Source organism: Thermosynechococcus sp. (genome assembly GCF_046299635.1).
Classification (GTDB): domain Bacteria; phylum Cyanobacteriota; class Cyanobacteriia; order Thermosynechococcales; family Thermosynechococcaceae; genus Thermosynechococcus.
Genome location: NZ_JBKBHV010000021.1, coordinates 1 through 44,198 on the forward strand (window position 1 = coordinate 1; position 44,198 = coordinate 44,198).

At 53.8% G+C, this 44,198-nt stretch carries 44 protein-coding genes and 1 pseudogene; 26 read left to right on the forward strand and 19 right to left on the reverse strand.

Features of this window, described 5'->3' with window-relative positions:
- Positions 1-269 precede the first annotated feature (269 nt).
- Positions 270-2,702: a primosomal protein N' gene (gene priA, locus ACK4IR_RS09130; RefSeq protein ID WP_409874057.1), complete on the reverse strand. Its 2,433-nt coding sequence runs from the start codon at positions 2,700-2,702 to the stop codon at positions 270-272.
- A gap of 37 nt (positions 2,703-2,739) precedes the next feature.
- Here priA and ACK4IR_RS09135 point away from each other — a divergent pair, with 37 nt between their 5' ends.
- The 4 genes and pseudogenes from ACK4IR_RS09135 (at position 2,740) to ACK4IR_RS09150 (ending at position 5,217) form a co-directional block, all read left to right on the forward strand.
- Positions 2,740-3,138 (forward strand): hypothetical protein, encoded by a 399-nt coding sequence (locus tag ACK4IR_RS09135; protein WP_409874058.1) that lies wholly within the window; start codon positions 2,740-2,742, stop codon positions 3,136-3,138.
- A gap of 79 nt (positions 3,139-3,217) precedes the next feature.
- Positions 3,218-3,469 carry a hypothetical protein gene (locus tag ACK4IR_RS09140; protein WP_409874059.1) on the forward strand — a complete coding sequence of 84 codons (252 nt, stop codon included), beginning with the start codon at positions 3,218-3,220 and terminating at the stop codon, positions 3,467-3,469.
- A gap of 395 nt (positions 3,470-3,864) precedes the next feature.
- Positions 3,865-4,069: pseudogene (locus ACK4IR_RS09145) on the forward strand (hypothetical protein); the annotation flags it as partial.
- Positions 4,069-5,217, forward strand: a complete 1,149-nt coding sequence (locus tag ACK4IR_RS09150; RefSeq protein WP_409874060.1) for a class I SAM-dependent methyltransferase — start codon at positions 4,069-4,071, stop codon at positions 5,215-5,217. The pseudogene ACK4IR_RS09145 and the gene ACK4IR_RS09150, both read left to right, overlap by 1 nt.
- Here ACK4IR_RS09150 and ACK4IR_RS09155 read toward each other — a convergent pair.
- Positions 5,214-6,353 (reverse strand): glycosyltransferase family 4 protein, encoded by a 1,140-nt coding sequence (locus tag ACK4IR_RS09155; protein ID WP_409874061.1) that lies wholly within the window; start codon positions 6,351-6,353, stop codon positions 5,214-5,216. The genes ACK4IR_RS09150 and ACK4IR_RS09155 overlap by 4 nt on opposite strands.
- 105 nt (positions 6,354-6,458) lie before the next feature.
- Here ACK4IR_RS09155 and ACK4IR_RS09160 point away from each other — a divergent pair, with 105 nt between their 5' ends.
- The 3 genes from ACK4IR_RS09160 (at position 6,459) to ACK4IR_RS09170 (ending at position 8,744) form a co-directional block, all read left to right on the forward strand.
- Entirely contained in the window at positions 6,459-7,040 is a 582-nt protein-coding gene (locus tag ACK4IR_RS09160) for a PAP/fibrillin family protein (RefSeq protein ID WP_409874062.1), read from the forward strand.
- 59 nt (positions 7,041-7,099) lie between these two features.
- Positions 7,100-8,134: a hypothetical protein gene (locus ACK4IR_RS09165; RefSeq protein WP_409874063.1), complete on the forward strand. Its 1,035-nt coding sequence runs from the start codon at positions 7,100-7,102 to the stop codon at positions 8,132-8,134.
- A gap of 61 nt (positions 8,135-8,195) precedes the next feature.
- Entirely contained in the window at positions 8,196-8,744 is a 549-nt protein-coding gene (locus tag ACK4IR_RS09170) for an NADPH-dependent FMN reductase (protein WP_409874064.1), read from the forward strand.
- Here the strand turns inward: ACK4IR_RS09170 and hemB are convergent.
- The 4 genes from hemB to ACK4IR_RS09190 form a co-directional block, all read right to left on the reverse strand.
- Positions 8,741-9,727: a porphobilinogen synthase gene (gene hemB / locus ACK4IR_RS09175; RefSeq protein WP_409874065.1), complete on the reverse strand. Its 987-nt coding sequence runs from the start codon at positions 9,725-9,727 to the stop codon at positions 8,741-8,743. The genes ACK4IR_RS09170 and hemB overlap by 4 nt on opposite strands.
- 155 nt (positions 9,728-9,882) lie before the next feature.
- The gene (locus tag ACK4IR_RS09180) at positions 9,883-10,443 is read right to left on the reverse strand and encodes an NUDIX hydrolase (RefSeq protein ID WP_409874066.1); all 561 of its coding nucleotides are present in this window, start codon (positions 10,441-10,443) and stop codon (positions 9,883-9,885) included.
- A gap of 5 nt (positions 10,444-10,448) precedes the next feature.
- Positions 10,449-11,273 (reverse strand): type I methionyl aminopeptidase, encoded by an 825-nt coding sequence (gene map, locus ACK4IR_RS09185; protein WP_409874067.1) that lies wholly within the window; start codon positions 11,271-11,273, stop codon positions 10,449-10,451.
- 72 nt (positions 11,274-11,345) lie between these two features.
- Positions 11,346-12,788, reverse strand: a complete 1,443-nt coding sequence (locus ACK4IR_RS09190) for a deoxyribodipyrimidine photo-lyase, 8-HDF type (RefSeq protein WP_409874068.1) — start codon at positions 12,786-12,788, stop codon at positions 11,346-11,348.
- 251 nt (positions 12,789-13,039) lie between these two features.
- On the opposite strand from ACK4IR_RS09190, the gene ACK4IR_RS09195 reads away from it, so the two are divergent.
- The 12 genes from ACK4IR_RS09195 to ACK4IR_RS09250 all read left to right on the forward strand — a co-directional run bounded on the left by ACK4IR_RS09195 (position 13,040) and on the right by ACK4IR_RS09250 (position 25,333).
- Positions 13,040-13,450: an STAS domain-containing protein gene (locus ACK4IR_RS09195; RefSeq protein ID WP_409874069.1), complete on the forward strand. Its 411-nt coding sequence runs from the start codon at positions 13,040-13,042 to the stop codon at positions 13,448-13,450.
- A gap of 54 nt (positions 13,451-13,504) precedes the next feature.
- The gene (locus ACK4IR_RS09200; RefSeq protein WP_409874070.1) at positions 13,505-13,960 is read left to right on the forward strand and encodes a Mini-ribonuclease 3; all 456 of its coding nucleotides are present in this window, start codon (positions 13,505-13,507) and stop codon (positions 13,958-13,960) included.
- Positions 13,961-14,023: 63 nt separating this feature from the next.
- The gene (locus ACK4IR_RS09205) at positions 14,024-14,446 is read left to right on the forward strand and encodes an ATP synthase subunit I (protein WP_409874071.1); all 423 of its coding nucleotides are present in this window, start codon (positions 14,024-14,026) and stop codon (positions 14,444-14,446) included.
- A gap of 41 nt (positions 14,447-14,487) precedes the next feature.
- Positions 14,488-15,246 (forward strand): F0F1 ATP synthase subunit A, encoded by a 759-nt coding sequence (gene atpB, locus ACK4IR_RS09210; protein ID WP_409874072.1) that lies wholly within the window; start codon positions 14,488-14,490, stop codon positions 15,244-15,246.
- A gap of 73 nt (positions 15,247-15,319) precedes the next feature.
- Complete coding sequence (gene atpE, locus ACK4IR_RS09215; protein WP_297050668.1) at positions 15,320-15,568, forward strand: ATP synthase F0 subunit C; 249 nt, start codon at positions 15,320-15,322, stop codon at positions 15,566-15,568.
- 61 nt (positions 15,569-15,629) lie between these two features.
- Positions 15,630-16,046 carry a F0F1 ATP synthase subunit B' gene (locus ACK4IR_RS09220; protein ID WP_409874073.1) on the forward strand — a complete coding sequence of 139 codons (417 nt, stop codon included), beginning with the start codon at positions 15,630-15,632 and terminating at the stop codon, positions 16,044-16,046.
- 11 nt (positions 16,047-16,057) lie between these two features.
- On the forward strand, positions 16,058-16,588 hold the full coding sequence (locus ACK4IR_RS09225) for a F0F1 ATP synthase subunit B (RefSeq protein ID WP_409874074.1): 531 nt from the start codon (positions 16,058-16,060) through the stop codon (positions 16,586-16,588).
- Positions 16,585-17,142 carry an ATP synthase F1 subunit delta gene (gene atpH, locus ACK4IR_RS09230; RefSeq protein WP_409874075.1) on the forward strand — a complete coding sequence of 186 codons (558 nt, stop codon included), beginning with the start codon at positions 16,585-16,587 and terminating at the stop codon, positions 17,140-17,142. The genes ACK4IR_RS09225 and atpH overlap by 4 nt, the downstream gene beginning before the upstream one ends.
- A gap of 42 nt (positions 17,143-17,184) precedes the next feature.
- Positions 17,185-18,696 carry a F0F1 ATP synthase subunit alpha gene (gene atpA / locus ACK4IR_RS09235; protein ID WP_409874076.1) on the forward strand — a complete coding sequence of 504 codons (1,512 nt, stop codon included), beginning with the start codon at positions 17,185-17,187 and terminating at the stop codon, positions 18,694-18,696.
- A gap of 175 nt (positions 18,697-18,871) precedes the next feature.
- Positions 18,872-21,403, forward strand: coding sequence for a sugar phosphate nucleotidyltransferase (locus ACK4IR_RS09240; protein ID WP_409874077.1), 2,532 nt, complete (start codon positions 18,872-18,874; stop codon positions 21,401-21,403).
- A 46-nt stretch (positions 21,404-21,449) separates the two neighbouring features.
- The gene (gene nblS / locus ACK4IR_RS09245; RefSeq protein ID WP_409874078.1) at positions 21,450-23,408 is read left to right on the forward strand and encodes a two-component system sensor histidine kinase NblS; all 1,959 of its coding nucleotides are present in this window, start codon (positions 21,450-21,452) and stop codon (positions 23,406-23,408) included.
- Positions 23,409-23,608: 200 nt separating this feature from the next.
- Entirely contained in the window at positions 23,609-25,333 is a 1,725-nt protein-coding gene (locus tag ACK4IR_RS09250) for a ShlB/FhaC/HecB family hemolysin secretion/activation protein (protein ID WP_409874079.1), read from the forward strand.
- Here ACK4IR_RS09250 and trpA read toward each other — a convergent pair.
- Positions 25,330-26,124, reverse strand: coding sequence for a tryptophan synthase subunit alpha (gene trpA, locus ACK4IR_RS09255; protein ID WP_409874097.1), 795 nt, complete (start codon positions 26,122-26,124; stop codon positions 25,330-25,332). The two genes, ACK4IR_RS09250 and trpA, sit on opposite strands and share 4 nt — an antisense overlap.
- Before the next feature lie 187 nt (positions 26,125-26,311).
- Here trpA and ACK4IR_RS09260 point away from each other — a divergent pair, with 187 nt between their 5' ends.
- Entirely contained in the window at positions 26,312-27,553 is a 1,242-nt protein-coding gene (locus ACK4IR_RS09260; RefSeq protein ID WP_409874080.1) for an FtsW/RodA/SpoVE family cell cycle protein, read from the forward strand.
- Here the strand turns inward: ACK4IR_RS09260 and ACK4IR_RS09265 are convergent.
- From ACK4IR_RS09265 to ACK4IR_RS09275, 3 genes are all read right to left on the reverse strand, one after another.
- Positions 27,550-29,433 carry a PhoX family protein gene (locus tag ACK4IR_RS09265; protein ID WP_409874081.1) on the reverse strand — a complete coding sequence of 628 codons (1,884 nt, stop codon included), beginning with the start codon at positions 29,431-29,433 and terminating at the stop codon, positions 27,550-27,552. The two genes, ACK4IR_RS09260 and ACK4IR_RS09265, sit on opposite strands and share 4 nt — an antisense overlap.
- 142 nt (positions 29,434-29,575) lie before the next feature.
- Positions 29,576-31,168, reverse strand: a complete 1,593-nt coding sequence (locus ACK4IR_RS09270; RefSeq protein WP_409874082.1) for a dipeptide ABC transporter ATP-binding protein — start codon at positions 31,166-31,168, stop codon at positions 29,576-29,578.
- A 14-nt stretch (positions 31,169-31,182) separates the two neighbouring features.
- A complete protein-coding gene (locus ACK4IR_RS09275) occupies positions 31,183-32,001 on the reverse strand; it encodes a photosystem II manganese-stabilizing polypeptide (protein ID WP_409874083.1) in 819 nt (272 codons plus the stop codon).
- 246 nt (positions 32,002-32,247) lie between these two features.
- Between ACK4IR_RS09275 and ACK4IR_RS09280 the strand changes: the two genes are divergently transcribed.
- The 4 genes from ACK4IR_RS09280 to ACK4IR_RS09295 all read left to right on the forward strand — a co-directional run bounded on the left by ACK4IR_RS09280 (position 32,248) and on the right by ACK4IR_RS09295 (position 34,794).
- A complete protein-coding gene (locus ACK4IR_RS09280; RefSeq protein ID WP_409874084.1) occupies positions 32,248-32,565 on the forward strand; it encodes a hypothetical protein in 318 nt (105 codons plus the stop codon).
- A 16-nt stretch (positions 32,566-32,581) separates the two neighbouring features.
- Entirely contained in the window at positions 32,582-32,785 is a 204-nt protein-coding gene (locus tag ACK4IR_RS09285; protein ID WP_409874085.1) for a hypothetical protein, read from the forward strand.
- 172 nt (positions 32,786-32,957) lie between these two features.
- Positions 32,958-34,508, forward strand: coding sequence for a serine/threonine protein kinase (locus ACK4IR_RS09290; protein WP_409874086.1), 1,551 nt, complete (start codon positions 32,958-32,960; stop codon positions 34,506-34,508).
- Between the two features lie 115 nt (positions 34,509-34,623).
- The gene (locus tag ACK4IR_RS09295) at positions 34,624-34,794 is read left to right on the forward strand and encodes a chlorophyll a/b-binding protein (RefSeq protein WP_011056299.1); all 171 of its coding nucleotides are present in this window, start codon (positions 34,624-34,626) and stop codon (positions 34,792-34,794) included.
- Between the two features lie 234 nt (positions 34,795-35,028).
- On the opposite strand, the gene ndhM is transcribed toward ACK4IR_RS09295, so the two are convergent.
- A complete protein-coding gene (gene ndhM / locus ACK4IR_RS09300) occupies positions 35,029-35,364 on the reverse strand; it encodes a photosynthetic/respiratory NAD(P)H-quinone oxidoreductase subunit M (RefSeq protein ID WP_409874087.1) in 336 nt (111 codons plus the stop codon).
- Positions 35,365-35,633: 269 nt separating this feature from the next.
- Between ndhM and ACK4IR_RS09305 the strand changes: the two genes are divergently transcribed.
- Both ACK4IR_RS09305 and trmFO read left to right on the forward strand, forming a co-directional pair.
- Positions 35,634-37,037, forward strand: a complete 1,404-nt coding sequence (locus tag ACK4IR_RS09305; protein ID WP_409874088.1) for a cation:proton antiporter — start codon at positions 35,634-35,636, stop codon at positions 37,035-37,037.
- Between the two features lie 2 nt (positions 37,038-37,039).
- Complete coding sequence (gene trmFO, locus ACK4IR_RS09310; RefSeq protein WP_409874089.1) at positions 37,040-38,413, forward strand: FADH(2)-oxidizing methylenetetrahydrofolate--tRNA-(uracil(54)-C(5))-methyltransferase TrmFO; 1,374 nt, start codon at positions 37,040-37,042, stop codon at positions 38,411-38,413.
- On the opposite strand, the gene tsaE is transcribed toward trmFO, so the two are convergent.
- The 8 genes from tsaE to ACK4IR_RS09350 all read right to left on the reverse strand — a co-directional run bounded on the left by tsaE (position 38,316) and on the right by ACK4IR_RS09350 (position 43,824).
- Complete coding sequence (gene tsaE / locus ACK4IR_RS09315; protein ID WP_409874090.1) at positions 38,316-38,774, reverse strand: tRNA (adenosine(37)-N6)-threonylcarbamoyltransferase complex ATPase subunit type 1 TsaE; 459 nt, start codon at positions 38,772-38,774, stop codon at positions 38,316-38,318. The two genes, trmFO and tsaE, sit on opposite strands and share 98 nt — an antisense overlap.
- Entirely contained in the window at positions 38,775-39,464 is a 690-nt protein-coding gene (gene bchM / locus ACK4IR_RS09320) for a magnesium protoporphyrin IX methyltransferase (protein WP_409874098.1), read from the reverse strand.
- A 117-nt stretch (positions 39,465-39,581) separates the two neighbouring features.
- Positions 39,582-40,493, reverse strand: coding sequence for a DNA adenine methylase (locus tag ACK4IR_RS09325; RefSeq protein WP_409874091.1), 912 nt, complete (start codon positions 40,491-40,493; stop codon positions 39,582-39,584).
- A gap of 18 nt (positions 40,494-40,511) precedes the next feature.
- Positions 40,512-40,655, reverse strand: a complete 144-nt coding sequence (locus ACK4IR_RS09330) for a hypothetical protein (protein WP_409874092.1) — start codon at positions 40,653-40,655, stop codon at positions 40,512-40,514.
- A 37-nt stretch (positions 40,656-40,692) separates the two neighbouring features.
- The gene (locus ACK4IR_RS09335; RefSeq protein ID WP_409874093.1) at positions 40,693-41,400 is read right to left on the reverse strand and encodes a NotI family restriction endonuclease; all 708 of its coding nucleotides are present in this window, start codon (positions 41,398-41,400) and stop codon (positions 40,693-40,695) included.
- Positions 41,401-41,445: 45 nt separating this feature from the next.
- Entirely contained in the window at positions 41,446-42,360 is a 915-nt protein-coding gene (locus ACK4IR_RS09340) for a cell division protein FtsX (protein ID WP_409874094.1), read from the reverse strand.
- A complete protein-coding gene (ftsE, locus tag ACK4IR_RS09345) occupies positions 42,329-43,033 on the reverse strand; it encodes a cell division ATP-binding protein FtsE (protein WP_409874095.1) in 705 nt (234 codons plus the stop codon). Before ftsE ends, ACK4IR_RS09340 begins: the two co-directional genes overlap by 32 nt.
- A gap of 14 nt (positions 43,034-43,047) precedes the next feature.
- Positions 43,048-43,824, reverse strand: a complete 777-nt coding sequence (locus ACK4IR_RS09350; protein WP_409874096.1) for a WecB/TagA/CpsF family glycosyltransferase — start codon at positions 43,822-43,824, stop codon at positions 43,048-43,050.
- Positions 43,825-44,198 lie beyond the last annotated feature (374 nt).

Consider the following 44,198-nt stretch of genomic DNA (forward strand, 5'->3'; position numbering starts at 1 on the left):
GAGCGGCATTGGCATGGTAGTCCTTTGAGACACTTGACGCGCTGCGGCAGAAGCTACAAGATGTATTGTCACAGATGGCGGCGCAGGTCATTCAGTCTCTGACGGCTTGGTCGTTCATTACTCAGCCTCATATTAGGACTATCTTCAAATTGAATTGGTATTAGTTGTGCTTCTGAGAAGTCCCTAAATGGCTAGCGATCGCTCCTAGTCCTTGTGCTTCCTAGGTTTTGCCTTGCCTCGCTAAAATGCCCCGCAATCTATGGGAGGGATTACAGAAAATTGAGAGGATCAACATCAATGCTTAGATAAGTGGAGCGGGGACATTGCTCTTTGAGTTGAACCAAGGCTTTGCTGAGTTCTGCAACGTCGTTTTCCACATTGCCCTTGAGTATAATTTGCCAACGGTAACGGTCGGCGATTTTATGAATGACCGCTTCTATAGGACCTAACACTTCCCATCGCCCTTCCCCAACGGGAGCAAGGGTTCGTAAACGGTCGGCAATGGCCATCGCCGTAGCTGCAAGACTGTCGGCATCGGGATCACTCAAGCGCAAAAGGATCAACCGACCATAGGGGGGATACCCCAGTAACTGCCGCTGCTGCTGTTCCGTTGCGGCAAACCCCTCCCAGTCATAGCGTTTAACCGCTTGAATCACCGAATGTTCGGGCACATAGGTTTGCAGGATTACCCGCCCAGGCGCTTCTCCTCGGCCACAACGTCCTGCCACTTGGGTGAGTAATTGAAAGGCGCGCTCCCCCGCGTGATACTGGGGCAGGTGCAGCAAACTATCTGCGGCTAAAATCCCGACTAAAGCCACTTCGGGAATATCAATCCCTTTGGTGAGCATTTGCGTTCCCACCATCACATCCGCCTCACCGGCCACGAATTGCTTCAGGAGTTGCCGATGTCCCTCTTTACCACGGGTGGTATCACTGTCAAAGCGCAACACCCGCAACTGCGGAAAACGGCGGTTCAGTTCGGCCACCACTCGCTGGGTACCCCCCCCAAAGGGTTTCAAGTAGGGAGAATCACACTTAGGGCATCGCTCTGGAAAAGCCTGCTGATATCCGCAGTAGTGACAGCGCAGGACATTTGTGGTCTGCTGTTCGTCAAATAGGTGGACGGTCAAAGAAACACTGCAATGGGGACAATAGAGCGCCGTCCCGCAACTGCGGCAGGCCACAAAGGTGTTATGACCGCGCCGTGGCACAAATAAAATGGCTTGCTGCCCCTTCAAATCCGCCAATGCCTCCTGTAAGAACCGACTCAACATGGAACGGTTCCCGCGACGAAATTCTTCGCGCATGTCCACAACGGTAATGGGTGGCAAGGGGGCACCATGAATCCGTTGCGGCAACGGCAGATAGCGAATGTTGCCGGCTTTGCCGAAGGTACGTTGCCAAATGTCCAAGGAAGGCGTCGCCGTTCCCAAGACTAAGGGACAGAACTGCTGGTGCGATCGCCATTCCGCAAGGGTACGCGCATCGTAGCAAGGCTGCGGCGAATCCTGTTTGTAGCTACTGTCGTGCGCTTCGTCTAGAATAATTAACCCCAACCCCACTAAGGGCAGCAGAATTGCGGAACGGGTTCCAATCACCACCCGTGGCTCCGGCTGGAGGGTGAGCCGCCATGTATCGTAGCGTTCGCCGTCACTGAGGCCGCTGTGATAGACCAGCAGGCGATCGCCAAAGCGCGCCCGTACCCGATCCGTCAATTGGGGGGTCAGGGCAATCTCCGGCACCAGCAATAACGCCGATCGCCCCCGCTCTAAACACCGCGCAATCGCCTGAAGATAGACTTCCGTTTTACCGGAGCCGGTCACCCCATGCAGCAAAAAAGTCTGTGCCCTCTCAAACTGCTCTGAAATCGCGCCGAGCGCCGCCGTCTGAGCTGGGGTTAAGGTCTTGGGAGCATCTGCAGCCACCTCTACCCCTTGCGCTAAGCGGTAGGACGGCTGTGCCACAATGGCAAGGTATCCTTTCTCGGCTAAACGACGCAGCGTTGAGGCACCGCTGCCCGTGGCTTTAAGCACCTCCTGTAGCCAACAATCGCGATCCTGTTGCCGTAAATAATGCAGGATTTGCCGCTGCCGCTGCGTTAAGCCTTCCCCTTCACTCCGCAGGAGAACGACCGCCTGCTGCTGTTTGACCTGTTGACGGGTAGGCGCCGCCAGATAGGTTTCCACCACACCTAGGCGTTCCAGCTCCCGAAGAGCACGCCCGAGGTTGGCAAATCGTTGCTGAAGATAGCGCACACTGTAGTCCCCCCTGCCCTTGCTCTGGAGAAAGCGCAGCAGATGTTGCCCTTGTTCTGAAAGGGGGGGAAGTCCTTGGTGTGGCCGTAGGCGCACCCGCCGTTGCGATCGCCCCAAGACACCGGGTGGCAGGGCGGTGCGAACCACTTGGATCAACGGCGTGCAGTAGTAGGTGGCCATCTGCTCAAGAAGTGCCCAATACGCCTTAGGGAACAACTGTTGGTCAACAATTTCGAGGAGCGATCGCACCTGCTCCGGCGCAACGGTCGGTGGCCGCTCTTCTTGAACCGCCAGCACAATTCCCCGCACCACCTGGGCACCAAAGGGCACCTCCACCACGTCCCCCCCCTGCACCGCCCAATTGTCGGGAATGCGGTAGGTGTAGGCGTCAGCGGCTCCCACGCAGTCCACCAACACGCTGGCATAGGTCGGCGATTGTGCCACCACAGATGTAGAACCCCCATGGCTCATAGGAGAAGAACGAATGAATCGAAGGGTCTGGACAACCTTACTACTTCTGCCGCTCCTTGCCCAACACCCCACTTTACCCCAACCCAACCGCAACGGAGACTACCCCTTACGCACCGGGCATCGCACTTGGGTGGTGGTGGATCCAGATGTCAAAGGCCTCAACTGTCGTTGGTTCCCCCAAGCCCCAAAGGCGTGGTATAGTCCTATGGCTCACTGGCCGCCGACAGACATTCGGCACTGGCCGGTGGTGCGTCGTTTTCCGCGCGGCACGGTGTTGAGGGCAAATCTTGCCCCGGCAGGCTTTGCCATGATCCCGGATAATCGTGGTTTGCCTTGGCTAAAGGTGGCTCTTGGAAAGGACGAGCAGATTTGCTTGGTGCGAGCCAACCGCCGCTTTATTCGTCCCCGCTAGCAGTTGCGTGCCTAGGCCGTTATCTTGCCGGAGCAACATGGGAAATAGAGGAAATGCCTCCCCACTCCCTTTTTTCTCAATGAGTGATCTCTACGAAGCAGAGACACTTGCGATCGCCCGTCAACTGTGGACTGCTAGCCATGAATCCCGCAACTTTTTCAGTCAACTGCGGGAGCACATACGCATCGAAGATGAACGCCTGCGGGTACAGCTCTTTCGCCTCATTGACTGCCTGCTCAGTCTGCGCCGTAAAACCGAGGTAGCCCGCCACCTTCAAGAATACCTCCGTGACCCCGCTGTAGAACTGCCGGAAGGGTTGACTAACAGCTAAAAAAGCTCCTGAATTTTGCCCCACCAGATTCCCTGCCGGCGCCAGCGGCGGCGACCCCGTTCATGACCGCCGTTCAAGCCCTTGCCCACAAATAGATTGCCGGTGAAACCGCCGAGCAGCTGCCGAAAACCGTTGGCCGTTTGCGCAAGCAGGGCATGCTGGTAACAATGGATATCCTCTTCTCAAGCGGCAAAATGAAAGGGTGTGTCCCCAACCCTGCGGCGGTGGGAGGCTCCATCTGTTAAAATTTGCTCAGTACCCCAAGCTCTGGGGGTCTTGAAGCCTATAGAGAAATAATCCCCCTTGAGAGCGTCGCTCTTGAGACTTCGATGAAGCAGGAAATAAGCAGCAAATCTAAACAATGGAATGGAGTCTATTTGACTTGACCGTATAGATTTGCCGTGGACAACCTCTACATTAACCGTGGCATTACGGGAGCGATCGTGGATCGGCGGCTCTTTGGGAGCTTTAAGCTGTCGGGGATTGGCTCTAAAGCCGGTGGACGCTTACCTGCTGCAATTCCTCGAACCCCGGGTGGTGACCGAGAATGGGCAACGTCAAGGCTTTGCCCCCATTGCCGGCGTGGATGAGGAATGCTGATGGACAATCCGCTATTTGCTGCCATTCAGGAACGGATCCAAGCCGCCGGTGCCATTTCCTTCTGTGAGTTTATGGCCTTGGCGCTGTACGCCCCACAGTGGGGCTACTACAACCGTCCCCAGATCCAGATTGGGCGGCGGGGTGACTTCCTTACTTCCAGTAGTCTGACAAGGGATTTTGCCGAGCTGCTCACCGATGCCTTTGTGCAGATGTGGCATGCTTTGGATTGCCCCCAACGGTTCACGCTACTGGAGATGGGCGCCGGCGAAGGGGAGTTTGCCGATGGGGTCTTGGGCTATAGCCAAGTCACCTATCCCGACTTCTTTGCTGCCTTGGAGTACCGAATTCAGGAGCAGTCCCCCAGTTTGCGGGAACGCCAACAGCAACGCTTGGCACGGTGGGGCGATCGCCTGCGCTGGCAAGGCTCTGAGACTGCTGCTGAACCGATCAGCGGCTGCATCTTCAGCAACGAAGTGGTGGATGCCTTTCCCGTCCATCGGCTGCAATGGCAGGGGGGCAATTGGCAGGAAATCTATGTGACCCTTGATAGCCAAGGGGCATTTCAAGAGGTTTTGTCTCCCCTCAAGGACAATCGCATCCATGAGTACTTTGCCACGGTGGGCATTGATCCGTCGCAACAGGGCTATGGGGAAGGCTACCGCACGGAGGTGAATTTGCACCTGATCCCGTGGTTAAGAGATCTGAGTCAGCGTCTCGAGCGGGGCTTTGTCCTCACTATTGACTATGGGTATCCCGCTCGGCAGTACTATCATCCCGCCCGCTGTGAGGGCACCTTGCAGTGCTACTACCGCCACCGCTGCCACGCCAATCCCTATCGCTTTGTGGGGGAGCAGGATATTACCGCCCATGTGGATATAACGGCGCTGATCCGCTACGGTGAGCAATTCGGTCTGGAAACCCTCTATGTCACCCGTCAGAGTTTGTTTCTCATGGCCTTGGGTTTGGGCGATCGCCTCCTTGCCCAACAACAGCGGAACGGCAATCTCCGCCAAGCCTTAAACCGCCATCAATCGCTCCACCAACTCATTGACCCCCTTGGGCTGGGGGGCTTTTACGTGGTTCTCCAAGGGAAGCAGGCCACCCTAGAGCTGCCGCAGTTAAGAGAAGCGGATCAGGGGTTGGGTTAACGACTGAGAGCCACATCCCGTTGGGAAACCGGCAAAAGTGACCGATAGTACTCCTCTAGTTGCTGGGTGGCCGCTGCCCAGCTCCAGCGTTCCGCTTCTTGACGGGCATGGTGGCGAATAGTCTCGCGATCGCCCGGTGAATCAAAAAGACGCTGACAAGCCCTAATTGCCCCTTGGGGATCCGCCGGATCAAACAAAAACCCATTTACCCCATCGGTCACAATATCGGGAATGCCGCCACTATTGGCAGCCACTACGGGGCAGCCCGCCGCCATCGCCTCCAAAAGAACCAAACCAAGGGTTTCCGTGCGCGAGGGAAAGACAAAGACATCCGCTGAAGCGAAGGCAGCCGCTAGGCGTTCCCCCCGCAGATAGCCGACAAAATGGGTAGGGGTGCCGGCAAAGTGTTTTTCCAGCGCTTCGCGGTGGGGGCCATTGCCCACCAGTGCCAGTCGTGCCTGTGGTATCTGCTCTAGAATAGGCTTGATTTGCTCAATTTCCTTTTCAGCGGAGAGGCGACCGACATAAAGTAGCAGGGGCGCTTCCGGATGCCCTTGACTGAGAAAGTAGCGCATTTCTCGACTTTGGTACTGCGGATGAAACAACTCCACGTCCACCCCCCGCTGCCAGAGCTCGAGATGGCAAATGCCATGCGCCTTGAGTTCTGCCACCATTGCCGTCGAAGTACACAAATTCAAGTGGGCGCGGTTATGCCCCCAGCGCAGCAGCGACCAGAGCACCCCCTCTAGGAACCCTAGGCCATAGTACTTCAGATATTGCGGCAGGTGGGTGTGGTAAGAGGCCACCAAGGGCAAGCGGAATTTCTCTGCATAGTACAGACCTGCTAACCCCAAGACTGCCGGGTTCGCCACATGGATCAGATCGGGTTCAAAAGCAGCCAAAGCTTGACCAATGGCGGGTCGCGGCAGCGCTAATTTGAGTTCAGGATACAATGGGAGGGGAAAACCGGAAACGCCATAGATCTGCGCGCCTTCGTAATGATCTAGCCCACCCTCGGGAGCCACTACCAACACCTGATGGCCATTCCGTTGCAGATGTCGGACGGTTTGACACAGACGGGTAACGATGCCATCAATTTTGGGCAAAAATGTCTCAGTAAATAGCGCGATCCGCATTTCGCTAACCTGAATGGGAGAGGGATTTTTCCCATTCTCGAATCAGGGGGGTCTTGACGCAACCCATTGGAGTGAAAAAGTTTCTTGCACAAGGAGGGGTGAATTATGCCAAAAACAGAATTGTTGATGGCGATCGCTGGCCTGAATCGAGGCATTTTAGCCACACCGCGCGATCGCCAACAGGTGGCCGCCCTTGCCGCCTCCCTTGAAGCCGTGAATCCCACCCCAGATCCCCTCAATGCCCCTGAAAAACTGGCCGGGGATTGGCGACTAATCTACACCAGCAGTCAGGCCCTTCTTGCCTTAGATCGCTCTCCCGTCGTAAAGCTGGGGCAAATTTATCAGTGCATTCGTCCGCAACAGCAGCGCATCTACAATATTGCTGAACTCTATGGTCTGCCCTTCCTTGAGGGAATTATCAGCGTGTTGGCGCGGTTTGAACCCCTAACCCAGCAGCGGGTACAGGTGTACTTTGAACGCTCCATTGTCGGCCTGCGCCAGTGGCTCAACTACTACTCACCCGCCCAATTCATTCCTCAACTCCACAGCCGTCAGCCGCTGCTTGCCCTAGATGTGCCCCTCAACAGCAATGATCAACAGGGCTGGCTGGACATTACCTACCTCGATGAGGATTTGCGAATTGCCCGAGGCAATGAAGGTAGCCTCTTCGTGTTGACCCGTGTTTAGCCCCGATTCCCTGTACCCTTAAACTAAGGAAGAGTGGCATCATTCTCACACCCGCTGCAATGGAAACACAGCCCCCCAAGCAACTTAGTTTTCCATGGAATCCGATAATTTCTGAGCCTGCGGCGGAAAGCTCACTAGTAACTGATGCAGAGGGTGAGAACAGCCAACGGCGCATTCAGCATTTAGAGCAAGCCATTGATCAGTGCCAGCACTATATCAATGAACTAAAGCAACAACTGCGCAATCAGGCCTTTCTTGAGGATTTACTGGCGCGTACTGAGGAGATGGCTCAGATTCAGCAGCAGGCGATCGTGGCTCTCCAAGAACAATTGCGCTCCCAAGCCACCTGTGCCCACGAGTTGGCCGAAATGAGCCACCATCGTCAATCCTTGGAAACGATTCTTCAGCAATCGCAAACGGAAATTGAGCACCTCCATCAGGAGGTGGATCGGCTACTAAAAGCGCAAGATGGCCTCGAAGCCAAATTGGTGAATAGCCATCGCCTCCTGCGACAACGGGAACAGGAATGCCAACTCTTGGAATCCCAACTGCGACAAATCCAAGAAGAAAAAAGTCTGCTGCAAACCCGCCTTGAACAAGCCCGCTTCGAGTTGAGCGATCGCCAGATGCAAATAGACGATCTCAACCGTCGCCTCACCCAAGCCAATCATTTAATTGAAACCCAAGAACGGATCATTAGTGCGCTGCAACAGGCTCAAGGATCAGAAGCCAGTAAAAACAACGTCATTCAAGGACTCAGTAAAACCCTGCTCAAAACTCAAACCAAGTTACAGCAATTAGAACGGGACTATCAGCAGCAGCGGCTGCAATACATGACTACCCAGCACTACAATCAAGAACTAGAGGCGCGCACCAGCCAACAACAGGAACGCCTACACCACCTAGAAGCCCAAATTGCCGAACTGCAAGAACAAATTCTCCATCAAGCACAACAGGCACGGGAGCAGGAAACTGCTGTCCAGCATTGGAAAGATCGCTATACTGAGGCCGAGCGATCGCTAGCGCAGTTACAACGAGTTATCGCCCAAATGGCCACGGGTGGCTGCATTTCCCTTAGCGAGATCCCATCATAGAGAGGATGTCTTTACAAATCTAAATTTTGTATAATAAGCCATAGTCATTACGAGTTTGTTTATGCTTAAATTCATTGGTTGGGCAGGGAGTCTGCGGGATGGCTCCTATTCCCAAAGTGCATTAGAGGTTGCCATTGCCAAAGCAGCCGCCCAAGGTGTCAGCGTGGAACGCCTTGATTTACGGCAGATGACGCTCCCCTTTTGTACCGGTGCGGAAAGCTACCCCGACTATCCCGATGTGGCCACGTTTCAAGCCAAAGTCAAGGAAGCCGACGGCATCCTGCTGGTAACCCCGGAGTACCACGGCAGCGTTAGCGGTGTGCTAAAGAACTCCCTTGATCTCCTCAGCTTTGAACATCTCAGCGGCAAAGTAGTCGCCATCATGAGTGTCCTTGGTGGCCAAACCAACAGCAATGCCCTCAATGATCTACGGGTGATTCTGCGCTGGGTACATGCCTGGGTGATTCCCGAACAGGTGGCCATTGGTCAAGCATGGCAAGCCTTCACACCAGAGGGGCAATTGAGCGATCCCAAGCTCGATGAGCGAGTGGACAAAATGATTGCCCGTTGGATTCAAACGACTCGTCAACTGCGAGAAGCGAGTACTTAATCTACGCTCTCTTGCAGCCACTGCGCTACTTGCTTGGCATGGTAGGTGAGAATGACATCGGCACCTGCCCGCTTGAAGCCAAGGAGGGTTTCTAGCACCACTTTTTTCTCATCAATCCAACCATTGCGGGCAGCTGCTTTCACCATTGCATACTCCCCAGAAACATTGTAGGCCGCCACCGGCACATCGCTCACCTGCTTTAATTGAGCAATCACATCCATGTAGGCAAGCGCTGGCTTGACCATCACGATATCGGCTCCCTCCTCGATATCCAAGCTGACCTCCCGCACCGCTTCACGGATATTGGCAGGATCCATTTGGTAGGTTTTTTTGTCGCCAAACTTCGGTGCTGAATCCAAGGCATCGCGAAAGGGGCCATAGTAGGCGGAGGCGTATTTAGCGGAGTAGGCGAGAATCCCCACGTGGGTATAGCCGGCGGCATCCAGACCGACCCGAATGGCACCGACCCGGCCGTCCATCATATCCGACGGAGCCACAAAATCGGCACCGGCAGCGGCTTGACTCACCGCCTGTTTGACGAGGACTTCGACGGTTTCGTCATTGAGAATTTCGCCATCTTTAACAATGCCGTCATGGCCTTCACTGCTGTAGGGATCAAGGGCAACATCAGTAAAGATCAGCAGGTCGGGTAAGACGGCCTTAATTGCCCGTAGCGATCGCTGGACAAGGCCATCGGGATTGTAGCTTTCGGTACCGGCATTGTCCTTGAGGTGCTCTGGAATCAAGGGAAACAGGGCGATCGCCCCAATGCCCAAGGCATAGACCTCCTTCAATTCCAAAATCAGGCGATCCAGTGTATAGCGATAGCAGTCGGGCATCGAGGGGACTTCCTGCACCTGATCTTCCCCCTCCATCACAAAGACCGGATAGATCAAATCTGCCGTGGTCAGGGTATGCTCGCGCACCAAGCGACGAATTTGAGCGGTGCGGCGTAAACGGCGAGGCCGATGGGTTAGCTCCATACTTCGACAATCAAAAACTCACTAATGTCCGATTTCAAAGGGCTGTGCATCAGCACGGACAACCTTTGGATTATTTCCGCATTATCTCATCTTGAGGAGTTAAGACGGGGGGAGGGGCAGGATGCTTACAAACGTTTACGAAGCTATTTAATTGCCTAGTGAATTGCGCAAGCAGCTTGAAGATAGGGCAACGCCAGATAGAAGCTGGTAACAGTTTTGGCATCTTTCACTTGGCCGCTATGAATTGCGGCTGCCAATTCGGGGAGGGAAAATTGCACAATTTCAATGTGCTCATCAGCGTCTTGGGGCGGAGGGGCGTCTAATTTCTGCAGTTCGGTGGCCAAATAGGCATAGATCACTTCGTCGGAATAGCCGGGGGCAATGTAGAACTCCCCCAGTTTTTGCCAGTGGTGGGCGCGGTAGCCCGTTTCCTCTTCAATCTCCCGCTCAATTGTGGCAAAGGGGTTTTCGTAATCCTCAACGGTGCCCGCCGGAAACTCTAGCAGGTATTCCTCGGTGGCAAAGCGGTATTGTTTGACGAGAATCAGGTTGCCCTCTGGGGTCACAGGGACAGCCAAAGCCCCTCCCGGATGACGCACGGTTCCCAACACCGATACAGAACCATGGGGCAGGCGGTATTGATTGACCTCAAAAAAGAACTTGCGACTGCGGCAAAAGCAGTGGCGCTCGAGAACTTCGGGGGGAATTTTAGTCATGGGGGCTAAACAAGGGTGCGATCGGTGAGGATTTCGTAGCCCGTTTTGGTGACCAAGACCGTGTGCTCAAATTGGGCTGAGAGGGAATTGTCCACCGTAACCGCCGTCCAGCGATCGCGCAAAATGCGCACCTGTTTTGACCCCGCATTCACAATCGGTTCAATGGCCAAGGTCATCCCTGCCCGCAGCCGCACATTCTTCAGTTCGTTAGTGCGGAAATTAAACACTGAAGGCTCTTCGTGAAGGTTACGCCCCACGCCATGGCCGGTAAAGTCTTCCACCACCACAAAGCCATTGGCTTCCACATAATCCTGAATGGCGCCGGCCAAATCCATGAGGTAGTTGCCTTCTTTGACCTGCTCAATGCCTCGGTAGAGGGCTTCTTCCGCCACTTTTACCAGCTTGGCAGCTTCCTCAGAAATCTCTCCGACGGGAATCGTGATGCAGGAGTCCCCATGGAAGCCGTTGTAGTAGGCACCGGTGTCAACCTTAACGATGTCGCCATTGCGAATCACCTTGCGGGGGCTAGGGATGCCGTGAACCACTTCGTTGTTGATGCAGGCGCAAATGGAGGCCGGAAAGCCCTGATAGCCTTTGAAGCTCGGTGTTGCCCCCATTTCCCGAATCCGTTTTTCGGCATAAGCATCGAGATCCGCCGTCGTCATCCCCGGCTCAATCATCTGGGAAATTTCCTTGAGCACCGTCGCCACAATTCGCGAGGCTTGGCGCATGATCTCAATTTCTCGCTTGGACTTAATTTCAATGCCACGGCGGGGACGGGTTTGGACAGGGGTGGGGGGGGGAGTGAGCAGACTACCAAGGATATTCATGGGCGCGATGCAACCGCAAAAATCGTTCTTTTTCAGGATAACGCTGTTGCGCTGATCAGGGGAATGGCAATTTTATCCTTGAACGCTGGGTGAACGAAAATGCTGTTGATAGAGTTGCTTAAATCGCTGCTGTTGCTGCCTGTGATCCACAATTGGTAGGGGATAACCGCAGCGATGCCGCTCTAGAGGCGAAATGTTGCCTGTGACCAGATCGGCGGTGTCAAGGGATTGCAATTCTGGTAGCCAACGGCGAATGTACTCCGCCTCTGGGTCAAATTTTTGCGCTTGACTGGCGGGGTTAAAAATCCGCAGCGGCTTTGGATCCATACCACTAGAGGCACTCCACTGCCACCCTCCATTATTGGCCGCCAGATCCCCATCAATGAGCTTTTGCATAAAGTACCGCTCGCCCCAGCGGGGATTGATGATCAAGTCCTTGGTGAGAAAACTGGCCACGATCATGCGACAGCGGTTGTGCATCCAACCGGTTTCATTGAGTTGGCGCATCGCTGCATCTACAATCGGGTAGCCCGTGCGACCTTCACACCAAGCAGCAAAGTGTTCTGCATTATTCACCCAAGGGAAGGTGGCAAATCCTTCGCGATGGGGATGTTCCGCCAAGTGGGGAAACCAGTAGAGGGCGTGCTGATAGAACTCCCGCCAAGCCAATTCCTGCTGCCACGTGCGAATACTCGTTTGTGCCTCTTCACTGCGGGCTGTGGCCATAGCGGCCTGACTGGCTGCCCAGACATGGCGAATACCAAGAATCCCTAACTTCAGAGCAGGGCTTAAGAGGGAGGTTCCGGGCTGTGCCGGATAGTTGCGTTGCTCGCCATAGTCTTGAATGTGCTGGTTAATAAATGTCTCCAGTTGCGCTTGGGCAGCGGCTTCGCCGGGAGCAAGGATCAATTCTCCCGACCAGTGAAATCCCAAGTCCTTGGCGGTGGGAAGAGGTATAGCCCCTAGCGCCGTTGCTGTGGCTTGTTCTGCTTCTGTCAGGGGTTCAAGGTGGGTGGGGGGAGGCACAGGCGCCGGTTTTGCCAAGCTTGACCAATTGCGCCAAAAGGGGGAATAGACGGTGTAGGGCTGTCCCTGTTGGGTTTGTACGGCCTGTGGGGGATGCAGGAGTTGATCCCAGGCGGTTTCCACGGCAATTCCTTTTTCTTTGAGGGCGGTAGCCACGGCGCGATCGCGATCGCGACCATAGGGTTCCACATCCTCATGCCAGTGCACCGCCACTGCCCCTAGGCCACTGGCCACTTGGGGCACGATTTGACGCGGGTCACCTTGGAAAATCAAAAAGCTCCCTCCCGCCCGCTGATAGCTCTCCTGCAAAGCTTGGAGGCAGCCGATGAGGTATGTTACCCGCACCGCCGCAATATCCGAGGCTCTGAGAATTGCGGGGTCAAAGCAGAAAACACCAACCACTTTGGGGGTTTGGGCAGTGGCAGCAGCTAACCCCACACTGTCGCTAAGGCGCAGATCGCGACGATGCCAAAAGAGGCGCAAGCTCATTGCTCGTCCATCCTAAACACACTAGAAAATAACACCAAATACATGCGTTGGTTGCGGCCTTAACTTGCGGCAGTTCATCGTCGGGACTAATCTTTGCTCATTTTTTTTTGGGAGCGGTTAATCAGGCAAGTGCAATAGCGATCGCCAAAACCCGCAGGGGCTTGCGCCGCCAAACTTCCAAACTTTTGTTGAGTTGCTCATCAGGCAATAGACAAGCATGCCGCGTTTACTTATACTTATCTTCTACCGTTTTGTGTGTCCAGTTATCGGCAAAGGAGGCTCTCATTTCTGAACCACTTGCCCTCACCCAAAGCCTAAGGGGTACCCGTGAGATTCGCGATAACTATCAAGTGTTTCGCCTAACGGGTCTCATTGATGCATTTTCCGAGTCGGCCTTTCGCAAGGTTATTAGCAAGTGTTTTGACGATGGGCCTGCCAACGTTATCCTAGATCTTTCAAAAATTGAGTTTATTGACAGCTCTGGCCTCGGCATTTTGGTACAACTGGCCAAAAAAGCCCAGGAGCATCACGGACAACTGCAAATCGTCACTAACCCCCGCGTTACCCAAACCGTCAAACTTGTTCGTCTAGAAAACTTTTTGCCCCTTCAGCCGGATCTGGCGACGGCGATCGCCCAAATTACAGGGGAGACTCATTCTTAAACACTTCAGTTCTTTGGATGGTACAACCAAGGGGGGTGCCTTTGCTGAAACGTCATGCTTGACTCTGCGGAACTATTGCCCCTTGCGCCCCCCAAAATTCCCGCTCATCAACTGCCGCCAGCGGCGTTGGCCTACTTTGGTGACGCCGTCTATGAACTGTTTATCCGTTGGCTTTTTTTAACCCCACCTCAACGCATTAATGCTTACCACCGCCAAGTGGTGGCACATGTCCGGGCTGAAAGCCAAGCCCGTTACATGGACTTCCTTTGGGAACATTGCACCGAAACTGAACGCTCTATTGTTCGTCAGGGTCGCAATGCCGCTACCGATGGCCCCAAACGGGTCGCTGCAAAAATTTACCGCCAAGCCACCGGCTTTGAAGCCCTACTGGGATACCTTTACCTCACTAATCCTCAACGCTTACGGGAAATTTTTCAACTGCTTGAGCGGCACATTCGCAGAGAAATGAACAGCGATATAGATGCAGGAGCATCATGTAATGAAATGTAACCACTGCGTGATAGGATGCTTAGTGGCCAGTTCAAGGCATCCTCGGATGCTCCGTATCCTGCTGTGACCGTTCCCGATTCTGCTTCAGCACCCTCTGCCCCATCAACCGTTGCCAATTCCCCAAAGAAGGGTGGCTCGATGGCCGAGTTTTATCAAATCTGTCGCGAATTATTCACGACAAGCCTCGTGCTGATGGCGATCGCCTTTGGAACAGTTTGGCTCATTTACGGCCTTAACACAGCCCTGAATTACCTTTTAGGGGCAAGTGCGAGCCTAATTTATCTGCGGCTCCTCGCCCGCAGTGTGGAGCGCCTAGGAAATGACCAAAAAAAGCTGGCAAAAACACAGCTTCTTGTCGTTGTGGTTGTGATTACTTTGGCAGCCCGCTGGCAAGAGCTACATATTATTCCAGTGTTCTTGGGGTTCTTAACCTACAAAGCGGCCATTCTGGTCTATATGTTTCGTACGGTTTTGCCGTCCCCTTAACACTGGTTCACTGTAGTGCTTAGACAACCGAGCGCGGAGGCATGATGCCTTTGATACACCTTTGGACAGCTCTTCCCTTTGCCAAGTTAGAGGTAGGGCACCATTTTTATTGGCACATTGGCAACTTGAGAGTTCACGGTCAAGTGTTCATTGCCACTTGGTTTGTGATGGTCATCTTAATTGCGGCGGCCTTTGCCGCCTCGCGGAAGATTCAACAGGTGCCCAGTGGTATTCAAAACCTAATGGAATATGCGCTGGAATTCATCCGTGACTTGACCAAGAGCCAAATGGGTGAGCACGAGTACCGAGCTTGGGTTCCTTTTGTGGGAACACTGTTCCTGTTCATTTTTGTGTGTAACTGGTCAGGCGCACTGGTACCGTGGAAACTCATTGAACTGCCAGAAGGGGAGCTAGCAGCCCCCACCAACGACATCAATACCACTGTAGCCTTGGCTTTGCTGGTCTCCTTGGCCTATTTCTATGCTGGGCTACGCAAGCGAGGGCTGAAGTATTTCACCAAGTACATTGAGCCAACGCCGGTATTGCTTCCGATTGCCATCTTGGAAGATTTTACAAAACCCCTTTCCCTGAGCTTCCGTCTTTTTGGCAACATCCTAGCGGATGAATTGGTGGTGGGGGTCTTGGTGTTGCTGGTACCCTTGTTTGTGCCCTTGCCCGTGATGGCCTTGGGACTCTTTACCAGTGCCATTCAAGCCCTTGTGTTTGCCACCCTCGCAGCCACCTATATTGGGGAGGCCATGGAGGGACATGGCAGCGAGCACGAAGAGGCTCACTCCTAAAAGGGGTACATACCCTGCTATTGTTATCTCTGGAAATTTTGTTTCGTCCTACTACGTCTCGAGGAAATCAACTATGGATCCGTTAGTCGCTTCTGCTTCTGTTTTGGCTGCTGCTCTGGCTGTTGGCTTGGCTTCTCTAGGACCCGGCCTAGCTCAAGGGAATGCTTCTGGTCAAGCTCTAGAAGGGATTGCGCGGCAACCCGAAGCGGAAGGTAAAATTCGCGGTACCTTGCTGCTGACCCTTGCGTTCATGGAGTCCCTGACCATCTATGGTCTGGTGATTGCGTTGGTGCTCCTGTTTGCCAACCCCTTTGCATCCTAATTAACCCCAGTGGGGGAGGCTTGGATGAGCTTTCCCCCGGTCCCCCATTCTGGAGAGGCTGATGTTTGATTTTGATGCCACCCTACCCCTGATGGCTGTGCAATTCCTAATCTTGACCGTCATTCTGAATGCGCTGCTGTACAAGCCCTTGGGTCAGGCATTGGACAGTCGGGATGAGTATATCCGAACCAATTTGCAGCAAGCTAAGGAGCGGTTGCAACAGGCCACTGAACTGGCTCAGCAGTATGAGCAGGAATTGGCCAGTACCCGTCGTCAAGCCCAAGCCCTGATTGAAGAGGCCAGAGCCGAGGCACAAAAAATTGCCACTGCCGAAATTGCCGAAGCACAGCAGGCCGTGCAGGCAGAATTACTCAAGATTCAAGCAGAGATTGATCAGCAAAAACAAGCGACACTGCAAGCGCTTGAGGGTCAAGTTGCCAGCTTGAGTGAGCAGTTACTATCAAAATTACTGGCCTAGGAGTGTGGGTCATGGACGCAGTATTTCTATTGGCAATGGAAGAGGCGGGGCACTTTGGTCTTAACACCAACTTGCTCGAAACCAATGTGATCAACCTTGCCATCCTGATTGGGGTATTGGTGTACTTTGGCCGAGGTGTCCTTGGCAAAACCTTGGCCGATCGCCAGCAACAGATTGCCGCTGCCCTTGCGGACGCAGAAGAACGCCAGAAAGTGGCTGCTGCCCGCCTTGCTGAAGAGCAGCAAAAACTGGCTCAGGCCAAACAAGAAGCGCAACGCATTCGCGAAGAGGCTCTTGCCCGTGCCAAGGCTACAAAAGAAGAACTCATCGCCCAAGCTAAGCGGGAAATCGAGCGCCTGAAAGCGGCTGCTTCCCAAGATACGAGCGCTGCTACGGAGCGGGCGATCGCTGAAATTCGTGAGCGGATTGCCGCTATGGCACTTGCAGAGGCCGAAAACCAACTCAAAGCGCGTTTGAGCCAAAATCCAGACCTTCAACGCACCCTTGTTGATCGCAGTATTGCCCTACTAGGAGGCAAATGATGCAGACCACTGTCCGTGGTGAACTTGTTGAACCCTATGCCGAGGCACTCCTGTCATTGGCACAAGCCCATAACCTCATTGATCAGTTTCAGCAGGATACGCAGTTAATTCTGGAACTTTTGGCCAACTCCAGTGAACTGCAACAGTTTCTGGCGAATCCACTGATCAAGGCTGAAGCCAAAAAGAATGTGCTGCGGCAGTTAACCGTGGATAAGGTACACGGCTACTTCCTCAACTTCTTGATGTTGCTTGTGGATCGGCGGCGAATTAACTTTCTTGGCCCTATTTGTGAGCAGTATCGTGCTCTTGTACGCAAGCTCCGCAATGTGGTCTTGGCAGAAGTCACCAGTGCCGTCGAACTCAACGACGATCAACGCCGTGCAGTGGTCGAAAAGGTCAAAGCCATGACCAGTGCTGCCGATGTGGAGCTTGTCACTGCCTGCGATCCCGAACTGATTGGGGGCGTGGTGATTAAAGTGGGTTCCCAAATCTTTGATGCCAGCCTGCGGGGTCAACTCCGCCGCCTCAGTCTCACCTTGGCGCAATCCGCCTAACGTTTCCTTTGTCAACTGTTCAACCCTTGAGAGCGACTTCCTATGGTAAGTATCCGACCCGACGAAATCAGTAGCATTATTCGCCAACAAATCGAGCAGTACGAACAGTCGATCAAAGTCGATAATGTCGGTACTGTTTTGCAGGTGGGCGATGGTATTGCCCGTGTCTATGGCCTTGACAAAGTGATGGCCTCAGAATTGGTGGAATTTGAAGACGGCACCGTGGGGATTGCCCTTAACCTCGAAGAAGATAACGTGGGTGTGGTGCTGATGGGTGATGGCCTTGGCATTGAAGAAGGCAGTACAGTGCGCGCCACCGGCAGAATTGCCTCAGTGCCTGTTGGAGAAGCAGTGATTGGCCGTGTGGTGGATGCCTTGGTTCGCCCGATTGATGGCAAGGGAGAGATCCACACGACGGCGACTCGCCTGATTGAATCCCCCGCTCCCGGCATTGTCCAGCGCAAATCCGTGTGTGAGCCGCTGCAAACGGGGATTACCGCCATTGACGCCATGATTCCCATTGGTCGTGGTCAGCGGGAACTGATCATTGGCGATCGCCAGACGGGGAAAACAGCTGTTGCCATTGACACGATTCTGAACCAGAAAGGCCAAGACGTGATTTGCGTCTATGTGGCCATTGGTCAAAAAGCTTCCAGTGTGGCTCAAGTGGTGAACGTGCTGCGGGAGCGGGGTGCGCTGGACTACACGATTGTGATTGCTGCCAACGCCAGTGATCCAGCCGCCTTGCAGTACCTTGCCCCCTACACAGGTGCCACCATTGCTGAGTACTTCATGTACCAAGGCAAGCACACCCTCGTCATCTATGATGACCTCTCCAAACAGGCTCAAGCCTATCGGCAAATGTCGCTGCTGCTGCGTCGTCCCCCCGGTCGTGAAGCCTATCCAGGGGATGTGTTTTATCTCCACTCTCGCCTGCTGGAGCGTGCTGCCAAACTCAACGATGCCCTCGGCGGTGGCAGCATGACGGCCCTTCCTGTGGTTGAAACCCAAGCTGGTGACGTGTCTGCCTACATTCCCACCAACGTGATTTCCATTACCGACGGTCAAATCTTCCTCTCCTCTGACCTCTTTAACGCCGGCTTGCGTCCTGCCATTAACGCCGGGATTTCTGTGTCGCGGGTAGGCTCTGCTGCCCAAATCAAAGCCATGAAACAGGTGGCGGGGAAACTGAAACTGGAATTGGCGCAATTCGATGAACTGCAAGCCTTTGCCCAGTTTGCCTCCGACTTGGATAAAGCCACCCAGAACCAACTGGCGCGGGGTCAACGGCTGCGGGAAATTCTTAAGCAGCCCCAATACTCGCCGATTCCGGTGGAATACCAAGTGGCCACCATTTACGCCGGTACCAATGGCTACCTTGACGATATTCCCGTTGAATCTGTGGCCAAGTTTGTTGCCGGTCTGCGGGACTACCTGCATACGAGCAAGCCAGAATACGGCGAGATTATCCGCACCACCCAAAAACTGGACGAAAAAGCTGAAGCCCTCCTAAAAGAGGCGATCGCCGAATATAAAGCTGGCTTTACTGCCTAGGCGCGATCGCGTCCTATCGTCAGTCTGAACCTGCCCTCCACAAGGGTAGGTTTTTTTGTAGGCAGCAGGGTCTGGAGTGTCAAAAATGATTGCAGTTTCCCTGACCCGACCCCCTGAGCCTTCCGTCCTCTCCTACACTGGAATCCTAGGGCGAGGTTTGACAAAGGAGAAAACAGTGCGTGTCGTCCTTATGGCAGGGGGAAGTGGTACTCGGCTGCGCCCCCTCACCTGCGATCTACCCAAACCAATGGTGCCAGTGGTCAATCGTCCCATTGCCGAGCATATTCTCAATCTCCTGCGCCGCCATAGCCTTGATGATGTAGTCATGACATTGCACTATCTCCCCGATGTCGTGCGGGACTATTTTGGCGATGGAAATGAGTTTGGTGTGCACCTGAGCTATGTTGTTGAGGAAGAGCAGCCCCTTGGCACAGCAGGCTCGGTAAAAAACATTGCCACTCTCTTGACGGATCCCTTCTTAGTGGTCAGCGGCGATAGCATTACCGATGTGGATTTAAGCGATGCTCTGCGTTTTCACCAGCAGCACGGTGCTCCCGTAACTCTGATCCTTGCCCGTGTGCCTCAGCCCAAGGAGTTTGGCATTGTCTTTACCGATAGCGATGGCCGGGTGCGGCGGTTTTTGGAGAAGCCCTCCGCAGGGGAAGTCTTTACAGATACAGTGAATACGGGCATCTACATCCTCAGCCCCACTGTGATGGATTATCTCAATAGCGGTATCGAGCGAGATTTTTCGCGGGATTTGTTCCCGTTGCTGTTGCAAGCGGATGTGCCGATGTATGGCTATATCACCGATGCCTATTGGTGCGATGTCGGTAGTCTGCAAACCTATCAACAGGTGCAACAGGATGCCCTTTATGGCCGTGTCCACTTGGAGATTCAGGGGCACGAAATTCAGCCACAAATTTGGGTGGGGCACAACACCACCCTAGCCCAAACGGTTCAGCTACAGGCGCCGCTGGTCTTGGGAAATAACTGCCGCTTCGGTGCGGGGGTCACCCTTGGAGCAGGGACGGTCTTGGGGGATAACGTGATTGTTGGCAATGGCAGTCGCTTGCGCTCAGTGGTGGCTTGGAGTGGCTGTTTTATTGGGGATGACAGTGAATTGGAGCATTGCATTTTAGCGCGTCATGTCCACGTCGATCGCCATGTGACACTACACGAAGGGGTAATTATTGGCAGTCGCTGTGTAGTGGGCGAGGAAGCCAGCCTCAGTCAGGGGGTGCGGCTCTGGCCGGGAAAACGCATTGAAGCAGGCGCCATTGTGAATGAAAGCCTGATCTGGGGCACAACGGGGCAGCGTTATCTCTTTGGTCAGCGGGGTGTGGCCGGTGTGGCCAATGTGGACATTACACCGGAATTTGCCGTGCGGCTGGCGGCAGCCTATGCCTCCACCCTAGAGCCGGGAACCAGTGTGCTGGTGTCGCGAGATCAGCGAAATGTGTCGCGGATGGTGGCCCATGCCCTGATGTCGGGGTTGATGTCGGTGGGGATTCATGTCCTCAACTTGGAGGCGATCGCCCTGCCGATTGCCCGCTTTGCCGCCCAAACCCTCTCAGTCAGTGGGGGGATTCATGTGCGTGCCCATCCCGATCGCGCCGATCAGCTCTTGATTGAGTTTTTTGACCACAAGGGCATCAACCTCAGTAAAGCCAAAGAGCGGCAAATTGAAACCGCCTACTTCCGCGAAGAGATTCGCCGTGCCCTGCTGACGGATGTCGGTGTCATGACCCATCCCAACAACTGTGTGGCCGCCTATGCCCAGGGCTTTGAAAAGTGGCTGAATACACAACTATTTTACGGTAGCCCCGCCAAAATTGTGATTGACTATGCCTATGCCGTTTCTGGGGTTGTCTTGCCGCAAATCCTCAGTAAGTTTGGCTGTGATGCCGTGGTTCTCAATGCCACTCTCCACCCGACGCCCCTAAATATTCTCGAGCGCCAGCGGCTGCTGCGGGAACTGGGACAGGTGGTGACAGCACTTTCTGCCAGTTTAGGAGTCCAAGTCTCGGCCAATGGCGAACGGTTGACCTTGGTGGACAATGCCGGTCAAGTGTTTAGTGACCAAGAACTCACAGCTCTAATGACCTACTTGACCCTCTTGACCCATCCGGGAGGGACAGTAGTAGTGCCGGTTACAACCTCTAGTGCCGTGGAGGCGATCGCCCGTCAGCAAGACGGACAAATTATCCGCAGTCGCACCAACCCGACCGATCTCATGGAAGCCTGCCAGCACCACAGTGGCGTTGTCCTTGGGGGTGCCGCAGAAACGGGTTTTATCTTCCCGCAACTGCATCCGGGATTTGACGCCATGTTTACAATCGCCACCTTGATCGAACTGCTGGCACTGATTGGTAAGCCCCTCACCGGGATGCGCCAAGAACTGCCCCGCGTCCACTACTATCACCGTACGATTCGCTGTCCTTGGATTGCCAAAGGGTCATTGATGCGCCACTTAGTGGAAACCCATCCCCGCAACCATTTAAGTCTCATTGACGGCGTCAAAATTGGTGAACCCAATACTGACCACTGGGTGCTGATTCTACCCGATGCCAGTGAGCCATTGGTACACCTGTATGTCAACAGCCCCGATGCCACATGGAGTGAGCAGATGCTACAACGCTATAGCCGCCGCATTGAAGAGTTTGCCCGTTTGGAACCCCTCTCAGATGCCACAATAAAGATGTAACCAAAATCCCGTAGAATCAGGGAAAATTTTTCGTACATTAGGCGCAATGGTGGTTTTGAAAACGGAGAAAACCCAAGGGAACTGGAGCGATAAATTACGGGAAATTGCCCGTTGGTGGTCAGAATTCAAGATTCAAACCCGCCTCATGGCCACAGCAACCCTTGTGGTCTCGATCATCATGAGTGGCCTCACCTTTTGGGCGGTAAACACCATTCAAACCAATGCCCACCTCAATGACACCCGCTATGGCCGCGATTTAGGGTTACTCCTAGCCGCTGATGTAGCACCCCTCGTGGCCAAAGGGGATACCGCTGCCGTCGCTGAATTTTCCCGTAAGTTCTATGAGCGCAGTGCTAGCATTCGCTATATTCTCTATGCGGATCCCGAAGGGGAAATTTACTATGGCCTGCCCTACTCTGCCCCTCAAGTGGAAAGTGCCCTGACGCTCCGCCGCCGTATTCAACTGCCAGAGACCTATCGTGCTAGCCAAGAACCCTTGGTGCGCCAACACCAAACCCCTGATGGCCTAGTTGCTGATGTTTTTGTCCCCCTGACCTTTAATGGTGAAAACTTAGGGGTTGTTGCCTTGGGGATTAACCCGAACCAAGCGTTTATTACCTCTGCCAATCTTACCCGCGATTTGACGATCGCTGTCTTTGTTTCGCTGTGGATCATGGTGATTTTGGGGGGCGTCTTCAATGCCCTCACCATTACCCAACCCATCAAAGAATTGGTGCAGGGGGTAAAAAACATTGCAGCCGGGAATTTTAAGCAACGGATTGACCTGCCCTTTGGCGGTGAATTGGGGGAGTTGATCACCAGCTTTAATGACATGGCCGAGCGTCTTGCCTCCTACGAAGCCCAAAACATTGAGGAACTCCAAGCCGAGAAAGCCAAACTGGATACCTTGGTGTCCACCATTGCCGATGGGGCAATTTTGCTGGATACAGACATGCGGATTATTCTCGTGAACCCCACAGCTCAGCGCCTCTTCAATTGGGAGGGCATGAACGTCATTGGCCAGAATGCCCTCAACTGCTTTCCAGCACCTGTGTGCGAAAAACTCACTTGTCCCCTCTACAAAGCGTCTCGTGGGGAGTCAGAGGGGGGAGAATTTCGGGTGACGCTGCAAGAGCCTAGCTCGCGATCGGTACGGATTCTGCTGACAACAGTCATGGATGTGCAGCGGGAAAACCCCAAGGGCATTGCGATTACGATTCAAGACATTACCCGTGAGGTGGAACTCAACGAAGCCAAAGCGCAACTGATTAGCAATGTCTCCCATGAGTTACGCACACCTCTGTTCAATATCAAATCGATCATCGAAACCATTCAAGAGTACGGCAGCAGCCTCAGTGAAAAAGAGCAGCAGGAATTCTTAGAAACCGCTAACCACGAGACCGATCGCCTGACTCGTCTTGTCAATGATTTTCTCGATATTTCCCGCCTCGAATCGGGTCGCCCCTATCAGTTTGGTTCCGTGCAGATGGCGCAGGTGATTGATCAGATCATGCGCACCTACCAACTCAATGCTGCCAATAAGTCCATTACCCTGACTGCTGAGGTGGAAAACCCACTGCCACCGGTTTGGGGCAACTACGATCTGCTGATTGGTGCGCTTACTAACTTGGTGGGTAATGCCCTGAAGTTTACGCCCGAAAATGGACGAGTGACGATTCGTGCCTATGTCTGGCATCCCCCCAGCGATCCAGAGCAGGAACGGGTGCGGGTTGAGGTGGCCGACACGGGTATGGGCATTGCCCCAGAGGATCAACCCCGCGTTTTTGAACGGTTTTTCCGCGTCGAGAATCGCGTGCATACCCTAGAGGGAACCGGGCTGGGGCTAGCGATTGTCCAAGATATTATCCACAAGCACAATACCCAAATTCATTTAATTAGTGAATTGGGGGTCGGCAGTACCTTTTGGTTTGATTTGGCCATTGATGAATCTGCCCTTGTTGATAGCCCTGATGGTACTGCCCAAACGGCGCTTCCCCCAGCTTGATCGCGTTTACAGAGGGATAAGGGCGATCGCCCCACCTTGTCAACAACCACAAATAATCCGCTAAAATCTGAAGGCAAGAACCGATAACTCCTCACACCAATGCATCCTTGGGTTGTCCCCACAGGAAGAAGAGCACAAATCTTAGCATCTATTCTGCTGCTTGATGTAAAACCAAATTATTAAACATTGGGGTTGAGGACGTGAAAAGAAACTTATTTACACCCGTTGCCATTCTTTCAATTCTCGGCAGTACGGGCGCGACGTTACCTGCTCTGGCAATTCCAATCATTACCCCCACCCAGCAAGACATTCAGCCCCCCCTACCAGATTCACCCCCCCTACCAGCCCCCTCACCACCAATTCTTGAACCCCCTCCTTCACCCCCTAGCCGGCCCTCCGAGTCGGAAAGTATTTTAATACCTGTACAGAAAATTGTTGTTGAAGGTAGCACTATATTTGGCCCAGCAGAATTTGATCCAATTATCAAGCCCCTTGAAGGGCGACAGGTGACGCTTGCAGAACTACAGGGTGCAGCCGATGCAATTACAAAACTCTATCTAGAGGGAGGCTATTTGACTTCTCGCGCCATTTTAGGTGAGCAGGTGGCACGGGATGGGGTGATCACGATTCAAGTGCTTGAAGGCCGTCTAGAGGACATTCGTATTGAAGGCAATAAAGGGATTATCCAGCGCTATATTCGCAGTCGTATTGCTCTCGGTGCGGGCGTGCCCCTCAACTCCAATCGCCTAGAAGAGCAGTTGCGCCTCTTGCGGACAGATCCCCTCTTTGCCAATCTGTCTGCTAGTCTGCGACCCGGTACGACGCCCCAGGACAGTCTCTTGCTGGTACGGGTGGTTCCTGCCCGCTGGTTTAATGCCGCCTTTGGTCTGGATAACAACACACCACCGGCGATCGCTCCCAATCGCGCCACGGCCTTTTTGGGATACAACAACCTCAGTGGTCGTGGGGACAGTATTTACGGCTCCTATGCGATTGGTAATAACCTCGGCACGTTTGACTGGGGAGCGTCCAACGCCGTGGAGTTTGGCTATAGCCTACCCCTCAATGCCATGAATGGCACCTTCACCATTCGCACAGTGCAAGCAGACAGCGAAATTACCCGCCCCCCCGCCCTTGCCGCCTTCAATATTCGCAGTGAATCCTCGATTTACCAAGCGAGCTTCCGTCAACCGGTGATTCGCAATATCCGCGAGGAACTGGCCTTTGGCATTGGCTTCCTCATGCAGTCAGCCCAGACATTTGTCGGTGGGGTGCCGGCTGTCATTTCCATTGGGTCTGACCGATCGGGCTATAGTGCCACCCGAGTTCTTGAACTCAGCCAAGAATATACCCGCCGGGATCCCCAAGGGGCATGGGTCTTTCGCTCGCAGTTCAACTTTGGCCTGCCCATCTTTGGCGCCACAGAAAACCCTAGTCCGACGCCGGATGGTACCTTCTTTAGCTGGCTGGGACAGGGGCAGCGGCTACAACGCCTCTGGGCAGATAATTTCTTGATTTTGCGCACCGATGTCCAGCTTAGTCCCAATAGCCTGCTCCCGTTTCACCAGTTTGTGATCGGCGGGCCTCTGTCGGTGCGGGGTTACTCGACCAATGCCCTTTCCGGGGATAATGGCCTGCGGTTCTCCAGCGAAGCTCGTTTTCCCGTACTGCGCACCGCCAATCGTCGCCCCCTCATTTCCCTTGCTCCCCTCTTTGATCTGGGGGTGGTCTGGAACAATAGCCGTAATCCTGCGGGTGCAGTGCCCAATAATGTGATTGCCGGTCTAGGCATGGGACTGTTGGTGCAACCGACCCCGAACTTGGACATTCAGTTCCAGTACGCGGCGCCACTGATTGATCTGCCTGGTCAGACCCGCAGCTTACAATCCGATGGCATTTACTTTTCGTTGACGGTGCGTCCCTAGGGCGTATCAAGGGCGGTGCGCAGTGACTGACAAAACTCGGCCACGGCGGCGACCCCCTGATCGGGTTCTGCCAGACGTTTGACAAAGGCACTGCCGACAATGGCGGCATCGGCGCCCCAATCGCGAACTTGGCGGGCATGCTCGGGACTGGCAATGCCGAACCCCACCCCAATGGGCTTGGGGGTGATCTGCCGTAGGGTGTGCAACAGTTCCTGAACGCGACTGGCCATTTCTTGGCGCATGCCCGTGACGCCGGTGGTGCTGACTAGGTAAATAAATCCTTGGGAAGCGGTGGCGATCGCCTGCATCCGTTCCGCTGAGGTGGTGGGCGCAATCAGTAGTGTCAATTCCAAGCCCAAATTCGCTGTCTCGGCGAGTAGGGGTTCCGCTTCCTCAAGGGGCAGATCAGGAATCACTAACCCCTTGATTCCGGCTTGGGCAACGGCTTTAAGAAATGAAGAGACCCCCCGATGATAGATGGGATTGTAGTAGGTAAATAAAATCAGTGGTGCCCTGAGTTGACGGTGCAAGTCCGTTGTCATTTCTAAGACCGCCTCGAGGCGAGTTCCCCGTTGCAGGGCGCGGGTGGCGGCGGCCTGAATTATCGGTCCATCGGCCAAGGGATCTGAATAGGGCATCCCCAGTTCAATCACATCTGCGCCATGGGCATCCAAGACTTTGAGGGCGGCAACCGTCGTCTCTAAATCAGGATCGCCGGCGGTCAAAAAAGGAATGAGGGCACAGCGTTGGTGGGCACGACATTGCGCAAAACGTTCAGAAATAGTAGGCACAGTCACGGGCAGTGGCTCTAAAAGATGCATCATAATTGTGCCAGATTAGATACAGCCCTTTTCTGAGATACATACAGGGGAGACACTCTTCTCTGCTGTGGTTGGTGAAATTTCGCGCTTTTGCCATCCTTGTGCAAAGGGCTGTGCTGTTCTTATAGTGGCAGGTGCCGGTGAGGGTCATCTAAGCGTGAGTTGGTGGCGTTTTCTTCCCTTTGGCGATCGCCTGCAGCAGTGGACACTGGAAGCCCGCTTGCTCCACTGGTTGACCCTTGTCTGGATTGGCCTCGGTTTGGTTGTCCTCTTTTCTGCTAGTTTTCCTGTGGGCTTGGCTGAAACAGGGGATGGGCTGTACTACTTTACGCGCCAGTTGTTGTGGCTTGCCCTTGGCTGGGCGGGGTTTCAACTGTTTTTGCAGCTACCCCTGCGGCGATCGCTCCAGATGGCTATTCCGGGCTTCTTTTTGTTTCTGCTGCTGATCTGGGCAACACGACTACCGGGGGTCGGAACCACGGTGATGGGCGCCACCCGCTGGATTAGTATTGGCTCTTTTCAACTCCAGCCCTCGGAGATGATGAAGCCTTTTTTAGTCCTGCAAGCGGCTTGGGTGTTCAGTTCTTGGCGGCGGCTACACCTGAAGGCGCGTTGTTTTTGGCTCACTGCCTTTGCCCTCACCCTGCTGGGGATTTTAATTCAACCCAACCTCAGTACCACGGCTCTCTGTGGCATGACGTTATGGCTGATGGCCCTTGGTGCAGGTTTACCCTTGGTGCCCCTGCTGTTCACAGCCATGAGTGGCTTGGGCTTGGCAGTCCTCAGTATCAGCATTAACGAGTATCAACGGCGGCGGGTCATGTCCTTCCTCAACCCTTGGGCCGATGCGATGGGAGATGGCTACCAACTGGTGCAGAGTCTTTTGGCCGTTGCCTCAGGGGGTATTTTTGGCACGGGCTATGGCTTTTCACAGCAAAAGCTTTCCTACTTGCCCATCCAGCATACGGACTTTATTTTTGCGGTTTATGCCGAGGAAATGGGGCTATTGGGGTGTCTGTTGCTACTGGCACTACTAGCGACCTACGGATGGCTGGGAATGCGGGTGGTGAATCAGGCACGGGATCCCCTTGTCCAACTCATTGCCTTGGGAGCGACGGTGATCATGCTCCTACAAGCCCTGATTAATATTGCGGTAGCCATTGGTATCCTACCGACAACGGGGCTACCCTTTCCCCTCTTTAGCTATGGGGGTAGCTCAATTATGGCCAGTCTGGCGATCGCCGGCCTGTTGATTCGCTGTGCCCGTGAAGCGCAGCCGGCGGAGGTAATTACCTTTCCCAATCCTCCGCCAGTTCAACCCCCTCGCCGCCGTCGTGCTGCGCCGGTCGTTCCCTTACGCCCCAATGGAATCGGTCGCCCTTCTTCGCGGCGGCCCTAGGCTGAAATTTCCTGACCATCGGAGCGCCACACGGCAATCACAGACGGCCGAGGCACTACCACTCCCTCTCCATAGGGCCAGCGCGTTGACAGCTCGGCGGTGGATTTTGCCCCTTCTCCCGGATGCTGAATGGCACAAAAGAAAGTCCGATAGTCGCTGCTAAACTCAGGGCCACAGATTTCACAGCCCGGCACCCCTGAGAGGAACATCTTGAACTCACGGCGGAAGGGATTGAGAACGTAGATGCCATCGTTTTTCTGAAGGCGGCTTGAGCCGGGATTGCCATCGGTTGCAATCCAGACATTGCCCCGTCTATCAAAGGCAAAGTTATCGGGTGCCGAGATGGCCGGCACGGTTTTGTCCACTGCTTGACCGTAGAGGAGAAGTTGCCGATTAGGGACAGTGGCCGCCGGTTCACCACAAAGCAGCGGAATCTGCCACTGAAAGCGCAGAGCAGTGGGGTCGCCACCGGCTTCGGCAATTTCCAGCACATGACCCATGACGTTCTCGGTGCGGGGGTTGGCGCGATCGCTAGCCGTGCGCCGCTCATTGTAGGTTAGCGCCGCCCAAATGGTTTTGGTGACCGGGTTCCACTCCACATCTTCCGGGCGATCCATTTTGGTTGCCCCCAAGGCATCGGCAGCACCACGGCTGTTAATTAGGCACAGACCGGGATCGGCTTGGAAGACCTCGGGCAATGCCGGGTTAGGGATGATTTGCTTGCCTTGGATAGAAGCAATTTGCAGCCACTCGCCCCCCAAGTTCTCGTTAAAGCGAGCCGCATAGAGGGTGCCCTCATCCAGCAGTCCCCAATTGGCCTCCCGCTGACGGGGGTTGTACTTGCCTTGGGTAACAAATTTATAGATGTACTCAAAGCGGGCATCATCCCCCATGTAGACCACCACCCGACCGTCTGGGGCAACCACCGTTGTGGCCGCCTCGTGGCGAAACCGACCCAAGGCAGTGCGCTTCACCGCCGCACGATTGGGATTGAGGGGATCGACCTCCACTACCCAGCCAAAGCGAAAGGCCTCGTTGGGTTCTTTTTCAATATTGAACCGATTTTCGTAGAGATAAAACCCATAGCGATCGGCGCGATCGCTGGGAACCCCATAGCGCTTGTGCAGTTCCCGCACCTGGCCGCTCAGTGATGCCTCGCTGCCTCCAAAATAGCTGTGAAAGTTCTCCTCGCAGGTGAGAATGGTGCCCCAAGGCGTCTTGCCGGCAGCGCAGTTGTTGAGGGTGCCATAGACCAGTCTGCCCCGGGGATCATATTGGGTGCACATCAAGGGATGTCCCTGCAGGGGGCCGCCGATTTCGCAGGGCGTGGAGCCGGTAATGCGACGGTTATAGGAGGAACCCTTGACATAGCGCCACCCTCCCCGACTGTGGGGCTGAATTTCTACCACCGATACACCGTGGGCTTCCCGTTGCAGGGCAGCTTGCCAGCGGTTGGCTCGCCCCTCAAAGCCTTGAAACATCAGCTCGGGATTGGTGTATTCGTGGTTCACAACCAAGAGACGCCGACCTCGAGGAGCCTCCATATAGCCGACAAAGTCGCAATTGTAGCCAAAGCAGCGCTTCTGCCGCTCCACCATTGCGGCTGTGACCTGCTCGTGCAAACGGTTCCAATCCAGCGGCAGACCCTGATCAAGGGGATCGCCCCAACCAATCACCAGACCATTGTTAAATCCCGGCGGCAGAGTCACTTTGTCTTCACTGTTGGGATAAATTGTCGCAAAGCTCTGCGAGGATAAAGAGACGGCGACCTTCTCCTCCAGTCCGCTGAGGGCAAAGCCGGCAGCTCCCCACAGAGCCGTTTTGAGAAAATCCCGCCGCCGCAGCGTCCGCTGCAAAATGTCACCGAAGTACTCTCCCATACTGTTAGTCAACCTCACCGCTTTGATCGGTAGCCTTGTAAACAACTTCACGCCCTCAAGTTAAACACCAAACGTTAAAGACGGTTAAAGGTTTGGCAAAGAAATCGCTCTATCTCCAAGGTGACCCAGCGCAGCTATGCAGCTACAAAGCGGCAGCAAGAAGCTTTTGCGTGTAGGGATGTTGCGGGCAGGCAAACAGTTGCGCCGTGGGGGCCAGTTCGACAATTTGGCCGGCGTACATCACCGCAATGCGATCGCAAAAACTGCGAGCCACCGCCAGATCGTGGGTAATAAAGAGATAGGTGAGTTGCAACTGCTCCTTTAACTGCTGCATCAGCGCCAGCACCTGCCGTTGAATATGGGCATCGAGCATACTCACCGGTTCATCACAAACCACTAATTGGGGGTGGGTAATCAGGGCGCGGGCGATCGCCACCCGTTGGCGTTGCCCCCCCGATAGGGCATGGGGATAGCGATGAAGGTAGGCTGCGGCGGGGGTTAATTCCACCTGGGTCAACATCTGGCGTACCCGCTCTTGGGCGGCCTCTTTTGCCATTAGCCGGTGAATCAGCAGGGGTTCCAGCAAGTTTTGTTCCACGGTCATTTTTGGGTTGAGGCAGGCGTGGGGGTCTTGGAAAATCATCTGCAGATCGCGGCGGGCGGTGCGCAGTTGAGCCGCGGGCAACTGACTTAAGTTGCGCCCCAAAAAGACCACTTCCCCGGCATGGGCAGGAATCAGTTGCAGAATCAAGCGGGAAAGGGTACTTTTGCCACAGCCCGATTCCCCCACCAGGCCAAGGGTTTCGCCGCGGTGCAATGTCAAATTGACGCCATCCACAGCACGGATGGTTGTCTGCGGCTGTAGCCATCCCCCCAAGCGGTAGTGCCGCCGTAAATTGCGCACCTGCAGCAGTGCCGGGGTAGCGTCCAAGGGCGGAGACGGTCGGCAGGGGAGTTGGCCGGCCGCCAAGAGGGATTGGGTATAGGGGTGCTGCGGCCGTTGCAGGACTTGGCAAGCTGTGCCCACTTCAACGATTTTGCCTTGGTGCATCACGGCAAGGCGATCGCAATACTTGGCCATCAAAGCCAGATCGTGGGAAATGAGTAACAGCCCCCGCTGCTCCTCTTGGCACAGGCGCGTGAGTTCAGCGAGAATTTCCGCCGCAACGGTCACATCTAGGGCTGTGGTGGGTTCATCGGCAATGATCAAAGGCGGATGCAACAGCAGCGCTAGGGCGATCGCCACCCGTTGACGCATGCCGCCACTCAACTCATGGGGATACTGGTGAAGGCGATTGGCCGGAATTCTCACCCGATCCAGCACGTCAACAATGCGCTGCCGCCGTTGGGAGCGACCCAAAGCCGGCCGATGACTCCGCAATAGCTCATCGCAGTGGTCATAGACACTCATTAGCGGATTGAGGCGGCTCAGCGGATCCTGAAAGACCAAGCCGATTTGCTCACCCCGCAGCCGCTGCAACTGGGAAGAGGTTAACCCCAAGAGGGATTGCCCCTGAAGGGTAATCGCTCCAGAAACCTGTGACCCCGGTGGCAACAACTGCAAAATGGCCTTGGCGATCGTGGATTTACCGCAACCGGACTCCCCCACCAAGCCCAACCGCTCCCCTGCAGCTACGCAAAAAGAAACACCATCCACCACGACTGTTGCAGCAGATGATGTCTCTGTTGGGGGATAGGCGACCCGCAGTTCCCTGAGTTCTAAGAGAGTCGCCATTTGTTTTTTCGATCCTAGGCAGGCTCAATGCGGGCGTAGAAGACCCCTTGAATTTTCACCTCGTGGGGGTCATGGGCACCCATATCATCATCGGAGAGTTGCTCACTTTCAAAGGTGCCAGCAATTTCACCCGTGCGGCCATCCACTTTCGCCACATTCAGAGAAATTTCACCCTTGGTAAGCGAGAAGCGCTTCACATTGGCGCGAGCCAGTTCTTCTTCTTTGCCCTGGGGAATGGCGATCGCTGAGTCATAACCAGAGGCCAAGCCCCGTCCTTTGGGATCCAAGAAATTAGCGGTGCGATAGGAAGGAACGTTGAATTCCCCCTTGAAATCGGTTGACGTGGTGATGCTGGTAATGTTGGGCTGAGTACTCGCCACCAAGTTTTTCACCGTAAACAGCAGTGGGATGCGCTCGCCACCGGGCATTTGCACTGTCACTGGTTGGAAATCAATCCCATCCTCTTCTACAAAGGTGAGGCTGCCATCGCTGTTGACCTTGAGTTCCCCTTGAATTTGATCCAAGCTTGTGGTTTCGCGGGTCACCAATTTTGTGGGAACAAATTCGGCCTCTTGGCGTTTGTTCTTCGGCTCTTCCTTGACCAAAAATGTCGTCGGCTGCAAGCACAGTTGGGCAATGCGATAGGTTTGAGAACTATCAATGGGGTAGGCACCACGCGCCGTATCATCAAGGGTGGGGCACTTGTTGGCCAGGCCTGTACCGACAATATCGTCATAGGTTAAAGTCTGTTTTGCGGCAAAGGCGGGGGCACTCAAGGAAAAAATTCCTAGACATACCGCCAGCAGAGTCGCCATTAAAATGCGATATTTCATGGTTAACCTCAGAAGTCAAAGCATCTCAAAGCAGTCAGAGTGTGGGAGATACCCCTGCGTAAGAGTCCAGTAAAGGCAGCCGTGCGACTACCTTATCAATCCATGATTATACGGAGGTTTGCGATCGCCTCAGAAAGGAAATTTTCGCAGATATTTTAATTTCACAAGAGTAAAAACTGGTACTGGTCTCTCTTCGAATGGAGCCGCAAAGTAAACTAGTAAAAAAGCAGGATCGGGAGTGGATTCATGGATGACAGCGAGTTGTTTGCTGTTTTTGTTGCCGATGTTGTCAATGGTGCTGAGAGCCTTGCCTCGAATCCCAACTATCGCATTGAATCCGTCTTAGGCACTTTGCAACTGGTGGACAACAAAGGGGGGGTTATTGCCACGGTCAAAAGTGAAAATGGTCAACCGCAGATCATAGTGAAGCGTTACTGCGATGCGTGGGAATCTTTGCGACAAGCATTGACCTATGGTTCATTTTTCCCAGATCTTGCTCAAAATAAGGCACAACTGGTGCCCTTTACCCGTGCCGCCATTCCCGAATGGCTATCAACTCTATGATTGTGCTGCCAGTGAAATGTGGCGCAGTTGGCGACGGAGAGTTGTTGATCATGTGCATATCTATACCGCGAATCACTGGCGATCGGTGGGAGAGATTTCCTGTAGTGGCGGTGTCGTCTTTATCCCTGTTCCCGATCTCAATAAGGAGATCCAGATTACGGGTTCCTCACTGATGTCTTGGTTAGGAGTTGCCAACGCTGAGAACCCTAAAAATACTTAAGAAACTATGGGTTAGGGGGAGCGATCGCTCTAATGAATTCAGGCACAACGTCAAGACTCTAAAGGATAATAGACATATAACCATAACTATAGCGTCTGAAGTAATCCGAGAACGGACGATCGACCTGTTTGCGATCTCGTGAGCCGATTTCCCTTTTTTCTTCGAGGCATCTATGTCAGACCCGTCCCGCGACACCAATATTGGCCAAGTTCTCATGAATCGGTATCGGCTGACGGAGCTGATTGGCAAAGGCTCAATGGGGCGGGTATATCGCGCAGAGGATATTCTCCTTGGCGGCGTTCCAGTTGCCGTTAAATTCCTTTCGCAAACCCTGCTCAACGATCGCATGAAAACCCGTTTTGCCCAAGAAGCGCGAGCGGGTGCCCTCCTCGGCCAGAAAAGTATGCACGTGGTGCGGGTGCTTGATTACGGCATGAATAATGAGGAAATTCCCTTCTACGTCATGGAATTTTTGCAAGGGGAAAACCTCAGTGATTTGCTTCTAGAAGAACCCCTACCCTTAAGCCGATTTCTGCGAATTGCCCGCCATATGTGCCTTGGTCTTCAGGTTGCTCATGAGGGAATTATTATCGAAGGCCAAAAATGTCCCATCATTCACCGTGACATCAAACCCAGCAATGTCCTTGTGATTCAGGACAATACCCTAGGGGAACTCGCCAAGGTGTTGGATTTTGGGATTGCCAAATTTTTGGGGGATGCCTCTGAAAAGGGGCAAACCTCTTCATTTATGGGCACTCTGGCCTACTGTTCACCAGAGCAGATTGAAGGACGGGAATTGGATCACCGCTCTGACATCTACAGTCTTGGCATCACAATGTATGAGCTACTCACAGGCAAGATGCCCATTCAGGCAGAAACCCACTCCATTGGCAGTTGGTTTAAGGCACACCATTTTCAAAAACCCATGCCCTTCAGTGTCGCGAGTCCGGGGCTAAATCTCCCTCCTGCCCTTGAGGAATTGATCATGGCCTGTATGGCCAAATCCCCCGCCGATCGCCCCCAAAACATGGGTGAAATTATTAAAGTCCTCGTTGCCCTTGAGGAGCAGTTTGGCATTGGTCGAGTGACTCAGCCAGGGGTAGAGGTTACTGCGGCAAAAGTCTCTCAGCCGCCAGAACACCAATCCCAACCGCCTGTTGCCCTTGCTACGGTTGAAGAAGTCTGCTGGCAGAGTGTTTGGCCTGCCGATAAACCGGTGGCGGAAATTGTCTTTCCCATGCCTCTATATGCGCAGCGGGAATCAGCGGCGTCACTGTGGGTGATGTTGCCTCGGGCAGAGATCGATCGCCGCATGCTTAATATCCGCTACAACCAGTTTCTCTTCACCACCAGCCCCCATCCGATGATCCTTTGGATTACCGCTATCTACGATCCCAAGCAGGGTCCACGTTGGCTGCCTTGTTATCTTGATATGAAACTGCCACGCAACCAAGAGCTTTGCCTTTTGCTCTCAGAGACCGGCTACTATCCGCTGCTCTTTTTCTCCCTTGAGGATCCGCAACACTGCATCAATGTCCGCACGTTTACGATCGCCACCTTCCAGCGGCAACTGCTACGGGATTGGCTGCAAACCAGTAAAAGCTTGCCCAGTTCAGCCCCCGCGATTGTTAGCCGCAACCTCCTCAAAGCAGAGTTTGAAAACTACAAGCCGCAAATCCTTGCCAAGTTAGAGAACGTGAAGATGGCTACAGTTATTGATTAGAGATACCGCGATCGCCCTCTAGGGCAGCAATAGAGAAAAATATATTAAGAGTTGTTGCGCAATTGGTAAAGAATTGTTACAGTGAGGATACAGGGTTCGATCAGGAGTCAAAACCATGGAAGATACCAAAACCATCAAAGCCGAAGATCGCAATGCATGGGTGTTTGGGTTTACCCCTCAAGCTGAAATTTGGAACGGTCGCCTCGCCATGATCGGCTTTGTGGCGGCGCTACTCACAGAACTGATCACCAAACAAGGCGTGCTTCACTTCTGGGGTCTCCTCTAGACCTTAACTCTCTCCCAATTTTCAGCGGTCAAAGTGTCATTTTGAGGTCAGTAATGGCCTCTTTTTTTTTGGCCAATTGACAGCTGGCCGAAGGCAAACATCGCCCTTTTCACAGGGAGGGAAGAGACTCAAAACGATGAAAGCCACGCTTCAGAGCGGATTGCGCTCCCTTTAGGAAACCAAAAGACTGTAGCGGGAAAGTGCCTGTTGAATCGCGGTTGCGAATGAACGAATCTAGGCGTGATTGACGCGGGGAATCCCTAAGCTGTAGTTGCGCACACGGCTGTTGAGGTTATAGCCAATTTCCCCCTGCATCAACAACGAGCGAATAAAGTGCTCCAAGTCCGAGCCAATCCGCCGCAGATTGTATTCCGTCAAGTCCTCGCCTGCGGCATTGGCCACCAACTCTTGAAATTTGGCTTCCACCTTTGCGAGGGCAGCCTCATTCCACTCCAGCTCGTTATCGGGATCGACATTCAGCGTCAGCGTTTCCGTATCGGGATGAACTTCACCGTTAACCACATAGCCGGCATAGATATGAACGTGGCGTGTGGTGGACTTTAGTAGCATAGGGGAATTGACTCACTCACAAGGGGACAGTCATTCATTCACGCTTCTACTATACCAAGAATCTTGTCGCGGAAAGTTTAGAAAAACTCATGCCTCAACCCAAGAATTAGAATGTGCTGCTCCCCCTTTTGGTAAGGATTGAACACACTCAACTCAATGGCAGTCCAAGGTCTAAATAGCACCATGTCCTAAGTTTAGAAAACGGCCGTTCGGTTGAGGGGAAGGGGAAGGCGTGGTTAACTTAGTAAAGAGTTTTCAGATGTCTTCTTATGCCCTTGACAACGCTATTTCTTTGGCCTTTGCTTGCCGATACGCCCGCAGAATCGGTCAACTTGACCGAAGTCGATCCATTGATCTTGGCGGCTGTTTTGCTGAGTCTGGTGGTGATCTATTTGGCAAGCAAAGTGGGCGGTGAGACTTGTGCCCGCATTAACTTCCCACCGGTACTGGGGGAACTGGTCGGCGGCGTGGTGGTGGGTATTTCCGTCTTGCACCTGTTGGTCTTTTCCGAGGCAGGTTCAACGGAACCCTCAGTACTGACGACCTTTATTCAACAAACTGCCGGCATGGAGAGCACCGTTGCCTCTGTGGTTGCCAATACCGCCAGTGAGGTTATCTCCGTGCTCTCCGAGATTGGCGTCATGATCCTGCTGTTTGAGATTGGCTTAGAGTCGGATTTAGAGGGCTTACTCAAGGTGGGCCCCCAAGCGGCTGCCGTTGCCATAACTGGGGTAGTGGCACCCTTTGTGGCAGGAACCCTTGGGCTGGTGACGCTCTTTCATGTGGACTTGGTACCGGCTATCTTTGCCGGGGCAGCGCTCACGGCAACGAGCATCGGCATCACGGCCAAAGTGCTTGCAGAAATTCAACGCCTCACTTCCCCGGAAGGTCAAATCATCATTGGGGCAGCCGTTCTCGATGATATTCTCGGCATTATTGTGTTGGCGGTGGTGGCCAGTTTGGCGAAAACGGGCACGGTTGAGATCGGCAATGTGGTCTATTTGATCCTCAGCTCCGTTGTCTTTTTGGTGGGGTCTGTCGTGGTGGGGCGGTTGTTGAGTCCTTTTTTCCTAGGGATGGTGGATCGCCTGACGACGCGCGGTAACTTGCTGATTCCCTCCTTGATCTTTGCTTTTGTTCTGGGGTATGTGGCCGTGATGCTGCAACTGGAAGCAATTCTCGGTGCTTTTACCGCCGGCTTGGTCTTGGGGGAAACCGAGAAACGGCGGGAACTCGAGGAGCAGATTTTGCCCATTGCCGATATGCTGGTACCGGTGTTCTTTGTCTGTGTGGGTGCCCGCACCGATATTAGCGTTCTCAATCCTTTGGAACCGGCCAATCGCGCAGGTCTGATTATTGCTTCGTTCTTGGTAGTCGTGGCCATTGTTGGTAAAGTAGTCACAGGAGCAATAGTCTTTGGTCAACCGGGAATTAATCGGTGGGCCGTCGGTATTGGGATGGTACCGCGGGGGGAAGTGGGGTTGATCTTTGCGGCGGTGGGGTCTGCCAGCGGGGTGCTCTCGAAGGCTTTAGATGCCGGTATTATCGTGATGGTAATTGTGACCACATTCGTGGCACCGCCCCTGCTGCGTTGGGTCTTTAAGTCAGCAACCGCGGCCACAGCGGCCTTACCCACCTCAGATGTAGCGGTGGAGTCTCCTCCAGAAGGATAGCGATGGAACCGATTACGGTCATTGGTGGTGGTTTAGCCGGTACAGAAGCGGCTTGGCAAATTGCCCGGGCGGGGTTGCCGGTGGTGTTGTATGAAATGCGCCCCCAGGTGGCCAGTCCAGCCCACCACACGGCAGAATTGGCGGAGTTGGTGTGCAGTAATTCCTTTGGGGCCAAGGCGAGCGATCGCGCCACGGGGTTATTGCACCATGAACTGCGGGCTCTTGGGTCGTTGATTATGGCGACTGCCGATCGCCATCAAGTGCCCGCCGGGGGCGCCTTGGCAGTGGATCGCACCCAGTTTAGTCGTGAGCTAACCGAAACCCTTGCCGCCCATCCCCTGATTACGTTGCGGTGCGAAGAGCTGACCCGCCTGCCGGAGCACGGCATTGTGGTCTTGGCCACCGGACCGCTCACCAGTGAGGCACTCAGTGCCGATCTCCAGCGCTTTACGGGACTGGACTACCTGAGTTTTTTCGATGCTGCCAGCCCCATTGTGGTGGGGGAGTCCATTAACCGTGAGGTGGCCTTTCTGGCCTCGCGCTATGACCGCGGGGAAGCCGCCTATCTCAATTGTCCCTTCACTGCCGAGGAATATCGGCGGTTTTGGCAGGCCCTCTGTGCAGCGGAACAGACCCCTCTCAAGGACTTTGAGCGTGAGCGTGCCCAATTTTTTGAAGCCTGCTTACCCATTGAGGAGTTGGCGCGGCGGGGGGTAGATACGTTGCGCTTTGGCCCTTTGAAACCCGTGGGCTTGCGGGATCCGCGCACCGGGGAGCGTCCCTATGCGGTGGCCCAACTGCGCCAAGAGGATCGCCACGGGCAACTGTGGAACTTGGTGGGTTTTCAAACGAATCTGCGCTGGGGCGAACAGCAGCGGGTCTTTCGGATGATCCCCGCTTTAGAGCAGGCGGAGTTTGTGCGCATGGGGGTGATGCACCGCAATACCTTCCTAAATGCGCCGAAGCTGTTGAATGCCACGCTTCAGTTTCGCGATCGCCCCACCCTGTTGGCCGCCGGTCAAATTACGGGTACCGAGGGATACAGCGCGGCAGTGGCCGGTGGCTGGTTAGCGGGAACCAATGCCGCTCGCCTCGTCCGGGGACTCCCCCCCTTGGTATTGCCGCCAACCACGATGGCCGGTGCCCTCTTTCACTACATCAGTACGGCTGAGAGCAAAACCTTCCAGCCCATGCCCCCCAACTTTGGTATTTTGCCACCCTTAGAGCAAAAAGTGCGCCAAAAGGCGCTGCGCTATGCGGCCTATCGCGATCGCGCCCTTAGGGATTTAAGCACTTGGGCAACAGCGATGTCGCTGCCCCTACAGCCTCTAGAGTTAGATGGGTGCGATCCTGCTGCCGTTGAAGCTGGAGCCTAAGGTAGTCTGGGGGTAGGGTGGGCAGGCGATCGGGCCACTCAATGGCAACAATCCCCAGCTCAATTTCTTCCCCCAGCCAATAGCGTTCTGGTGCCAACTCCGCCACTTCTGCAGGCGTCAGACGGTAAAGATCAAAATGATAAAGGGGAACACGTCCTTCGGGATATTCCTGAATCAGCGTGAAGGTGGGACTTTGGATGACATCGGCAATTCTCAATCCCGCCCCCAAGGCTTGGACAAACGTTGTCTTGCCGGCTCCGAGTTCCCCAACTAACAAGAGCACCGTCCCCGGCGGCAGCCATGTTCCCCACCGGCGCCCCAAGGCTTGCAGCTCCGCCAAGCTGAGGTTGAGGCTCGTCATCTAGGATCGCACGGCTTCGAGGAGGCGCGAAAAGTAAAAGCGAGTTTTAATCATGGCATTGCGCTCAATCTGCCAACCCAAGTTCTGCAAAATCCCGACCATCAATTCCTCGCTGTGCAGATAGGCACGGGTAGTCTTGCTGGCGCCGGGGAAGAATTCGCCAATTTTCTTTAGGAGGGTATATCGGGGAGTCTTGGGAGCAAAGCTGACAATTAGGCGCTCCATTGCCAGAGAACTCAGGTGGGTTAGCATCCGCGCCATTTGACTGTCGGGATAGTGGATGAGGACATCAAGGCAGATCACAATGTGATATTGTCCCCGCAGGGCTTCAAGATCACTTACATTGAGGATGAGTTCATGGTGGCCATTCAACTGAGCAGCGGCGCGATCGCGGGCTTCGGCCACCATCTTCTCAGAAATATCACTGGCATAGACCCGTGCCTCCAATGCCGCAAGGGGAATGCTTAGACTGCCAACTCCACAGCCGGCATCACAGACGAGTTTGCCCTTGAGGGAGCCATCGGCTTTTAGCCATGCAAGTACCGTATCAATCGTTTGTTGGTGCCCCCTGCGGATATCCGCTTGCACCTTGCTGACCTGCTCTGTGCCGTAGATGCGCCGCCAGCGATCGAACCCGGTGGTGTTGAAGTAGTGTTGGACAATTGCTTTTTCGTCAAGCGTAGGCTGCATCATCTCGCTCATCGGTTGGGCTATTCCTTGAACGTTTTTTGACTTATATGGGCATTAGCTTTTGATCAAAAAAGAGAGGCAGATTCCAGTCTTTTTCAGGAAAATATCCTCGGAGCATCAAGACTGCCGCAGACAAGCCTCAGGATCTAACCATCGTAAATCTCGTCCGATCACCAACTCCCTCATCGTAGCATGGTGGGTATTTTTCATCAAAATTGAGCGTACCTGAAACCGATGCTGCCGTGCCATCTCTTGAACTTCTTTGGCATCACTATATGTCATGAGAAAGTCTCCCGAAAGCAAGCTACAAATTCTAAAGAGATAGTCGTGATCAACTTGATGATATTTGTAAAGCCGCCTACCGGCGTTCTTACCCCCTGCCGTATAGGGAGGATCAATAAAGTAGATAGCATCTTTGCGATCGGCAAACTCGACGAGGACATTTAGGCCATCATCACAGCGGAAATCTATACGGCTGGCAATGTGATTGAGGTTCCTCAGTCTCTGGGCAAGCGTCTTTGGATACCAGCGGGAGCTGATTCCTTTTCCCTTCTCACCGTACCTGACAAACCGCGAACCTTCGGCAAGAATGCCGCCGTGTAGTGTACGATTCTTGAGAATTGTCTGAAATGCCCTCTCTCTTTTACTACTTGGTGTTTTTTGCAGTTCTTTTTCGATGTTTTCCCTTGTTATTGTAAAGTTTAGGATACGATCTGCAAGCCACTCGGTTTCACCATTTAGAATTGTTTCCCAAACCGCTGCCACCTCTTCATCTAACTCAACCATAACGACTTGATCGACCAAATTCTCAAAGAGGGCAGTAAGACTAATAATCCCACCACCAGCAAATGGCTCAACGAGGAGTCGCGGCTTTTCTTTCAGGCTGGCCATCCAATTGCGAAAGGTTGGTACAAACCATGTCTTTCCACCGGGATAGCGAAAAGGACTCCGCTGCGGCACCGATGCTACATTAACCGGCCGTGGCAAAGGCATATCATCAGAAAACAGTGAAAGCTGTTTTTCAATCATTGTATTTAATTAAAGCAACTAAAACACATCCTCAATGCTTTGATTGATTGGGGGTGTTTCCAATTGCTCATCAAGCTTTTCTTGCAGTAGCTTGAGGAAATGTTCCACGCTACCGGAAGATGGGGTGGTCATAGCAAGTAATGCCGGTTGAAATTCGGTCAAAATCTCATCTACCTTCGTCAGATAATATCGCCCCGACTCAGCTCCTTACTCTTTTTTTTAACTCTAGGTCATAGATAAGCCATGCTATCTCTGCTTTATCTTTTGCTACTGGCTTGAGGGGAGGAAGCGTTGCAAAGAGGCTTTTATGCAAAGCAACAGCAATTTTCTTTTTCCATGAATGCAAGATTCCACCTTTGTAAACCAGTTGCGGCAAAAGTCTTTTGCGAGAGGAGGAAAGATAATCAGGATGGGGATAATTTGCCTTCTGAGACCAACCCATGGAAGCTCTGTTGTGGGGATCGGCCATGTAGTAATCAAACGGCTCACGGATATTGCCAGAAATATAAACAGCCTGAATCTCAAGAGCACCAAAATCAGTGACTCTACCCCTCTCATCATAGGCAACAAGAACAACGTCAATGTTTCCGGCAGACTTGCCATAGGCATCGTTTAGACGGACTTCCATTAGCGAAGTCCACTGGGTTCCCTGTTCAAAGAAGAAATTAGCAGCATCATCAAGAATGAGCCAATCTTGACGAAAGCGAATGGGGCAGGTAATGACGGGTGTCCCTTCATGGTAAATACTGCAGACGCCAAGGGGATTTTGGGCTTTATCTTTGGTGCAATTGGGGACTTTGTTGTTAAAAGGGCAAAGCCGTCGCGAACGGTAGCGTTGAGCTGCATCTGTATGGTCGGTTACCAAATAGCCAAACACCTCTGCCAGTGGCTGTCCAGTAGGATTCATTTAGAGGCTACTTTGACAGTCCTAGTAAGTCGAGGAAGATCAAGACTATTTTGGCATAGGGGCGGTGGTTTGCAGTGCCAGTCGGCTACTCAACAACCCCAAAATCACTCCCACGATGATCAGGAATACCCCCAAGCCGACCGGCCATTCCACGGAGACATTGCTCCCAAGGGCGCGAAAGCCGACCTGTTGGGCTAACCACCGTTGAAGTTGTTGACTGCTAAGCCGACCGGCAAGCCACGCCAGCAAACCGCCGCTCCCACCTAGACTCGCCGCTTGAATGAAGAGGGGGGTATAAATCCAAGTTTGGGTGGCACCCACCAGGGTCATGATCTCGATTTCCGGTTGGCGCACAAGGATAATCAACCGCAAAATGGCGCTCACCAGCGCAATCACCGTTAAACTGAGGAGCAGCACTAAAACAAACGTGACTCCCCGCACGACGCGCTGCACACTTTGCAGACCACTGAGGGCGCGCTCAAGGTACTGCACAGACTCAATGCCGTCCTTTTGGGCAATTTGGTTAGCCAAGGAAGCCACCTGTTCGAGGCTTTGGGCGCGGATCTTGACTTCATCACTGAGGGGATTGGTGTCAAAGAGGTCTAGCCCACCCTGTTCGCTTTTGAGACCTAAATCTGCTTGCAATTCTGCCCAAGCGCGATCGCGATCAATCCAAGTGACATCGGCGACACCCGGCAGCGCTGCCAGTTGCTCTTTCAGGCTTGCCACCTTCACTGCGGGAAGATCGGGCGCCACATAGGCGGTAATTTCCAACCGATTGCCCAAGGACTCGACACCGGCCCCCACAAGCTGTGAGACTTGCCAGCCCCAACCAAAAATAAACAGGGTTACGGCCACGGCAATGACGGCTGCGCCGTTGAGCCAACCACCGCGCCAAAGGCTGCGGCGCACTTCCGGAATGAGAAAATCAAGGGTGGGAAAGGGACTTGAGTTTGCCATGGTGCAAGTGGAGAATCCGATGCGAAACCAAGCGGGTTAAGGCCAAGTCATGGGTGGCAAAGAGAACGGTTAACCCCTGCTGGTGGAGGCGATGAAGCAGGGCAAGAATTTGTTGACTGGTTTGGGGGTCGAGATTGCCGGTGGGTTCATCTGCCAGCAAGAGTTCAGGGCCACCGACGATCGCCCGCGCAATGCTCACCCGCTGCTGCTCTCCCCCCGATAGCGCTTGGGGATTGGCATCGGCTTTGTGGCTCAGTCCCACCAGTTTCAGGGCAGTGCGTACCCGCTGTTGAATTTCCGCCTTGGGCAGGCCGCGCACCAGCAGGGCAAAAGCCACGTTCTCTGCCACGGAGCGATCGCCCAAAAGCTTAAAGTCCTGAAAAATCATCCCCATGCGCCGCCGCAACCGCGCCATTTGTCGGTCTTGGTGGAGATTAACTTCCTCCCCAAACAGGTGAACCGTCCCCCCATCGGGACGGAACTGCCCCCAAAGTAGCTTCAGCAGGGTGGATTTCCCAGATCCCGACGCCCCGGTGAGAAAGCAAAACTCTCCCCGTCGCAGTTGCAAACTAACGCCATGTAAGCAGGGCAACCCGCCACCAAAGGACTTTGTCACTTGGCACAGTTCCGCAATGATTACCCCCTCGGAGGTGCGTTCACAGGGGTTTACCATCGGAGTCACTGCTGTCATCGGGAGGAGAAACGCCGTCGCCCATACAAACGACTGAGAAGGGTCTTCCATGCAAATTGGGGCAAAGCCAGCATCCGTCGCCATCGCCACGGTTCCTGATATAGGCGGTAAAGCCACTCCAAATGGAGTTTTTGCAGTAACTTGGGTGCTCGTTTTTTCACTCCGGCCCAAACGTCAAAACTGCCGCCGACGCCCACCCAAATTGCCTTCGGACAAATATGACGATGGCGATCGATCCAGTATTCCTGCCGTGGCACCCCCAATGCCACAAGGATAATGTCGGGCTGCTCCTCGTTTAGCTTTTCAATGAGGATAGTTTCAGTGTCCGCATCGTGGTAGCCAGATTGCACACCAACAATCTTTAAGTTCGGCAACTCTCGATGCCAGCGCTCAGCAACTTTTTCTGCTACGCCCGGTGCTGCCCCATAGAAAAAGACCCGCTTGGGCTGGGGCGCCTCATTCGCCAGTCTCAAGAGTGCTTCCGCAAATTCAATCCCTGGCAGACGGCGCACAGAGAGGCCATGCAACTTGAGGTAGAGAATCACTCCTGATCCATCGGGAATCACCAAATCAGCACGGTGTAAAACATCGGCAAACTCTGGGGTTCGCTCCGCCAACATGACCATCTCTGAATTGAGCGTGATCACGTGTTGACCATGACCATCCCGCTGTTGCATTAGCAGCCACGCCGGGGCATTGTCCACTAAGTGAAGGGGGAAACCAAAGACTGAAACCTTTGCGGGAATGGCGGGCATCACAATTGGGTGACCCATGGGAAAGACGTGTGATTAATAAACATGCAGTATCTTACAGCCCTTTTCACAGCAAGTGAACACCCTGAGGAAAACAGCGTGATCAGCAGGAGAACGCTTCAGGTATGTCCCTCTATTGCTTGGAACAGGGCTATATCGCATATACGAAGGTGATTCCACGGGATATGCCTTGTTGAAATTCACAAAACGTCTTTGCTAGATTAGAGTCGTTATTAAGATTCGTAAACTTGGCTCTTATTATCTCTTTGAGCTACCTCACGAATCTGCCCTTATGACTTCCTTTCGGAGTTGAGTTTTATGACGATCGCGATTGGACGAGCGCCAGCAGAACGGGGATGGTTCGACATCCTCGACGACTGGCTCAAACGTGACAG

Coding starts and splice junctions, on each gene's coding strand:
- ACK4IR_RS09135 (WP_409874058.1), top strand. CDS start 2,740: ATGAATCGAAGGGTCTGGACAACCTTACTACTTCTGCCGCTCCTTGCC.
- ACK4IR_RS09140 (WP_409874059.1), top strand. CDS start 3,218: ATGAGTGATCTCTACGAAGCAGAGACACTTGCGATCGCCCGTCAACTG.
- ACK4IR_RS09150 (WP_409874060.1), top strand. CDS start 4,069: ATGGACAATCCGCTATTTGCTGCCATTCAGGAACGGATCCAAGCCGCC.
- ACK4IR_RS09155 (WP_409874061.1), bottom strand. CDS start 6,353: ATGCGGATCGCGCTATTTACTGAGACATTTTTGCCCAAAATTGATGGC.
- ACK4IR_RS09160 (WP_409874062.1), top strand. CDS start 6,459: ATGCCAAAAACAGAATTGTTGATGGCGATCGCTGGCCTGAATCGAGGC.
- ACK4IR_RS09165 (WP_409874063.1), top strand. CDS start 7,100: ATGGAAACACAGCCCCCCAAGCAACTTAGTTTTCCATGGAATCCGATA.
- ACK4IR_RS09170 (WP_409874064.1), top strand. CDS start 8,196: ATGCTTAAATTCATTGGTTGGGCAGGGAGTCTGCGGGATGGCTCCTAT.
- hemB (WP_409874065.1), bottom strand. CDS start 9,727: ATGGAGCTAACCCATCGGCCTCGCCGTTTACGCCGCACCGCTCAAATT.
- ACK4IR_RS09180 (WP_409874066.1), bottom strand. CDS start 10,443: ATGACTAAAATTCCCCCCGAAGTTCTCGAGCGCCACTGCTTTTGCCGC.
- map (WP_409874067.1), bottom strand. CDS start 11,273: ATGAATATCCTTGGTAGTCTGCTCACTCCCCCCCCCACCCCTGTCCAA.
- ACK4IR_RS09190 (WP_409874068.1), bottom strand. CDS start 12,788: ATGAGCTTGCGCCTCTTTTGGCATCGTCGCGATCTGCGCCTTAGCGAC.
- ACK4IR_RS09200 (WP_409874070.1), top strand. CDS start 13,505: ATGCTTGACTCTGCGGAACTATTGCCCCTTGCGCCCCCCAAAATTCCC.
- atpB (WP_409874072.1), top strand. CDS start 14,488: ATGATGCCTTTGATACACCTTTGGACAGCTCTTCCCTTTGCCAAGTTA.
- atpE (WP_297050668.1), top strand. CDS start 15,320: ATGGATCCGTTAGTCGCTTCTGCTTCTGTTTTGGCTGCTGCTCTGGCT.
- ACK4IR_RS09220 (WP_409874073.1), top strand. CDS start 15,630: ATGTTTGATTTTGATGCCACCCTACCCCTGATGGCTGTGCAATTCCTA.
- ACK4IR_RS09225 (WP_409874074.1), top strand. CDS start 16,058: ATGGACGCAGTATTTCTATTGGCAATGGAAGAGGCGGGGCACTTTGGT.
- atpH (WP_409874075.1), top strand. CDS start 16,585: ATGATGCAGACCACTGTCCGTGGTGAACTTGTTGAACCCTATGCCGAG.
- atpA (WP_409874076.1), top strand. CDS start 17,185: ATGGTAAGTATCCGACCCGACGAAATCAGTAGCATTATTCGCCAACAA.
- nblS (WP_409874078.1), top strand. CDS start 21,450: ATGGTGGTTTTGAAAACGGAGAAAACCCAAGGGAACTGGAGCGATAAA.
- ACK4IR_RS09265 (WP_409874081.1), bottom strand. CDS start 29,433: ATGGGAGAGTACTTCGGTGACATTTTGCAGCGGACGCTGCGGCGGCGG.
- ACK4IR_RS09270 (WP_409874082.1), bottom strand. CDS start 31,168: ATGGCGACTCTCTTAGAACTCAGGGAACTGCGGGTCGCCTATCCCCCA.
- ACK4IR_RS09275 (WP_409874083.1), bottom strand. CDS start 32,001: ATGAAATATCGCATTTTAATGGCGACTCTGCTGGCGGTATGTCTAGGA.
- ACK4IR_RS09280 (WP_409874084.1), top strand. CDS start 32,248: ATGGATGACAGCGAGTTGTTTGCTGTTTTTGTTGCCGATGTTGTCAAT.
- ACK4IR_RS09285 (WP_409874085.1), top strand. CDS start 32,582: ATGTGGCGCAGTTGGCGACGGAGAGTTGTTGATCATGTGCATATCTAT.
- ACK4IR_RS09290 (WP_409874086.1), top strand. CDS start 32,958: ATGTCAGACCCGTCCCGCGACACCAATATTGGCCAAGTTCTCATGAAT.
- ACK4IR_RS09295 (WP_011056299.1), top strand. CDS start 34,624: ATGGAAGATACCAAAACCATCAAAGCCGAAGATCGCAATGCATGGGTG.
- ndhM (WP_409874087.1), bottom strand. CDS start 35,364: ATGCTACTAAAGTCCACCACACGCCACGTTCATATCTATGCCGGCTAT.
- ACK4IR_RS09305 (WP_409874088.1), top strand. CDS start 35,634: ATGCCCTTGACAACGCTATTTCTTTGGCCTTTGCTTGCCGATACGCCC.
- trmFO (WP_409874089.1), top strand. CDS start 37,040: ATGGAACCGATTACGGTCATTGGTGGTGGTTTAGCCGGTACAGAAGCG.
- tsaE (WP_409874090.1), bottom strand. CDS start 38,774: ATGACGAGCCTCAACCTCAGCTTGGCGGAGCTGCAAGCCTTGGGGCGC.
- bchM (WP_409874098.1), bottom strand. CDS start 39,464: ATGCAGCCTACGCTTGACGAAAAAGCAATTGTCCAACACTACTTCAAC.
- ACK4IR_RS09325 (WP_409874091.1), bottom strand. CDS start 40,493: ATGATTGAAAAACAGCTTTCACTGTTTTCTGATGATATGCCTTTGCCA.
- ACK4IR_RS09335 (WP_409874093.1), bottom strand. CDS start 41,400: ATGAATCCTACTGGACAGCCACTGGCAGAGGTGTTTGGCTATTTGGTA.
- ACK4IR_RS09340 (WP_409874094.1), bottom strand. CDS start 42,360: ATGGCAAACTCAAGTCCCTTTCCCACCCTTGATTTTCTCATTCCGGAA.
- ftsE (WP_409874095.1), bottom strand. CDS start 43,033: ATGGTAAACCCCTGTGAACGCACCTCCGAGGGGGTAATCATTGCGGAA.
- ACK4IR_RS09350 (WP_409874096.1), bottom strand. CDS start 43,824: ATGGGTCACCCAATTGTGATGCCCGCCATTCCCGCAAAGGTTTCAGTC.